Below are 57,671 nucleotides of genomic sequence, written 5' to 3'. Positions count from 1 at the left end.
TCGCAGCCTCGTGCCTCGGCAGCGGCTACACCGTTATTGCACGCACGCGGCTCTGTCGTCAGACCCGCCGCGCAAACGTATCGCTGTGAGTCCCCGAGACCTTGCGGCAATGCACCAGTGCATCACGAATCATGAAGTTCACCAGGGTCGGTGAGACCCCCAACTCCTTGGCGATGTCCTTTTGCGGCACGCCATGCAGGCGATACATCTCGAACGCGTAGCGGGTGCGCTTGGGCAGCTCGGTCAGGGCGTCCGCGATGTTTTCCAGGGTCGAGAAATTGATGTGCGAGGTTTCCGGTGACGCGCCGTGAATCACCACATTCAAGCCTTCCTCTTCGGTGCCTGAGTACTTCAACTCCAGCGCCTGCTTGCGGTAATGATCGATCGCCAGGTTGCGCACGATCTGAAACAGGTAACTGAGCTGGGCTTTGAACGATGAAGTAATGGTCGGCGCCGATTGCAGGCGGAAGTAGGCGTCTTGCACCACGTCTTCGGCACGGGAGCGGCAACCGGTAATGCGGGCTGCGATCTTGACCAGGATCAACCGGTTGTCGACAAAAGCCTGGAGTAACGGTGAGTCGCACCTGCTTGTGGATACTTGTTCCGTCATGGAAGTCACCTTGCTGCAAAAGAGGGTGGTGGGGGGCGTCCGTGCTGAGCCTCCCTACACATCGGGCAACAAATTATGCTGAATGATAATGATTGTCAAATGAGAAGACGAACTAATCTTATGTCTTTTCGTCAGGTGTGAACCGCGTCTCGCTCGTGCCCGGCGACTAATTATTTCCAGATGCCATCCGTTCTCATGGATGACAGGCCTGTTAGCAAACGGGCCAAGGATCCGCTCTGGGAGGAGGACAAAATGGGTTTCTATCGTGAGTGCCGGGGTGCTTTGCAATGAGCTCACCGACACGACTGCGCCTGTTTTGCCTGCCGTATTCCGGTGCCAGTGCCATGGTCTACAGCCGTTGGCGCCGGGCGTTGCCTGAGTGGTTGCAGGTGTGTCCACTGGAGCTGCCAGGCCGTGGCAGGCGCATGGATGAGCCGTTGCAGCGCGACATCAAGGCCTTGGCGGCGCAACTGGCGGTTGAGATCAGCGTGCAACTTGATGGCCCCTACGCTTTGTTCGGCCACAGCCTTGGCGGTCTGCTGGCATTCGAGCTGGCCCATGCCCTGCGCGAGCGCGGTATGCCGGAGCCCCTGGCGTTATTTGCGTCCGGTACGGCGGGCCCGGCGCGGCGAGATGTCAGCGAATACGCCATCGAAAAGACCGATGCGCAATTGATCACCCGCCTGCGCGAACTCAAGGGCACCGCCGAAGATGCCTTGGCCAATCACGAGTTGATGCAGTTGATGCTGCCGATCCTGCGGGCCGACTTTCTGCTGTGCGGCAGCTTCCACTATGGCGAGCGCGAGCCGCTGGCGATGCCGATCCATGTGTTTGGTGGCAAGCAAGACAGTGTGCGCGCCGAGCAACTGCTGGATTGGCAGGAAGACACCACCACCGGCTTTTCCCTGGACATGTTCGAGGGGCACCACTTTTTCCTGATGCAACAGGAAACCTCGGTGCTGCGCTGCCTGCGCCGTTATGCCGACGAACACCTGGCTCGCTGGCGCAATGGCGCGGCGCGCCAGAATGCGCTGAGCCACTAGGGCACACGCCCCTCGCCACAGATTTGACTCCCCGATTTCCCCGTAAGCCGATTTCAGGCAGGAACCCCATGATGGACGCCTTCGAACTTCCCCGCACCCTGGTCCAGTCCCTTCAACGCCGTGCCGCGCAGACCCCGGATCAGGTAGCCCTGCGTTTCCTGGCCGAGAACAGCGAGCACAGTGTTGTTCTCAGCTACCGTGATCTGGATCTTCGCGCCCGCACCATCGCCGGCGCCTTGCAGGCTTCGGCCGAGCTGGGCGATCGCGCCGTGTTGCTGTTTCCCAGTGGTCCGGATTATGTCGCGGCGTTCTTCGGTTGCCTGTACGCCGGGGTGATCGCGGTGCCGGCCTATCCGCCGGAGTCCACCCGCCGCCATCACCAGGAGCGGCTGCTGTCGATCATTGCTGATGCCGAGCCACGGCTGTTGCTGACCAGCACCGGCCTGCGTGATTCCCTGGCGCAAATCAACGAGGCGCCGTCGTTGCTGTGTGTCGATGACCTGAGTGTCCAGAGCGCTGAAGGTTGGGTCGCACCTGACTTGCAGGACGATGACATCGCCTTTTTGCAATACACCTCCGGCTCCACCGCGTTGCCCAAAGGCGTGCAAGTCACCCACGGTAACCTGGTGGCCAACGAACTGTTGATACGTCGCGGTTTTGGCATTGATCTGAACCCTGACGACGTGATCGTCAGCTGGCTGCCGCTGTATCACGACATGGGCCTGATCGGCGGCCTGTTGCAACCGATCTTCAGCGGTGTGCCTTGCGTGCTGATGTCCCCGGCGTACTTCCTGGGCCGGCCGTTGCGCTGGCTGGAAGCAATCAGTGAATACGGCGGCACTATCAGTGGCGGACCGGATTTCGCTTATCGGCTGTGCAGCGAGCGGGTCAGTGAGTCGGCCCTGGAGCGCCTGGACCTGAGCAACTGGCGTGTGGCCTATTCCGGTTCCGAGCCGATTCGCCTCGATACCCTGGAACGCTTCGCTGAAAAATTCTCGGCCTGCGGCTTCACCCCGAACAATTTCTTCGCCTCCTACGGCCTCGCCGAAGCAACCTTGTTTGTCGCGGGTGGTACCCGTGGCCAGGGCATCCCGGCCTTGCGCCTGGACGAACAGGCGCTGGCCGCCAACCGGGCTGAGTTGGGGCAGGGCAGTGCGATCATGAGCTGCGGCACCAGCCAACCCGAACACGCCGTGTTGATTGCCGACCCCCATACCCTGGTCGAGTTAAATGACAACGCCGTGGGTGAAATCTGGGCCACCGGCCCGAGCATTGCCCACGGTTACTGGCGCAACCCCGAGGCCACCGCGAAGACCTTTGTCCAGCACGAAGGCCGCACCTGGTTGCGCACGGGCGACCTGGGCTTTGTCCGTGACGGCGAAGTGTTTATCACTGGCCGCTTGAAGGACCTGCTGATCGTCCGTGGCCACAACCTGTATCCGCAGGACATCGAACAAACCGTCGAGCGCGAAGTGGAAGTGGTGCGCAAGGGTCGTGTCGCGGCGTTTGCGGTCAATGACCAAGGCCTAGAAGGCATCGGCATTGCTGCCGAAATCAGTCGCAGCGTGCAGAAAATCCTGCCGCCCGAAGCGCTGATCAAGGCCATCCGCCAAGCCGTGGCCGAGGCCTATCAGGAAGCCCCATGCGTGGTGGTGTTGCTCAACCCGGGCGCGTTGCCGAAGACCTCAAGCGGTAAGGTCCAGCGTTCGGCCTGCCGCAATCGCCTGGCCGATGGCAGCCTCGACAGCTACGCACAATTCCCGGACCTGCAGGCGCAGGCGAGTGATAACGCCGGGCTGGAATCCGAACTGCAAAGCCAGATTGCTGCTATCTGGCGTGAACAGTTGCAGGTGGCTGAGGTGGCCGCCGACGATCACTTCTTCCTGCTGGGCGGCAACTCCATCACCGCCACTTCGGTGGTCGCCCGCCTGCGGGAAACCCTGGGCCTGGAACTGAACCTGCGCCTGCTGTTCGAGGCGCCGATCCTCGTGGCCTTCGCCGCCAGTGTTGCGCAATTGCAGCAGGACGGCGGCGTGGCCCAAGGCGCGATTCACACCTTGTCGCGCCAGGAAGACCTGCCGCAATCCCTGGCGCAAAACCGTTTGTGGATCACCTGGCAGTTGGACCCGCACAGCAGCGCCTACACCATTCCCGGCGCCCTGCGTTTGCGCGGTGAGCTGGATGAAGAGGCGGTGCGCTTGAGCTTCCAGCAGTTGGTTCAACGTCACGAAGCCCTGCGCACACGGTTCTTTGAACGCGACGGCCAGGCCTTCCAGCGAATCGACGCCCATGTCGATTTCGACCTGCAAGTGATCGACCTCAGCGACCTGCCCACCCCAGAGCGTGAAGCCCGCGCCCAACAGATCCGCGAAGACGAGGCCCGCACCCAATTCGACCTGGAAAAAGGCCCGTTGCTGTGGGTAACCCTGGTACGTCTGGAGGATGAAGACCACCAACTGCTGGTGACAATGCACCACATCATCGCCGATGGCTGGTCGCTGAATATCCTGATCGATGAGTTTTCGCGCCTGTATGCCGCCACCTCCCAGGGACAAACCCTGGCGTTGCCCGCATTGGCTTTGCAATATGCCGACTACGGCAGTTGGCAGCGCCAGTGGCTGGCCGAAGGTGAGAGTCAGCGACAACTGGCCTACTGGACATCGCAGCTGGGCGATGAGCATCCGACCCTGAGCCTGGCCACCGATCACCCGCGTTCGGCGCAACACGTTCGCAGCGCTTCCCGCCACAGCGTACGGTTGAGCGCCAGCCTCGGCGAAGCCATTCGCCAGACCGCCCAGGCCCACGAGTCCACACCGTTCATGCTGTTGCTGGCGGCCTTTCAGAGCCTGTTGTATCGCTACAGCGGTCAGCGCGATATCCGTATCGGCGTACCTAACGCCAACCGACCACGCCAGGAAACCCAAGGCCTGATCGGTTTCTTTATCAACACCCTGGTACTGCGTGCCGAACTGGATGCGCGCCTGTCGTTCACGGATTTGCTGGCGGCCACGCGAACCTCTGCCTTGGGCGCCCAAGCCCATCAGGACCTGCCTTTCGAACAGCTGCTGGAAGCCTTCCCTCAAGCCCGCGAGCAAGGCCTGTTCCAGGTGATGTTCAACCACCAGCAACGTGACCTCAGCGCCTTGCGCCGCTTGCCCGGCCTGCTGGCTGACGAGTTGCCGTGGCACAGCCGCGAAGCCAAGTTCGACCTGCAACTGCACAGCGAAGAAGACCGCAATGGCCGGCTGAGCCTGTCCTTCGACTACGCTGATGAGCTGTTTGACGCCGCGACCATCCAGCGCCTGGCCGAGCACTTCATCAACCTGCTGCAAGCGGTGTGCGAACAACCGCAACAAGCCCTGGGGGATCTGAAGCTGCTTCAGGCCGATGAGCATGCGCAGCAACGCCAATGGAGCGAAGCACCTTGCGCTGCGGCGCAGCAATGGTTGCCCGAGCTGCTCAATCATCATCACGCCTCGGAGCGCACCGCTCTGGTGTGGCAGGACGGCCACCTGAGCTTTGCCCAACTGCACGCCCAGGCCAATCGCCTGGCTCACTACCTGCGAGACAAAGGCGTTGGCCCGGACGTGTGCGTGGCCATCGCCGCCGAGCGTTCGCCGCAATTGCTGATTGGCCTGCTGGCAATCATCAAGGCCGGCGGCGCCTACGTGCCTCTGGACCCGGATTACCCGGCCGAGCGCCTGGCTTACATGCTCAAGGACAGCGGCGTGCAATTGCTGCTGACCCAAACCTCACTGCTGGCGCAATTACCGGCCGCCGAGGACGTCTGTGTGATCGCCATGGACAGCCTCAACCTCGACAGTTGGTCGAGCCATGCCCCGGGTCTGCACCTTAACGGTGACAACCTGGCCTATGTGATTTACACCTCCGGCTCCACCGGCCAACCCAAGGGTGTGGGCAACACTCACGCGGCCCTGGCCGAGCGTTTGCAGTGGATGCAGGCGACTTATCAACTGAATGAAACCGATGTACTGATGCAAAAGGCGCCCATCAGTTTCGACGTGTCGGTGTGGGAATGCTTCTGGCCGCTGATCACCGGTTGCCGTTTGGTGCTGGCAGGCCCTGGTGAGCATCGCGATCCTCATCGCATCGCGCAGTTGGTGCAGGCGCATGGCGTGACCACGCTGCACTTCGTGCCGCCGCTGTTGCAGCTGTTTGTCGATGAGCCTTTGGCGGCCGAATGCACCCGCTTGCGCCGCCTGTTCTCGGGTGGCGAAGCCTTGGCGGCCGAACTGCGTAACCGTGTATTGGCGCAGTGGCCGGCGGTGCAGTTGCACAACCGTTATGGCCCGACCGAAACCGCGATCAACGTCACCCACTGGCACTGTCACAGCGATGATGGCGAGCGTTCGCCGATTGGCCGGCCACTGGGCAATGTCATCTGCCGTGTATTGGATGATCAGCTCAACCTGCTGCCGGCGGGTGTGCCGGGCGAGTTGTGCATCGGCGGAGTTGGCCTGGCCCGGGGTTACCTGGGCCGTGCCGGTTTGACGGCCGAGCGTTTTGTGGCGGATCCATTGGGCGAGGCGGGCGCACGCCTGTACCGCACCGGCGACCGCGTGCGCTGGAACGCCGACGGCGTATTGGAATATCTGGGCCGTCTGGATCAGCAGGTCAAACTGCGGGGCTTTCGCGTCGAGCCGGAAGAAATCGAAGCGTGTCTGCTGGCCCAGGACGGCATCGCCCAGGCCGTGGTGCTGGTGCGCGAAACAGCGGCCGGTGCGCAGTTGATCGGTTACTACACCGCAAGTACCGAGTTGGACGATCAGGCGGTGAAAAACGCTCTGGCCGCCGAGTTGCCGGAATACATGGTGCCGGCTCAACTGATGCGCCTGGACGCCATGCCATTAAGCCCCAGCGGCAAGCTCGACCGCCGCGCGTTGCCGGAACCGGTGTGGCGAGTGCGTGAACACGTCGAACCTGAAACAGCGTTGCAACAGCAAATCGCGGCCATCTGGCGTGAAGTGCTTGGCCTGCCACGCATCGGCCTGCGGGACGACTTTTTCGCCCTCGGCGGCCATTCGTTGCTGGCCACGCAAATCATCTCCCGTACCCGCCAGGCCTGCGACGTCGAACTGGCGTTGCGCACCTTGTTTGAGGCCAGCGAGCTGGGCGATTTCGCCGAGCAAGTACACCTGATTCAGGCCTCGGGGCAACGCAACCAGCAACTGGCAATTGCCAACGTCGACCGCAGCCAACCGGTGCCGCTGTCGTATTCCCAGCAGCGCATGTGGTTCCTCTGGCAAATGGAACCGGACAGCCCGGCCTACAACGTCGGCGGCATGGCGCGTTTGCGTGGGGTGCTGGATATCGGGCGTTTCGAGGCGGCACTGCAAGCCTTGATCCTGCGCCACGAAACCCTGCGCACGACCTTCCCGAGTATCAACGGCGTAGCGCAGCAGAAGGTCTCGGCGCAAACCGGCGTGCGCATGGATTGGCAGGATTTCTCGGCCCTGACGGAAGACGCGCGTCAGCAGCGCTTGCAGCAATTGGCTGACCGCGAAGCCCATACGCCGTTTGACCTGGAAACCGGCCCGTTGCTGCGGGCTTGCCTGGTCAAGGCCGCTGATCAGGAACACTACCTGGTGCTGACCTTGCACCATATCGTCACCGAAGGCTGGGCCATGGACATCTTTGCCCGTGAACTCAGCGCCTTGTACGAAGCCTTTATCGACGAGCGCGAATCGCCTCTGGAACCGTTGCCGGTACAGTATTTGGACTACAGCGTGTGGCAGCGCCAGTGGCTGGAATCCGGTGAACGTCAACGTCAACTGGATTACTGGACCGCACAACTGGGCTCCGAGCATCCGCTGCTGGAACTGCCCGCCGACCGTCCACGGCCGCCGGTGCAAAGTCACCAGGGTGAGTTGTACCGCTTTGATTTGAGCGACGACCTTGCCGCTCGCGTGCGGGCCTTCAACGCCGAACGTGGCCTGACGCTGTTCATGACCATGACCGCCACCCTTGCCGTGTTGCTCTACCGCTACAGCGGCCAGACTGACCTGCGTATCGGTGCGCCAGTGGCCAACCGGATTCGTCCGGAAAGCGAAGGGCTGATTGGTGCGTTCCTCAACACCCAGGTACTGCGTTGCCAGCTCAACGGGCAGATGCGTGTGGGCGAGTTGTTTGACCAGGTCCGCCACACCGTGATCGAAGGTCAGTCCCATCAGGACCTGCCATTCGACCATCTGGTGGAAGCCCTGCAACCACCCCGCAGTGCGGCGTACAACCCGCTGTTCCAGGTGATGTGCAACGTGCAGCGCTGGGAGTTCCAGCAACGCCGCCAACTGGCCGGGATGACCGTCGAGTACCTGGCCAACGACGCCCGCGCCACCAAGTTCGACCTCAACCTGGAGGTCACCGACCTCGATCATCGCCTGGGTTGCTGCTTGACCTACAGCACCGATTTGTTCGACGAACCGCGCATCGCGCGCATGGCCGAACATTGGCGCAATCTGCTGGAGGCGTTGATTGCCGATCCGCAGCAGCGTCTGAGCGAACTGCCGCTGCTGCAGGCCGATGAACAACGCGCCTTGCAAGACAGCCTCGGCATTGAAGCCGGCGAGCATCGCCTGGACCAGTGCATCCACCACCTGTTCAGCGAGCAAGCCCTGGCCCGTCCCGACGCGCCGGCTTTGACCTTTGCCGGACACACCTTGAGCTACAGCGAGTTGGACAGCCGCGCCAATCGCCTGGCCTGGATGCTCCGCGAGCGCGGTGTCGGCCCACAAGTGCGGGTCGGCCTGGCGCTGCCACGTTCCCTGGAAATGGTCATTGGCCTGCTGGCGATCCTCAAGGCCGGGGGTGCCTACGTGCCGCTGGACCCGGAATACCCGCTGGACCGCCTGCACTACATGATTGAAGACAGTGGCATCGGCCTGTTGCTCAGTGACGCGGCGATGTTCGATGCGCTGGGTGAGCTGCCTGCCAGCGTCAGCCGCTGGTGCCTGGAACAGGACTCACCGGCACTTGCCGACTATCCGGCCAGCGAACTGCCGTTTCTCAGCCTGGCGCAACATCAGGCGTACCTGATCTACACCTCGGGCTCCACCGGCAAGCCCAAGGGCGTGGTGGTGTCCCACGGTGAAATCGCCATGCATTGCCAGGCGGTGATCGAGCGCTTCGGCATGCGTGCGGATGACTGCGAGTTGCATTTCTACTCCATCAACTTTGACGCGGCCACCGAGCGTTTGCTGGTGCCGCTGCTCAGCGGTGCGCAAGTGGTACTGCGTGCGCAGGGCCAATGGGATGCCGAAGAGATTTGCGGGCTGATTCGTCAGCATCGAATCAATATCCTGGGGTTCACCCCGAGCTACGGCAGCCAGTTGGCACAATGGTTGGCGACGCAACACCAGACCTTGCCGGTGCGCATGTGCATCACCGGTGGCGAGGCGCTGACCGGTGAGCACTTGCAACGTATCCGTGCGGCGTTCCAGCCGGCGCTGTTTTTCAACGCTTATGGCCCGACTGAAACCGTGGTCATGCCGCTCGCCAGCCTCGCTCCGGAGTCTCTGGAGGAGGGGGCCGGCAGCGTACCGATCGGCAGCATCATCGGGGCGCGCGTGGCCTATATTTTCGACGCGGACCTGGCGTTGGTCCCGCAGGGTGCGACCGGCGAGTTATACGTCGGCGGTGCCGGCCTGGCCCAGGGTTATCACCAGCGTCCAGGCATGACGGCGGAGCGTTTTGTGGCTGATCCGTTCGCTGATAACGGTGGTCGCCTGTATCGCACCGGCGATCTGGTACGCCAGCGTGCCGATGGCCTGGTGGAATACCTGGGGCGTATCGACCATCAAGTGAAGATTCGCGGTTTCCGTATTGAACTGGGGGAAATCGAGAGCCGTCTGCTGGAGCACCCGTCGGTGGCCGAAGCGGTAGTGCTGGCCCTCGACAGCCCGAGCGGCAAGCAGCTTGTGGCGTATCTGGTCAGTGACGATGCGGACCACAGCGCCCTGCGCGACGTCCTCAAGGCCCATCTGAAAGCGCAACTGCCGGACTACATGGTGCCCGCGCACCTGATGGTACTGGACAGCATGCCGCTGACCGCCAACGGTAAACTCGACCGCCGCGCCTTGCCGCAGCCGGACCCTGAGGCCAATCGTCAACACTACGTGGCGCCACGCAATGAGCTGGAGCAAACACTGGCGGCGATCTGGTGTGCGGTGCTCAACGTGCAACAGGTCGGCCTGGACGACAACTTCTTCGAACTGGGCGGCGATTCGATCCTGTCGATCCAGGTGGTGAGCCGGGCGCGGCAGGCGGGGATTCATTTCAGCCCGCGCGATTTGTTCCAGCACCAGACCGTGCAGACCCTGGCAGCGGTGGCGACCCGCAGTGAGCAAGTCACCGCTGAGCAAGGCCTGCTGACGGGCGTGTCGGGGCTGACTCCGATCCAGCATTGGTTCTTTGATACCGATATTCCGGCGCGTCAGCACTGGAACCAGGCGTTGCTGCTGGAGCCGGTGCAGGTCCTCGAGCCCCATCGCCTGGAGCAAGCGCTGTTGGCGGTGCTGGAGCATCACGATGCGCTGCGCCTGAGCTTTACCCGGCGCGATGCCCAATGGCACGCCGAGCATCTGGCCGTGCCCGAAGGCGGCGTGTTGCTGCAGGCCCAGGTCTCGGATTTGACGCAGTGTGCCGCGCTGTTCACCGATACCCAGCGCAGTCTCGACCTGGAACACGGCCCCTTGCTGCGCGCCTTGCTGGTGGACGGTCCAGAAGGCCGTCAACGGTTGATGATCGCGATCCACCACCTGGTGGTGGACGGCGTGTCCTGGCGCGTGCTGCTGGAAGACCTGCAAAACGTCTATCGCCAGTTGAGCGACGGCCAGTCCGTCAACTTGCCGGCCAAGACCAGCGCGTTGCGCGACTGGGCGGCACGTTTGCAGGCCTATGCCTGCAGCGAATCCCTGCGCGAAGAGTTGAGCCTCTGGCAGAACCAGCTGGCCGGGCCGGTTGTTGAGTTGCCGGTGGACCGTCCGCAGGGCTTGCTGCGCAACGGTGATGCTGAAACCATCAGCGTGCGCCTGGATACCGAATACACCCGCCAACTGTTGCAACAAGCCCCGAGTGCCTACCGCACTCAGGTCAATGATTTGCTGCTGACCGCCCTGGCCCGTGTGCTGTGTCGCTGGAGCGGTCATGAGTCGGCCTTGATCCAACTGGAAGGCCACGGCCGCGAGACCTTGTTCGACGACATCGACTTGACCCGCAGCGTCGGCTGGTTCACCAGCGCCTACCCGCTGCGCCTGACCCCGCTGCACATTGAAGAAGCCGCCGGGCAGGGCGCCTCGATCAAGGCGATCAAGGAACAACTGCGCGCGGTGCCTCACAAGGGCCTGGGTTATGGCGTACTGCGCTACCTGGCAGACGACCAGTGCCGCCAGGCCATGGCCGTATTGCCGACTGCCGGGATCACCTTCAACTACCTCGGTCAGTTCGACCAGAGCTTCGGCGATGACGCACTGTTCCACCCGCTGGATGAATCAGCAGGCTTGGCCCACGACCCCGACGCACCACTGCCCAACGCGCTGAGCGTCGACAGTCAGGTGTACGGTGGCGAGCTGGTACTGCGCTGGACCTTCAGCCGCGAGCGACACGACAGCCAGACCATCAGCGACCTGGCCCACGCCTATCTGGCGGAGCTGCAAAGCCTGATCGAACATTGCCTCAAGGACGAGGCGGGTGGCCTCACACCGTCAGACTTCCCGCTGGCACGCCTGACCCAACCACAGCTCGATGCGCTACCGGTACCGGCCAGCGCGATCGAGGATGTCTACCCGCTGACGCCGATGCAGGAAGGCCTGCTGCTGCACACCCTGCTGGAACCGGGTACCGGTCTCTACTACATGCAGGATCGCTACCGCATCAACAGCGAACTCGACCCGCAGCGGTTCGCCCAGGCCTGGCAGGCGGTGATCGCTCGTCACGAGGCCCTGCGCGCCTCGTTCTGCTGGAACGTTGGCGAAGATATGTTGCAAGTGATCCACAAGCCGGGCAGCACGCCGATCGAGTACCTCGACTGGAGTGCCGACCCGCAAGCCGAACAGGAGCCGCGCCTGCAAGCCCTGCTCAAGCAGGAGCGTGAAGCCGGTTTCGATCTGCTCAACCAGGCGCCATTCCACCTGCGCCTGATCCGCGTCGGCGAGGCTCGCTACTGGTTCATGATGAGCAACCACCACATCCTCATCGATGCCTGGTGCCGCTCGCTATTGATGAATGACTTCTTCGACATCTACATGGCCCTGGGCGAAGGCCGTGAGGCGCAACTGGCAATGCCGCCGCGCTATCGCGACTACATTGCCTGGCTGCAACGCCAGAACCTGGCTGAGGCGCGGCAGTGGTGGCAGCAGAACCTGCAAGGCTTTGAACGCACCACGCCGATCCCGAGCGACCGGCCGTTCCTGCGTGAGCACGCAGGCCACAGCGGCGGGATGGTGGTGGGCGATTGCTACACCCGGCTCGATGCGCGGGACGGTGCGCAATTGCGTGAGTTGGCCCAGGCCCATCAACTGACCGTCAACACCTTCGCCCAGGCGGCGTGGGCGTTGGCACTGCGACGTTTGAGCGGTGATCGAGACGTGCTGTTCGGCGTTACGGTTGCCGGGCGCCCGGTAGACATGCCGCAGATGCAGCGCACTGTCGGCTTGTTCATCAACAGCATTGCGCTGCGGGTCAAGCTGCCCGAGGACGACCAGACGTGCAGCGTGCGCCAATGGCTCAGCGGCTTGCTCGACAGCAATATGCAACTGCGCGAATACGAATACCTGCCGTTGGTGACGATCCAGGAACACAGCGAGTTGCCCAAGGGCCAGCCGCTGTTCGACAGCCTGTTCGTGTTTGAAAACGCCCCGGTGGAAGTCTCGGTGCTGGACCGTGCGCAAAGCCTGAATGCCACCTCGGATTCCGGCCGTACCCACACCAATTTCCCGCTGACTGCCGTGTGCTATCCGGGTGATGACCTGGGTTTGCACCTGTCCTACGACCAGCGCTACTTCGATGAAACCACCGTGCAAGGCATGCTCGGTGAGTTCAAGCGTCTGCTGCTGGCGCTGGTGCAGGGCTTCCATGGCGATATGGCCGACTTGCCGCTGATCGGTGAGCGGGAGCGTGAGTTCCTCGTGGAGGGCTGCAACCAGAGTGAGCATGATTATCCGCTGGAGCAGAGCTACGTTGAGTTGTTCGAGGCCCAGGTGGCGCAGCATCCACAACGGATTGCCGCCAGTTGCCTGGATCAACGCTGGACCTACACCGAACTGAACCGACGCAGTAACCGCCTCGGCCATGCGCTGATCGCGGCGGGTGTCGGACTGGATCAGCCGGTGGCATTGCTGGCCGAACGTAATCTCGACCTGCTGGGCATGATCATCGGCAGCTTCAAGGCCGGTGCCGGTTACCTGCCGCTGGATCCGGGGTTGCCGACACATCGCTTGAGTCGAATCATCGACTTGAGTCGCACACCGCTGCTGGTGTGCACCGAGGCTTGCCGGGAACAGGCGTTGGCGCTGCTGGAAGAATTTGCCTGCGTCGGTCGTCCGAAGTTGTTGGTGTGGGACGAGGTTGCTGGATCAGAGGAGAACCCCGGGATCTACAGCGCCCCGGATAACCTCGCGTATGTGATCTACACCTCGGGTTCCACCGGCCTGCCTAAAGGTGTGATGGTGGAGCAGCGCGGCATGCTCAATAACCAGTTGAGCAAGGTGCCGTATCTGCAACTGAGCGAAGCCGACGTGATCGCCCAGACCGCCTCGCAAAGTTTCGATATTTCCGTCTGGCAGTTCCTCGCCGCGCCGCTGTTTGGCGCACGCGTGGATATCGTGCCGAACACCCTTGCCCATGATCCCCAGGGCTTGCTGGAGCATGTCCAGGCCCAGGGCATCACCGTGCTGGAAAGCGTGCCGTCGCTGATCCAGGGCATGCTGGCCCAGGAGCGTATGAGCCTTGACGGCTTGCGCTGGATGTTGCCGACCGGTGAGGCGATGCCGCCGGAATTGGCGCATCAGTGGCTGCTGCGTTATCCGCAGATTGGCCTGGTCAACGCCTACGGCCCGGCGGAATGTTCGGACGATGTGGCGTTCTTCCGCGTCGACCTGGCGTCGACCCGGGGCACTTATCTGCCGATTGGCACACCGACGGACAACAACCGTTTGTACCTGCTGGACGGTGCGCTGGAGTTGGTGCCGCAAGGGGCGGTTGGCGAGCTGTGTGTGGCGGGCATCGGTGTGGGGCGCGGTTATGTCAGTGATCCTTTGCGTACTGCCCAAGTGTTTGTGCCGAACCCGTTCGGCGGGGCGGGTGAACGTCTGTACCGCACCGGTGATCTGGCCCGTCGTCGTAGCGATGGCGTGTTGGAGTACGTCGGCCGTATCGACCATCAAGTGAAGATCCGTGGCTACCGTATCGAGCTGGGGGAAATTGAAGCGCGTTTGCACGAACAACCGGAAGTCCGTGATGCGGCTGTTGGTGTGCAGGAAGGCGTAAACGGCAAGCATCTGGTTGGCTACCTGGTAGCCGCCGATGAGACCCTTAACCCCGGCGAGCGCCTGGACCGTATCAAGCAACGCCTGCGGGCCGAGCTGCCGGAATACATGGTGCCGCTGCATTGGTTGTGGCTGGATCGCTTGCCGCTGAATGCCAACGGCAAGCTTGACCGGAAGGCTTTGCCAGCCCTGGAGATCGGCCAGTTGCACAGCCAGGACTACCTGGCGCCGGGCAACGCGCTGGAGCAAACCCTGGCCGATATCTGGGCCGAGGTGCTGAAGGTTGAGCGGGTGGGGGTGCAGGACAACTTCTTTGAACTGGGCGGGCATTCGTTGCTGGCGACGCAAATTGCCTCGCGGGTGCAGAAGACCTTGCAGCGGGATGTGCCGTTGCGGGCGATGTTCGAGTGCAGCACGGTGGCGGAGTTGGCCGAGTACATCGATGGGCTGGCGGCCAATGACATCAGTGCCGAGAAGGTGGATCGGTTGAGTGATTTGATGGCGGAGTTGGAGGGGTTGTAGGCCGGAAATTATGGCTACCTGTTCGGGCCTCATCGCGGGCAAGCCCGGCTCCCACATTGACCGAGTTGTACCTGAAGAAATGCGGTCAAGTGTGGGAGCCGGGCTTGCCCGCGATGAGGCTCGAACAGGCGACGGTTATTTAGGCCCGAGAGTTTTCACCCACTTATCCGGCGTGGGCGCTTTGTTCGGCTGACCAATGTCTTGAGCAGGGCAAAGAGATCATCCTGGGGGATTGCAGGGGTGGGCCGCTGGTCGGGAAAACGCTGTTTTTCGGTTCAAACTGTCAATTCTGACAGTAGGCAAGACCTTCATCTCAAGCGCTAGATAACCCAGGTTTCTAGGCCTCATTGGCCAGTACCGATGGTTATTTATCCTAGGACAGGAGGTCATGTCGTGGCTAAACAAACGTTGCCAAAAACACCCGCCACTCCTAAAACCCCGGACGCGGCCAACCCCGAATTGCCCTACCCGCAGATTCAATACGCAGCTAATAACAACTTGCTTTACCCCCTTGATGCAAAGGGTGGCACGGTTGCAACGATCACCGTTGCGAATATGCAGGCCGCACCGGTCACCTTGTATTGGGCGATCAAGGATCAGGACCAGCCTGCATTCGAGCCGATTGTGGTGCCTGGCAGTACCAGTGGCAGTGTTGAAATTCCGATCCCCTGGCAACGGGTGAGTACCTGTATCGGGCACACGGTGCTGATCTGGTATTCGGCCACGGTGAACGGGCGGCTTCAAGAATCGCTGGTCCTGGAGTTGGAGATCCAGGATGTCCGGGAAGCGGATCTTCGAGGGTCATTGCCCGTATTCCTGCACTCCACGTTGGAGTGGAGTACATGGTGGCTGGACATGTACGAGTTCCAGGGCGACGAAACCATCCAGATCAAGGCGTGGCCGATGATTCAGGCAGGCCAGCGTCTGTTTGTCACTGTCGCGGGTAACCAGCATCAGGTGCCGTACAGATTCATCTGGGTGGCCTTTGATCATGTGGTGACCGCCGCTGAAGCTCATGCCGATCACGTATTTGAGTTCTGGTTATCCCGTGGCTGGATGTCGCGACTGGATGACTACTCGGCCCTGACAACCCATATGGGTGTGATCTGGGACGGTACTGCACCGGTGCTGCCAACGCCGGATGATCCTGTCCATGAGAATCCGCTGCCCCTCAACGCCCAGGATTTCCACTTGCGCACTACCACGCTGTTGCGGGTGGACCCGGCGCTGGATTTGCCGCCGCCCCACCTCAAGGAGTCGGTGGATTGCGGTGCCGATGGCTGGGTGGTGAATCCGCTCAATACGGTGCGCGGCGGGCATATCGTGATCACCTATGAGGGGATACATGCCGGGGATATTGTGTGCCCCAAGTTTGTCGGTACACCCGGAGCGGGCTCACCGTCTCTTGAGTGTCGTACGGTGCAGCCAGGTGAAACCAGCCTGGAATTCCTGGTACCGCCCTCGGCCTTCAGTGCCAATTTTGGTCTACCTGTCACGCTCACTTACACCGTAAGCCACAGTGGCACCGGGCCTTGGCAATCACCGCCACGGCAAGTGAATATCCTGGATATCACCGGTTTGCCAACCCCGGCGGTCGAGCAGGCCACAGGAGGTACACTTGATCTCAACACCTTCTCCGGGGATGCCACCGCCACTGTCGAACCTTGGCTCTACATTGCCCTGGGTCAACTTTGCTGGCTGTGGGTCACCGGCGAACGGGAAGATGGCAGTGCCTACAGCTTCTCGGTACTGGAAGGGGAACCTGTCACTGAGGAATGGCTGGCCAGCGGCGTCAATACGCCTTTGCCCCGTAGCGAGTTGAAAAAGCTGGCGGATTGCAGTGCTTTCGACGTGCATTTTGCGGTGAATTTCAATGGCCTGTCCGATAAGGCCAGTGCCAAGCAATTCCCGGTACTGAGCTTGGGGATCGTTCAGGAAGACCTGGTGCTCAGGGCGTCAACAGTGCGCGAAGCAGTGGGCTCGCAGTTGACGGTATGGAACGGTCGCGAGGGTGTGACGGTACGGGTGGAGTACGACCTGATCAATCCCAATCACGCCATCAGTGTGTGCTGGAAAAGGGCGGATGGCACGTGCCTGCCGTTGATGTCGAAGCCCGGCAGCAGTGATCCGAAGTACGTTGATTTTCAGATTCCTCGCGAGGCTGTGATTCATGGGAGCGGCAAAACGGTCACGATCAATTACACCGTGACCAGTCTCTGCAAGCTGGCCACCTCGCCGGATCTTGATTTGCAGATCAGTGTGCCGGTGCGCTTGCCTACTCCGGTGGTGCTGCAGGCGACCAATAATATCCTCGACTTGCGTACCTTTACCGGAAACGCCGATATCACGGTTGAAAAGTGGTGGTTTATCTTGCCGGATCAGAAGGTCTGGTTGCGGGGGGCAGGGACTAAGAAAGATGGCAGTCCTTACACCCTGAATGTCTATCTGGGTAAAGCGGTCACGGCGACTGAAGTCACAGCAGGGTTGAAAGAGGTGTTGGCGCGAGCCGAGCTTGAGTTGCTTAAGGACGGCAGTAGCTTGACGTTTACTTGCAAGGTAACGGCTGATGGCAGTGCCCATGAAAATGAGGCTGTAGTGTTTCCATCTTTGCTCCTGACAGTGCGAGCAGAGCCGGAAATCCTCTATGAAAACTTCACGGGGCAGCCTCAGCGGATGATTTCCGCCGGCCAGAGTATTGATATATCAACAATGACCATTACGCTATTACCTGGATCTGGCGGTACGGCAGGCATCACGTACTACGCGTATCCCAAGCCCGGTATGTTGGACAGTGAGGCGTTAAGCATCTGCTATAGCAATCCGAATCAGGTTCCAGAACAACGCATGCGTATAGACTTCAAGTTGGCGAGCCAAAGAGTCAGATTTGCCTATACATGGCAGCGGCACCCGGTAGAAATTCTGTTTTACAATCTGGCAGGTACGGTTATTGGCAAGCGGGACCTCCCTTCGACGTCTTCGGAGAATGACCAACGGGATCACTGGATTGATTTCACTGCGCCGACCGGTGATAGCGTCACAGCTATGATCGTCAGAGCGTCAGATTACGCGTTTATGGACTTCTTTACTTTTTGGGGGGCTTGAGGAGGCTGGCGTACCTTCCGTTGAAGCATTTGGGTGTACGCCTTCTCTTTGATTGGAAACATGGCCCTGTTATCAGGGCCTGTTTTTATCCGGTAACCTATTTCGGCCCGAGAATCTTCGCCAACTTATCCGGCGACGGCGCCCCTTGCTGTTGCTGCAACTGCCCCTTGTCGTCCATATAAAAGATCGCCGGAGTTGCTGACAACTCCAGCTCCTCCATCAATTTCATATTGGCATCGAGCTTGGCCTGGATATCCGCAGGGATCTTCTCCAGCGGCTGCAGCTTGCTGGCTTTACCCGCGCCTTCGTGGGCTTCCAGGGCTTTTTGCGGGTCTTTGCTGGCCAGCAACGCGGCCGATTTGCCCGGGCTGTCCTCACGAATAATCCCGACCATGATGTGCCGCAGTTGCACCTTGCCGGCCTTCACCCACGGCCGTGCCTGTTCCCAGAACATGTTGCAGTACGGGCAGTTGGGGTCGCTGAACAGGTAGACGGTACGCGGCGCGTCCTTGTTGCCGTCCTGAATCCAGTTGCTCTGTTCCATCTTGGCCCAGACTTCCTTGGCCATTGGCGCATACACCAGTTTGTCCAGAGGCGCCGCGCTCAGGTCGTTGCCTTGAGCGTCGTACAGGTTGCCGGCGATCACGCTTTTGCCATCGGCGGTCAGGTACAGCGCCATGCCCCGGTTCTGGTATTGCGCGGCATAGCCCTTGAGGCCACTGGGGGCGTCGAAGCTGCCGATGATCTTGGCGCCCTTGGCTTCGATCTGTTTGATCGGCGCCGGCCAGTCTTCGGCCTGGGCCAGGGTTGCGGCGAGGGTCAGGGGCAGCAGGGTCAGCAGGTGGCGGAGGCGGGGCATAAGGGTTTCCTTGTTGGAGCCGGCTTGGCGGTGTTGGCGTCGGTCTCGAAACGTTCCATGGCACGGGCCAGGCTGGCCTGGGACAGTTCGCCCAGGTGGCTGTTGATCAGGCGTCCGTCCGGTTCGTAGAACAGCGTAGTCGGCAAGGCCATGGAGCCCACGGCCTGGCCGAGGCGGCCGCTGGCGTCGAACAGCACGTTGTCCAGGTTCAGACCCTGGGTCGCCAGGTAAGTGCTGACGCTCTGCATGCTTTCGGCCTGGTTGACGAACAGGAAGGTCACGTCGGGCCGTTGTTTCTGGGCGTTTTCCAGCACCGGCATTTCCCGGCGGCACGGTGGGCACCAGGTGGCCCAGAGGTTGATCACCAGGGGACCGCCCTGGTAATCGGTCAGTTGCACGGTTTCGCCATTGGCGTTGCGCAGGGTGATCTCGGGCAGGCGGGTACCTTTTTCATAGATCGTCAGGGAGAAGCTGGCCAGGGCCCAGAAGGCCAGGCCGGTGATCACGCCGGCACTCAAGGGCTTGCGCAGGAGCGGACGGCGCCAGCCATACAGCAGGGCTCCGAGGATCAGGACTATGACACCGGGCCAGGCGAGGAAACCGCCGTCGCGCAGGTCGATGATTTGCAGCAGGTCGTTACGGTAATAGGCCCAGTACATCACTACGAAACTGATCCGCGCGCTGAGCATGCCCAGCAGGAACAGGGTGAACAGCACCGACTCCGGGTTCTCGCCGCCGCGCTTGGCCACGCGCCAGCCCACCAGGGTGGCGAGAATCAGCGCGCTGATCAGCAGCAAATGATTCAAGGCGATAGCGAAGGTGCCGATGGTGAAGGTCAGCATCAGAGGGCGTCCCGGGTCTGGGTCCAGCGTTGCAGGAATGCGGCGGCGTCGACTTCACCGGTGATGCGCTGGGCGCGGCGTTCTTCACCATTGGGGCCGATCCAGACGAAGCTGGGTGGCCCGGGTACTTTGTAGCGCCCCAGCAGTTCGCGGCTGGCGGCGTTGTCGGCGGTGACGTCCAGGCGCAGCAGGCGCACGTCCTTGAGGGCGTCCATCACTTCGGGTTTGCCGAACACTTGTTTTTCCATGATCTTGCACGACACGCACCAGTCGGCGTAGTAGTCCAGCAGCACCCATTGGCCCTGGGCCCTGGCGCTGTCGAGTTGGCTTTGCAGCACGGCCGGGTCGCTGATTGTCGTGAAAGCGTCGTGGGCGCTTGGAGCACTGGCGACTTGCGAACCGGTGAAGACCTTGAGCGGCTGCCACAGGTCATCGCTGCCACCCGCCGCACCCACTACCAGCAGGCTGCCCCACAGGCCCAGGACCAGCGAGCCGGCGCCCAGTACCTTGGCGGCGAGACCCTGCTGACTGGCCAGCCGCCAGCCGCAGTAGGCCATGACCAACGCCAACACGCCCCACAAAGCAAGCCACAGGGTTTCACCGACCACCGGGCGAATCATCAGCACGGCGGTCGCGAGAAACAGGAAGCCGAAGACGCCCTTGAGCACGTTCATCCAGGTGCCGGGCTTGGGCAGGAAGCGATTGCCCACGGTCACCAGCAGCAACAGGGGCACACCGATGCCGATGCCCATGGCAAACAGGATCAGGCCGCCGTGCAGGGCGTTGCCGCTCTGGGCGATATACAGCAGGGCGCCGGCCAGCGGTGCGGTCATGCACGGCCCCACCAGCAAGCCGGACAGGGCGCCGAGCACACCGGCACCGACCAGGCTGCCGCCGCTTTGCTGGCGGCTGACATTATCCAGGCGATCACGCAGGAACGCAGGCAGCTGCAATTCAAAGAAGCCGAACATCGGCAACGCGAGGACCACAAACAGTGCAGCAAAACTACCGAGGATCCACGGGGTTTGCAGCAGGGCAGCGAGATTGCCACCCAGCAGGGCGGCCAATACGCCCAGGGCCGCATAGACCAGCGCCATGCACACCACGTAGCTGGCGGCGAGGGCAAAGCCGCGTCGCGGGCTGGCGCCGCTGCCCACCACCAACCCGGCGAGGATCGGCAGCATCGGCAAGGAACACGGGGCGAAGGCCAGCAGCAGCCCCAGGCCGAAGAACACCAGCAGGCTCCAGCCCAGGCTGCGTTGTTGCAGGCCGCTGGCCAGGCTCTGGTCCTGGGCCTCGGCGGTGGCTGCGACAGCAGGGTTGCCGCCCAGATCCACAGTGATCGACTGCGGCGGATAACACAGGCCGGCATCCGCACAGCCCTGCCAGCCCAGCTTGACCTGGCCGGTAGCGCCTGCGGGAATCTTCACCTCCAGGCCCTGGCGGTACACTTGCTGCTCGCCAAAGAACTCGTCGCTATGGGCTTCGCCTTGTGGGAGCACTGGTTTTTCGGCCAGGCCATCGAACTTCATGCGCTGCTGGTACAGATAGTAACCGTCGGCAATCTGCCAATACAGCTGGGTTTCGCCAGACGCCAGGCGCTCGGAGGTAAAGGTGAAGGCTTTGCCCACCGGGAGGAAGTCGGGTTTGGTCTCGAAAGGATTATTGCCCGGCGCGGCCTGGGAAAATCCAGCGAATAACACCAGCAAGAAGAGAAACAGATGCCGCATGGTCAAGCCTTAGTTCGATGCAAGTGGGCACACAATGTGTGGTGTTGATTAACCGATGATTAACCGGGCTATTCTAACGTGTAGGGATTGTCTGAATGTGAACGTTTGCACGGCATAATGCGTGCTTAATCCAACCCCCTTTTAATCATCATCATTTTTCCAAAGGGCTCACCATGCACGTACTGGTCTGTGAAGACGATGAGCTGATCGCCAGCGGTATTGTTGCCGGCCTTGGCGCCCAGGGCTTTACGGTCGAACGCGTCGCGACGGCCGCTGCTGCGCGGGCAATGCTCAAGGCGGCTGAGTTCGACATCATGGTGCTGGACCTCGGCTTGCCGGATGAAGACGGCCTGAAGCTGCTGCAACAACAGCGCAGCCAAGGCCTGGAAATCCCGGTGCTGATCCTCACCGCGCGCGATTCGGTGACCAACCGGGTCGATGGCCTACAAGCGGGCGCCGACGATTACCTGCTCAAACCCTTCGATTTGCGGGAACTGGCTGCGCGTTTGCAGACCTTGTTGCGCCGGGTCGCCGGGCGCAGCGTCAACCTGATCGAACACGGGCGCCTGACCTACAACCCCAGCAGCCGCGAAACCTTGCTGGGCGGTCAATCGGTGGACCTGTCCCGTCGCGAGCAGGCGCTGTTGCAGGCCTTGTTGCATAACCGTGGGCGGGTGCTGTCCAGCGAGCAGTTGAAAGACAGCGTCTACGGCTTCAACGACGAACTGGAAAGCAACGCCCTGAACGTCCATATCCACCACCTGCGGCGAAAACTGGGTAACAGCATTGTCGAAACCGTGCGTGGCCTGGGCTATCGCCTGGGCCCGGCTGACGGTGGAGAGGACGCTTCGTGATGAGCCTGCGCCTGCGCCTGACGTTCAAGCTGGGCGCCGCCTTTGTGCTGATCTGGGCGCTGGCGGCGGCCTGGATGCTCAGTGACCTGCGCAACCAGATGATGTTTTCCCTGGATCAGCGGCTGGTGGCATCAGCGCGCATGGTCGCCGGCTTGATGGAGCAGTTGCCGGCCCTGCCTACCAAAGGCGAGGGCACTCATTTCAGCGCCGAACAGTTGAATATCCCTGGCGGCATGGCGTGTCAGGTGAGTTCTTTGCGCGGGGAAATTCTCGCCCGCAGCCACACCACCCCGGACCAGGGCCTGGAGTCGCACCAGAGCGGTTTTCGCGATCAGATGATCGACGGCACGACTTGGCGCAGCTTCACCCTGGCCCGTGGCGACCTGTTCATCACCACTGCCGACCGCCAGGTGGAGCGTGAGGCGTTGAACCTGTCGATCCTGCTGGCGGCATCGGTGCCGGTGGGTGTTGCCCTGCTGGGTTGCCTGTGCCTGCTGTGGCTGGGCATCGGCCAAAGCCTGGTGCCGCTCAATCGCATGCGCGACGCCTTGATGCGCCGCAGCGCCGACTCCCTGGAGCCGTTGCAGATTCATCCGTTGCCCAGCGAGCTCAAGCCGCTGCTCGACACCCAGAACCAACTGCTGCAGCGCATCGCCAAGACCATCGAACGCGAACGCCGCCTGACCGGCGATGCCGCCCACGAACTGCGCAGCCCGCTGACGGCAATCAAGACCCACCTGCAAGTGGCGCGCATGACCGAAGGCGCCGCCCGTGACCAGTCCCTGGCCCATGCCGAGGAGGGCGCCGATCGCCTGCACCGTACCCTTGAGCAGTTGCTGCTGCTGGCCCGTGTCGAAGGCAGCCTGTCGTTTGATGACGGCTTGCAATCGAACGCCGAACAAGTGGCGCGCCTGGCAATCCAGGACGCCAACGCCGGGGACAATTCGCGCATCGACCTGATCCTGCCGGCCAACTTGCCTGAAACACCGGTGGAAATGCCCGTGGGCCTGGCCGTCGCCGCCTTGCGCAACCTGCTGGATAACGCCTTGCGTCATACACCGGCGGATACCCGCGTGGAACTGAGTGTCTTCACGGCCGCCGATAACGTGGTGTTCCGCGTGCGGGACCACGGCGCGCCGATCTCCAGCGAAGACCTGCAACACTTGACCCAACGCTTCTGGCGCAACGGCAACAGCGAGGGGTGTGGCCTTGGCCTGGCCATTGTGCAAGCCATCGTGCAGCGCTGCTCGTGTTCCTTGAAGTTCGACAGCCAGGCCGATGGCCTGCGGGTTGAACTGGGCATGCCGCTACGCCGCTGACCGGTCCTTCAAAAAGCCAAATAGTTACCGCCCTCTTAAAGCCCAGCGCTTCAGGATGACGGTAAACGGCTTACAGGCTGAATGATTCAGCCTGTCTTGAAAAGGACAGCTCCCATGTTGGTCATCGACACCACATACCCCGCAAAAAACTTCAACCAGCGCAATGGCGAAACCGTGCGCCAGGTCATCGTGCATTACACCGCTGCGCCATTTGCCAGTGCCTTGCGCACACTGACTCAGGATGGGGTCAGCGCTCACTATTTACTGGCCGATCCCCATGACTGCAGTTACCGAGCCGCAGGCTATGACGAGTTGCGGGTGTTCAGCCTGGTGGACGAGCAGCACCGCGCCTGGCATGCCGGCGTCAGCCAATGGGCCGGGCGCGACAACCTCAACGGCCGCTCCATCGGCATTGAAATCGTCAACCTGGCCCGTGATGACGCGGGCGTCTTTACCTTTCCCGCCTATGACCCTGAGCAGATTGAGTTGTTGATCGCCTTGATCCGCGACATTCAGGGACGTTACCCGGACATTGGCCCCACCGACATTCTTGGCCACAGCGACGTGGCGTACTGGCGCAAAAGCGATCCTGGCCCGCGCTTGCCCTGGCGCCAACTGTTCGAGGCGGGGGTGGGGGCCTGGTTCGATGGGGTTACCCAAGAGGTCTACCAGCGCAGGTTTTCCATGGGGCTACCACCGGAAGTGGAGATCGAAAGGGCATTCCAGCGCTATGGCTACGCGGCGGCGAAAAATCGTCAGGCCTTCCAGCAACGGGTGCGGGCATTCCAGATGCATTTTCGACCGAATCATTATGACGGACGGTTGGATGCCGAAACCTGCGGGATCCTTTATGCGCTGAATGACAAGTACACCGGTGTCGCCGGCTGAACGGGCGGTTTTTTAATGCCCAAGGTGTAAATCCTCGAGCCCCTGACGCGTTTCCAGAACAGGAAATCCGTGCGCAGCCCTTGGGCCAGACGCCAACGGATTGGCAGTTTGGTCACCATCATCAGCGTATTGAGGGATCGAGAGATGTCAGTCGCTACCAGCCGTATCGAAGATTTGCAGGTTCGGGTCAGCCCGGCCCCGGCGGAAACGCTGTACCAGTTCGATGAAACACCGCTGCTAGCGCGCCAGCGCCAGCAGGAATCCAACGCCCGCAGCTATCCGCGACGCATTCCCCTGGCGCTTAAGCGGGCGCGAGGGATTTATGTCGAAGACGTTGAAGGCCGCAGCTTTATCGACTGCCTGGCGGGCGCTGGCACCTTGGCGTTGGGGCATAACCATCCGGTGGTGATCGACGCGATCCGCCAGGTATTGAGCGATGAACTGCCACTGCACACGCTGGACCTGACGACACCGGTCAAGGACCAATTCGTCCAGGACCTGTTCGGCTTGCTACCGACGGAACTGGCCCGTGAAGCGAAGATTCAATTCTGCGGCCCCACCGGTACCGATGCGGTGGAAGCCGCGTTGAAACTGGTGCGTACGGCCACCGGGCGCAGCACGGTGTTGTCGTTCCAGGGGGGGTATCACGGCATGAGCCAGGGCGCGTTGAGCCTGATGGGCAGCCTGGGGCCGAAAAAGCCGTTGGGTGCGCTGCTGGCCAATGGCGTGCAGTTCCTGCCGTTTCCTTATGACTATCGTTGCCCGTTTGGCCTGGGCGGGGCAGAGGGGATCAAGGTCAACCTGCACTACCTGGAAAACCTGTTGAATGATCCCGAGGCGGGCGTGTTGCTGCCGGCGGCGGTGATCGTTGAAGTGGTTCAGGGGGAGGGCGGGGTGATCCCGGCTGACCTCGACTGGCTGCGGGGTTTGCGCAGGATTACCGAGCAGGCGGGCGTGGCGCTGATCGTCGATGAAATCCAGAGTGGCTTCGGTCGCACCGGCAAGATGTTTGCCTTTGAGCACGCCGGCATCGTCCCGGACGTGGTGGTGTTGTCCAAGGCCATTGGAGGCAGCTTGCCGCTGGCAGTCGTGGTTTATCGCGACTGGCTCGACACCTGGCTGCCGGGCGCCCATGCCGGAACCTTCCGCGGGAACCAGATGGCCATGGCGGCGGGGTCGGCCGTGATGCGTTACCTCAAGGACCACGACATTCCTGCCCATGCGGCGGCCATGGGCGAGCGCCTGGGTGAGCATCTGCGCATCCTGCAGCGGGACTTCCCGCAATTGGGGGACATTCGTGGGCGTGGCCTGATGCTGGGTGTGGAATTGGTGGACCCGAGTGGTACGCCGGACGTGCAGGGGCATCCGCCGGTGCATCGGCAGTTGGCGCCGTTGGTGCAGCGTGAGTGCCTCAAGCGTGGGTTGATTCTTGAGTTGGGTGGGCGGCATGGCGGTGTGGTGCGGTTCTTGCCGCCGCTGGTGATTACGGCGGCGGAGGTTGACCGGGTGGCGCAGATCTTTGGTCGCGCCCTGGCGGCGGCGGTGGGCAGCCTTTAATTTTTGCCGGGCGCGGTACGTTCTTATCTACATCAGCGCTGCGCGTGGCGCGTGGCGAGCCTTATAGCGACGGAGAACAGCAATGACCTCAGTATTTGACCGCGAAGATATTCTCTTTCAGGTGGTGGTCAACCATGAAGAACAGTATTCCATCTGGCCGGATTACAAGGCTGTGCCGCAGGGTTGGAAGACTGTGGGCAAGAGTGGGATGAAGAAGGAGTGTCTGGCTTATATCGAAGAGGTCTGGACGGATATGCGGCCTTTGAGTTTGCGGCAGAAGATGGAAGGGCAGGTGGTTGCGGGGTGAGTTGGCTGTGAGTACATATCCGTTTTTTGGGTAACGGCTACCTATGGTTCCGCTCTTACAGCGGGTCACTTTGGAAAAGCCCCAAAGTAACCAAAGGGCTCTTGCCCCACCACTTGGTGCCTCGCCTAGGCTCGGCATGCCCTCACTCCGGCATTGCTCCGTGGGCCGCCGCAATGGGCCATCCCTGGCCCAGTGCGGCTAAACCGGCGTCCTGCCGGTTTACCCACGGACCAATGCCTGCGTTCGGCCAGCGTGGTTTAACGGGGCGCCTAAGATCAAAGTCAAAAGCAGATCAAGAGCACAGCGGCCTACCGGCCGGCTTGAGTGGTGTGAAGCAAAGGCAAGATCTAGAGCGAAAGCAGGGCTGCTTTTCTGTGGGAGCTGGCTTGCCTGCGATGGCATCACCTCGGTCTTTCAGGAACACCGAGGTGATGTCATCGCAGCATAGGTATCTACACATTTTTGAATCCTGCAAAAAACCTGTAGCCGCTGCCGAGGCACGAGGCTGCGATGGGCTGCGTAGCGGCCCCTAGGGCGGTCCTGCGGCCCGCATCGCAGCCTCGTGCCTCGGCAGCGGCTACAAAAATCAGGCTCCTGCGCAATGGTGTAGATACCTATGGTCATAGCAGGCAAGCCATCTCCCACAGAAAAGCAGCTCTGCTTTCGCTCTAGCCCTTGCCTTTGCTTCTACCACTCAGGTCGGCTTTCAGGCCGCCGTGCTTTTGATCTGCTTTTGATCTATCCGGCCCCATTAACCATGATGGCCGAACGTAGGCATTGCGCAGTGGGCATCCCGGCATGGATGCCGGGATAGCCGCGTTGGGCCATGGATGGCCCGTCGCGGCGGCCCACGGAGCAATGCCGGAGTGAGGGCACACCGAGCCTAGGCGAGGTGCCAAATGGTGGGGCAAGACCTTTTGGTTACTTTTGGGGCGTTTGCCAAAAGTGACCCGCTGTAAGAGCGGAACCAATAGCAGCCGTAACCGCAGGAATGGATATGTACTCGACCGACAGCCCAAGGACCCACTCATGTTCAACAAAATCCTGATCGCCAACCGCGGCGAAATCGCCTGCCGCATCCAACGCACCGCCCAAACCCTGGGCTACCGCACCGTGGCCCTCTACAGCGACGCCGACACCAACGCCCCACACGTCCAAATGGCCGACGAAGCCATCCACATCGGCCCCGCCCCAGTCAACCAGTCCTACCTCAACATCCCGGCCATCCTCGAAGCCGCCCACCGCACAGGCGCCAACGCCATCCACCCCGGCTACGGCTTCCTCTCGGAAAACCCCGAATTCGCCCGTGCCTGCCAAGCCGCCGGCCTGACCTTCATCGGCCCCAGCCCCGAAGCCATCGAGCTGATGGGCAGCAAACGCCTGTCAAAAATCGCCATGCTCAACGCCGGCGTCCCCTGCATCGCCGGCTACCAAGGCCCCGAACAAGACGACCAGACCCTCCAGCGCGAAGCCGTACGCATCGGCTACCCACTGATGATCAAGGCCAGCGCCGGCGGCGGCGGCCGGGGCATGCGCTTGGTCCACCGCCCCGACACCTTGCTCGAACAACTGCGCACCGCCCGCTCCGAAGCCTTGAACGCCTTTGGCAGCGCCGAACTTATTCTGGAACAGGCATTGATCGAACCGCGCCACGTCGAGGTGCAGTTGTTCGGCGATACCCACGGCAACCTGATCTACCTGGGAGAGCGCGACTGCTCGATCCAGCGTCGCCACCAGAAAGTCATCGAGGAAGCGCCCTGCCCAGTCATGACCGCCGAACTGCGCCAAGCCATGGGCGAAGCCGCGCTGAAGGCGGGTCGCGCCGTGAATTACGTCGGCGCCGGCACCGTTGAGTTCCTGCTGGACCATGACGGACAGTTCTACTTCCTGGAAATGAACACTCGCCTGCAAGTCGAACATCCGGTGACTGAATTGATCACCGGCCTCGACCTGGTGGACTGGCAACTGCAAATCGCCGCCGGCCTTCCCCTGCCCTTGCGCCAGGAAGACGTGACCCTCAGCGGCCACGCCATGGAAGTACGGCTGTACGCCGAAGACCCGGCCCAGGGCTTCCTGCCGCAAACCGGCGACGTCATGCGCTGGGAGCCCGCTGGCGGTGTGCGCATCGACCATGGCGTGTGCGAAGGGCAACGAATCAGTCCGTTCTACGACCCAATGCTGGGCAAGATCATCGCCCACGGTGCCACCCGCGAAGAGGCCCGACGCAAGCTGCTGCGCGCCGTGGAAGATTGCGTGCTGCTGGGGGTGTGCAGCAACCAAGGGCTGCTGGCTGAGTTGCTCAAACATCCTGGATTTGTCGCGGGCAACTTCAGCACCGGGTTTATCGGCGAACACTTCAACGACATCGCCCGCCCTGCGCCAACACCCGAAGAACTGGGCCTGGCCGCCGCGCTGTTTTATCAGCACAGCGCCAACACTCACCGCAGCGGCTTGCCGGGCTGGCGCAACAACGCCAACGTACCGTGGACCTATCGCCTGGCGGTACAGGATGAGGCCAAGGCAATCAGTGTCAGCCTGCTGGCGGACGACTGCCTGCAAGTAGAAGTCGATCAACATGCCATCGAGATACACCTTCTGGACACCGACGGGCGCTGGGCCACGGTGGTCGTCAACGGCATCCGTCGCCGCGTTGCCTATCACCTGGAGGGCACGCAGCTGTGGCTGGCCACCACCAGTGGCGGGCTGTGTATCGCCAACCACACCCAAGTCGTTGCGAACCGTCAGATCGAAACCAGCAACGGCACGGTCAAGGCGCCGATGGATGGAGCCATCGTCGAGGTACGGGTCAGCGAAGGCGATACGGTGAGCAAGGGCCAACTGCTGCTGGTGCTGGAAGCGATGAAAATGGAGCACCCACTCAAGGCCGGCATCGACGGTGTGGTCAAACGAATCCAGGTGGTTGCCGGGGATCAAGTGCGCAACCGCCAGGTTTTACTGGAGATCGAGTAAGCGCTAGGCGGAACTACCAGGCTTGGCTACGCTCTATCCCCATCAGGACGGGAAGAGTACGGGAACCTGCGATGCCTCATTGGCTGATTATTGATCTTGAAGCCACAACGGATGAAGGCGGCTGGCCCGTGACGGAGATGGAAATCATCGAAATCGGCGTAAGCCTGGTCAACCGTCAAGGTCGCGAACTGGATCACTTCCAGCGTTTCGTGCGGCCGTTGCGCCGGCCGTTATTGACGCCCTTCTGCCGCCAACTGACCCATATCAACCAGGCCAGTATCGACAGTGCCCTGGCGCTGAACGAGGTCTGGCCGCTGTTTGAGCGTTGGCTGGGCCAACATCAGGCACACCTGGAAGGCTGGGCCAGTTGGGGTGATTACGATCGCCAGCAACTGGAGCTGGAATGGCAGCGCCACGGCTTGACCAGCCTCCTCAGCCGCACGCCCCACATGAACCTCAAGCAACGCTTCGCCAAGGCCCGGCGCCTGGACAAGCCATTGGGGCTCAATGGCGCACTGCAATTGGCCGGGATGCAGTTCAACGGCCAGCAACACCGGGCACTGGAAGATGCACGTAATACAGCACGCCTGCTGCCGTTGATTTTGCCCGTGTAGAAGGCATACTGGCCGACCTTTCTTGACCCTTTTCGAGGATTCGCCCATGTTTAAAGTCAACGAGTACTTCGACGGCACCGTCAAGTCGATCGCTTTCGGCACCGCAGAAGGTCCAGCGACCATCGGCGTCATGGCCCCGGGTGAATACGAATTCGGCACCGCCCAGCGGGAAATCATGCACGTGGTGTCCGGCGCGCTGACCGTCAAGCTGCCGGACAGCAGCAACTGGGAAACCTTCGCCGCCGGCAGCCAGTTCAATGTGCCCGCCAACAGCAAGTTCCAGCTGAAGGTCGCCGTGGACACCGCTTACCTGTGTGAATACCGCGGCTAAGCTTTCCAACGTCGAAAAAAATGCCCGTCTCTCACAAGACGGGCATTTTTCGTTTCGGGGCCGTTACTCCAGTATCGTCAACGGCATGCCGACTTCCAGGCGGCCCACGCCATCGTTGACCAGGTTCTGGCCGAACATCACACCATCCGGCTCCTTGCGATAAGCCTCAAGGGCCGTCAGCGGCTGGCGGTCAGCGCTGCGCTCGCCGGTTTGTGGGTCGATGGTGGTAAGGATGCAGCGCGAACAGGACTTGACCACACGCAACTCCACATCGCCAATCCGCACGCGCTTCCAGCCGTCCTCGGCAAAGGCTTCGCTGCCTTCAATCACCAGGTTAGGCCGAAAGCGCAACATCTCCATCGGTCGGCCAATACGCTGGGACAAATCATCCAGGGATGCCTGGCCGATCAACAACAGTGGGAATCCATCGGCAAAGGCCACCTTGTCGTCATCCTTGCCGTAGCCGGATGCTGTGGTGCGCGCACGTGCTACAGGGACTTGTACCAGGCGCGTGGGCTTGCCGATGAATTCGCTGACCCAGGCGGCGGCCTCGTCGCCAGCGTCCGGAACCCGCAAGGTGTCGCGCCAGATGGTCACACCACGCAACTCGGCATCGCTGCCGGGTAGCGGCACGTCCAGGGTCGGGTGACCCGCCGCGCTCAAGGTCAGGCCACCGGCGTTATTCCAGATCGCCGATAACTGGCTCATGTGCGCAAACGCCCGCTGGGTCAGGAAACGTCCGCTGGGCTCGTCCACCAGCATCCAGCGTCGATCCCCATCCAGCCCGAGTTTATCCAGGCCGACCTGCTGCAAGGCTTGACCCTTGCCGGACTTCAATGGGTACCGATACAACGCGCTGAGACGCAGCATGAGCCTGCTTTCCTGATGGGCAAAAACGTCACCCTATACGAGGGCAGCCCAGGAATCAAAGTCAGGCCGGTACTTCATCCAGCATCAAGCGCTGGCGCACCACGTCCACCAATTTGTCCGGCTGGAATTTGGAGAGGAAGTTGTCGCAACCGACCTTCTTCACCATCGAATCGTTGAAGCTGCCCGACAGCGACGTGTGCAGCACCACATACAAGCCACGCAGGCGCGGGTCGTTGCGAATCTCGGTGGTCAGGCGGTAGCCGTCCATCTCGGGCATTTCGGCGTCGGTGAAGATCATCAGCAATTTGTCGGTCATTACCTGGCCGCTGTCGGCCCAGGCTTTGAGCATGTTCAGCGCCTTGAGGCCGTCACTGGCGATGTGCATCTTCACCCCCAGTTGCGACAACGTATCGCGTAACTGCGACAGCGCCACGTTGGAGTCATCCACCAGCAGCACTTCCCGGCCACGGGCGCGTTCCAACACCGGGTCGTCGAGCTTTTCCCGGGAAACCTTGGCGTTGTAGGGCACGATCTCGGCCAGGACTTTTTCCACGTCGATGATTTCCACCAGTTGTTCATCGACCTTGCTGATGGCCGTAAGGTAATGCTGACGCCCGGCACTGGCCGGCGGCGGCAGGATCGCCTCCCAGTTCATGTTGACGATACGGTCCACGCCGCCCACCAGGAACGCCTGCACCGAGCGGTTGTACTCGGTGACGATAATGGTGCTGTTGGGACCCGGCACCAGTGGGCGCATACCGATGGCCTGAGACAGGTCGATCACCGGCAGGGTCTGGCCACGCAGGTTGACCACCCCGCAGACAAACGGATGGCGCTGGGGCATCAGGGTCAGCTTGGGCAACTGCAGCACTTCCTGCACCTTGAACACGTTGATCGCGAACAACTGCCTCCCGGCCAGGCGAAACATGAGAATCTCCAGGCGATTCTCACCCACCAATTGTGTGCGTTGATCTACCGTGTCGAGAATGCCGGCCATTAAAGACTCCTGGGGGTGCGCTGATGAGTTTTGCGGGTGACTTGAAGCAGGTTATCGGCGGCAGATGCCGGACCTTGACCCTGAGTAAAATGCCACGTAACTTCATTGATGTCACACTGACATCATGCTTTACTGAGTCGACCTACTGACTGTGCATTCCAACCCCGCCGCGCGACCTTGAAACCGCCGCGAGGTTCCCCTGTGTAAGGGATTCCCCTAGCCGCAATCAGGTCCAACCTGATATTCGCGATATCTAATAGCCATTAATGTGACGCCATTCTCATTGCATGAATGGAGTCAGGCTTTTGTTTGCTATTGCAAGCCCACGGCCCACGGGCCTTCCAGGCACTTATGCCTTGGCAACCAACGGGGTGCAAATGCACCCTGAAAGTGGGGACACGGACCGTTGCCGCCCTCTTAAAAATAAACGTCCTACTGAAAAACCAGAAACGAACTACAGATTCCAGTCACATTTCAGCGGTAGTTTTAAGCTATTCACCCAGTGCGATATCTCATCACCTGACCGCATGTTGTGGAGACTTGCATGATGAACGACGGTAAAGAGTGGCAACTTGCACTTCCCGAGTTTCTCCTCGAGGCTGAAATGCTGCTGGCCAAGTCTGAAGAATGCTTGAGCCACCTGCATTTGATCCGTAACGACAACGATGCCATCGACTGCATGAAAAGCAGCCTGGCCAAGCTCAGCCAGAAGGCCGATGCCATGGCCCTGCGGCCCATCTGCGAGTTTTCAAGGCATATCCAGGACCTGATCAGCAATGCTGCCTGCCCTTTGCAACTGCATGACCAGGCACTGTCCGCGCTGCAGGAGTGCCTGACGTTACTGGCCTGGCAACTGGAGTTAATCGACTCGAAAACCGGTCAACTCGGCCTCGATGACAGCGAGCAAGTCGCCTTGATCGCGACGGTAAGCCAACAGATCCCGCAAAATGGCGCGCGTTATAAGGCACAACAACGACTGCCACACACACCCTGATCTTCCTCACCTTTAATCCATGAGGGTGTCGTATTCAATCAATACTCTGTCTGAAAACGACAAAGGTAACTAATCCGCATGCCGGTTTGTTGGCGAGATCAATAGGCCAGCAATGGTAATAACCATACAAAACAATTCTAATAATACAACTTCCCATTCTTGGAACAGTGGGACTCATGCTCAGGATATGCCTTGATTGACACCCCCCACCGAGAACAACGCCAGGCGACCAACGGTCATTGTGGTGATACCATGCCGCGCTCGAAGTGACCCGGCTTCATGATGCCCGACAACGTGAAAAGCACCTCGAACCCGGAGCATGGCCCGGCCACGCTTTCCAGACAGAGTCCAGTCAGCCGCCGTGACCGGTCTACCCGCAGTGAACATTCATTGGCTCCATCCGCTATGTACGCCAGCCTCAAGTCACTCATCGCAAGGTCCGTGTCCCGTCGCAATGGGCGCTGGCTGACCCTCGCCCTGTGCCTTTGCACAGCCTTGGCCAGCCTGTGGATCTATGCGCACTCGGCTCGATTGCCCCTGACGCTGCTGGTATTGAACCTGGCTACCCTCGTTGCGATCGCCCTGCAACACTGGCGCGCCCGCAAGTCCATCAAGTTTCAGCCCCAGGAGTTGGCCGACCGCCTGCTGCAGGTCCAGGAAAACGAGCGCCATCGTTTGAGCCGCGAGTTGCACGACGACATCGGCCAACTGCTGACGGCTGCCAAGCTGCAAAGTGAATGGCTCAAGCGCCGCCTGCCCGAAGAGCTGCAAGACCAGTGTTCGGTGCTGTGCAGCACCTTGAACGAAACCCTGGCCAAGGTGCGCGATGTATCGGCCATTCTCAATCCCCGGCAACTGGCCAGCCTGGGCCTGGAAGCCAGTCTCAGGGCTCACCTGCTCAAAACCCTGGAAAACACCAAGGTGAACTGGAGCCTGGAATGCCAACAGCGGCTGAGCGGCATTCCGGAAGAGATGGCCGTGGCCGCTTTTCGCATCACTCAGGAGGCGGTCACCAACATGCTACGCCATGCCCAGGCACGCAATCTGCTGGTGCGCCTGCAACGCCTGCCGCAGGGTCTGTCGCTGAATATCTGCGATGACGGCCTGGGGTTCTCGCCCGCCATCAACCCAGGCCTGGAAGGGCAACGGGGCATGGCCGGTATGTCCGAGCGAATCGATCAACTGGGAGGCACGTTGTCCATCAATAGCCAGCCAGGCAAAGGGACACGGATCGAGGCTCTTTTCCCCTGGGCGCCCCGCGCCCTCGAACGGGCCAGTTCCCATAAGGTTCTAGAGTGACCTGTAACTTACTCCTGGTGGATGACCACGCATTGATCAGGGCTGGCGTGCGTGCGCTGGTCCTGGATATTCCTGGCTACGCGGTGATCGGCGAAGCCAACGATGGCAACCAGGTGCTGGCACAATTCGATGCCCTGCAACCCGACATCGTGCTGCTGGACCTGTCGATGAAGCACACCGGTGGGCTCGACGCCTTGCAACAGCTCAAGCGCGCCTACCCCAAAAGCAAAGTGCTGATTCTATCGATGCACACTGATCCGGAATTGATCATGCGGGCCCTGGAATCCGGTGCCCATGGCTACCTGCTCAAGGACACCACCGCCAATGAGCTGGAGCACGCACTGCAAGCCTTGCGCAATAACGAGCGCTACCTGAGCCCGGCCATTGCCCACACCGTGATCAACCAGGCGCTGATCCGTAACCACGGTCTCGCCTCCCCCGCACGCCACAGCCATAACCTGACGGCACGTCAGCTGGAAATACTGCGCCTGATCGTGCGCGGCAAGTCCACCCGGGAAATCGCCAGCGGCCTGGGCTTGAGCATCAAGACCGTGGAAGCCCATCGCTCGCAAATCATGAAGCGCCTGCAGATTTTCGACGTGGCCGGCCTGGTGCTGTTTGCCGTGCGCGAGCAGATCATCAGCCTGGATGATTGACCAGCAACGGCGAGCCCGCCGGCAGGTGGACCTTCAGGGCCCGGGGTAGTGCCGAGAACCGCAGGTCGTCGCCCTTGATCGGCTCGCCATCGAGGTTGATGTACAGTCCTTCGGCGACTTTGATTTCCACCCAGGGCAAGCGCGCGCGGACAAACAGGTTGTCCAGGCCCCAGCCATCAGTCATCAAGTCCCGCAGGGTGCCGACCACTTCCTGCGGTGCCGGTAGAATGCTGATATCCAGCAACCCATCGTCCGCCATGGCCCCAGGACACAACACATGCCCACCACCTGCCTGACGACCGTTGCCGATCCCCAGGGCCAGCAACTCGCCACGCCAATGAAAATCCGGCCCCTGCAACTCGCCGTAGGCGGCATGCAACTCGCTGAAACGCGAGAGTCCGGTAAACAGGTAGGCGGCGCCGCCAAGGACCTTCTTCAAGTCTTCGGAGGTATTGGCGGTGACCTGACTGCCAAAACCACCGGTGGCCATGTTGAGGAATATCTGCCCCCCCACCTCGCCCAGGTCAATGGCACGGGCCGGCACCTCGAGTAAGTCCAGGGCGCGCTCAGGCTCCAATGGCACACCGGCCGCCCGGGCAAAGTCATTGGCGGTGCCCAAAGGCATCAGCACCAGGCTGGCATCCGTTTTGGCCTGGGCCATGGCTTCGGCGACATCCCGCAGCGTGCCGTCGCCGCCGCCAGCGATCAACCGGGTGTAGCCGGCCGCCAATGCCTCGTCGACCAGGCGCCGAGCATCGCCGCCCTCCCACGTCACGCGCACGGCCAACGCCCAACCTTGCTCACGTTTGCTTTGCACCGCCGAACGCACCTGCTCGTTGAGGGCTTGCTTGCCGTGCAGAATCAGCAGCGCCTTGGGCTTGCTCATGGGATGAAGCTCCTGTCGTTCAAAGGGTCCTGAGGGATGTGGACCTTGAGCGATGGAAAAAAAGCCATCGGGTTGAAGAATTAGTTCAGCACCTCGCTCAACGGAATGAAGTTGACCCGATCACCCTCGACCAACGTCGTGCCCTCAAGCACCTCCACCAGGCCTTCGGCCCAGGCCGCACTGCGCAAGACCCCGGAGCTCTGGTTGCGGTAGATCACCGCGCGTCCCTGCTCCAGGCGCCCGCGCAAGTACTCGCGACGATTGCCCGCCACAGCCCAGGTGAACCCCACCGGCACCTCGACACTCAACGGTTGCACGTCCTCAACCCCCAGGCGACGTAACAGGTAGGGGCGTGCCAGCAAGGCGAACGTCACCAGCGTAGAGGCCGGATTGCCCGGCAAACCGATCACGGGCACCCCACGGAAATGGCCAAAGGTCAGCGGCTTGCCGGGCTTGATAGCCAGCTTCCACAATGCCAGTTCGCCCTCTTCGCGCAAGGCGATGCCGAGAAAGTCGGCCTCGCCGACCGATACACCACCCGTGGAGAGAATCAGGTCGACCGACACCAACGCTCCCAGGCGTGTGCGGGTTTGTTCGAGGTCATCCGGCAAGATACCGCCATCAACCACTTCGCAGCCCAAGCGCGTCAGCCAACTGCACAACACTCGGCGGTTACTGTTGTAAATTTGCCCGGGGCCCAGCGGCAAGCCGGGCTCGATCAACTCATCACCGGTGGACAGCACGGCCACCCGAGGGCGTCGCACCACCTCCAGGCGATCGCGCCCCAAAGAGGCCGCAAGCCCCAACTCGATTGGCCCCAGGCGTGTTCCGGCCGACAGCACTTGATCGCCGACGGTGGTTTCCTGGCCCTGGGGGCGGATGTTTTGCCCAACCTGCAGGGCTTCGGTAAAGCCCACACGTTGATCAGCCTGCACCTCGGCGTTTTCCTGCATTTCCACGCAGTCGGCACCTTCAGGTACCGGGGCGCCGGTGAAGATTCGCGCGCAGGTTCCGGGCACCAATGGCTGCGGCGCTTGGCCGGCGAAAATACGCTGGCTCACCACCAGGGGCTCGCCGTTCCAATCCGCCACACGCAACGCGTAGCCGTCCATGGCGCTATTAGGCCAGGGCGGCAGATCAAGGGTCGAAATCAGCGCCTGGGCCAGCACGCGACCGTCGCACTCGGCCAGCGGCAGGCGCTCCTGCTCACGGATGGGTGTTCCATCGGCCATCGCCAGCAGACGCTCGAGCGCTTGCTCCACGGGCATCAATACGCCCGTCTTGCCCGGCTTATCCACGGGATTCACAGGGCGCGACCTGCTTCAGGTGCGGGACAAAGTTACACGGACGATGACGGCTATCCAGTTGCTCGGCGAGGATCCCGTCCCAACCAGTGCGCACCGCATTGGTGGAACCTGGCAGGCAGCACACCAGGGTGCCATTGGCCAAGCCGGCCAGGGCACGGGATTGCACGGTGGAGGTGCCGATATCGGCCACGGAGATTTGCCGGAACAGCTCGCCAAAGCCGTCGACCTGTTTGTCCAACAGACAGCTGACGGCTTCCGGCGTACTGTCTCGACCGGTGAAACCGGTGCCGCCGGTGATCAACACCACTTGCACCACATCTTCGGCAATCCAGTGCGCCACTTGTGCGCGGATTTTGTACAGATCATCTTTAAGCAGTACCCGCTCAGCCAGCAGGTGGCCAGCGGCGACCAGGCGGTCGACGAAGACCTGGCCCGAGGTATCGGTTTCCAGGGTGCGGGTGTCGCTGACGGTCAATACAGCGATATTCAGGGGTACGAAAGGCGCATCAGCCTTGGCTTTCATGGCTCGGTCCGGTTGTCGTAGGAACAGCCTGATGTTATATCACAGGCCCCTGTTTCACTGCCGCTGCGGAGCTGTCATGCCACTGAATCCTTCCCTTCTGCCCTGTTCGATCCTGCTGCTGGCGGGCGGTCGTGGCCAGCGCATGGGGGGGCAGGATAAAGGCTTGCTCGACTGGCACGGGCAGCCGCTGATCGCCCACCTGCACCATCTCGTGCGTCCCCTGACCGATGATCTGATCATCTCGTGCAACCGTAATCAGCCACGGTACGCGCCTTACGCTGATCAGTTGATTGGCGACGACAGCCCCGACTTCCCGGGCCCCTTGGCCGGTATCCGGGCCGGATTGGCAGTCGCTCGCCATCCGCACCTGCTGGTCTTGCCATGCGATGTGCCGCACATTGATGAGCAACTGCTGGTCGATCTGCGTGAAGCTGCGCAACGCAACCCACAACAACCCTTGATGGTGCGCCACGGTGACTTCTGGGAACCCTTGCTTTGTGTCATCCCGACCGGCTTGCGCGACGACATCGAGCGTGCCTGGCAGGCTGGCGAACGCAGCCCGCGCCAGATCATGCTGGCGTTGGGGGCAAAGGCATTGGACTGCCCGGCCAACGACCCGCGCCTGGCCAACCTCAATACACCAGAGTTGTTGCACCGCCCGCCCAGCGTGTCAGAATGAACCTTGAACAAGGAACTTTGCGGGCGTTGTATACGTCACAAGGTCAGCACTCAAAAAAGTATTTTCCTGGAGACAAACTCATGACTCAACGGACCATCGCCGCTCTCATGCTTGCACTGGGCCTCGCTACCCTTGCCGGTTGCGCCTCGCCAACAGTGATCACCCTGAATGACGGTCGCGAAATCCAGGCCGTCGACACCCCTAAATTCGACAAGGCTTCGGGCTTCTACGAGTTCGAACAACTTGACGGCAAGCAGACCCGTATCAACAAGGATCAGGTTCGCACCGTTAAAGACCTGTAAGCCTTACGCTTGCAAACAGGGCCCGCCATGTGCGGGCCTTGTTGTTTTCGGGGGTTACCAATCGAGGGAAATCTCACTCTTGAAGGTGCGCTCCAGCCCGCTCACCGGGTCAATAAAGCGCACGCCCTGGGCCAGGAGTTTGAGGGGATTGGCATAGTCATCCTCGGCATCCTTGATCACATCAGGGTAGAACGGATCGTTGCAGATACTGGCCCCCAGCGCCGTCATATGAACCCGCAACTGGTGCTTCTTGCCGGTGACCGGGAACAACCCGTAGCGCCACAAGTCGCCATTTTTCTCCCGCACCTCAACCGCCGTTTCGGTGTTGCTCGCGCCGGGACCTTCCTGCATGCGAAAGAACGGCTCGCCATCAACCAGCCGGCTTTTGTGCACTAACGGAAAAGCCAGTCCCGGCAATGCTGGCGCGATGGCTTCATAGATCTTGTCGATCTGACGGGTCGGAAACAGCTGTTGATACGCCGAGCGACTTTGCGGATTCGCCGAAAACAGGACCAACCCCGCCGTGTGGCGATCAATGCGATGCAGCGGCACCAGCGACGGGTTATCCAGGCGGCGGATCAGCCGTCGCAACAAGGTCTGCTCCACATACTCGCCGGCCGGGGTCACCGGCAGAAAGTGCGGCTTGTCCGCCACCACCAGATGCTCATCGGCATACAGGATCGTTTCCTGGACCGGGATCGATTTTTCGTTCGGCACTTCGCGAAAATAATAAATGCACAGGCCTTCCTTGTAGGCCAGGTCCAGGCGAATGGGCGCACCGTTTACATCAAGCACGCGGCCACGGGCGATACGGTCCAGCCATTGCTCACGGCTGATGGCGCGAAAATGCTCGCACAGACAGTCCAGCACTGTCGCCCAGGTGCCGGGCGGCAAATACAAGGTGCTGGCTTGGTGCTGGGACGCGGAAAAACCGGGTGCGGACATGGGCATGCTCAAAGCCTGAAAATACAAGCAGGCATTATCCCGCATGTCGCTGGATCAGGCCTAGAAGAGATCTCAAGCCTTGGCCAATTCCGCCCGCAACACCGGTGACGCACTGGCCGCCTCGGTAAACTCCTTGAGCCAACGCAGCACATCCACCGCCTCCCAGCGGCCCGGGTCATACAAGGCATAAAGCAGCCCCTGATACCCCACCACATCCAGTTGCTTGTGATACCCGGCGCGCTGGAACAACGCCTCGATCTCGGCAAAGCAGGTATTGAAATGCACTTTATTAAAGGGCGTCTTGCCTTCCGTGACCAGGCCATCGAGGCGCAGCTCGTTCACCGCATCGCGCACGACGTCGGCGGACATACGATTGACGCTGCTTTTCAGTTGTTCGACATTCACCACGGGCGTTCCCTCTCACTCAATCGCTGTACAAACATACAGTAACCGAATAATCGGGAACCCGCCATTGGATTAGTGCTAGAGCAGGAAGGCTACGACCTGCTCGGTATCGAAAGGCCAGCCCAGCTCTTCCCCCGTATCCACCCGGCGCAGTACCGGAATACGCAGGCTGTAGGCTTCGAACAGGGCCTCGGAATCGGCGATGTCCACCAACTCCACCAGCAGCCCATGTTCGACCAACGGCATGACTTCAGCTTCCGCAAGTTCACAAAGATGGCAGCCCAGGGTGCCGAACAACTGGCATTCAGGAGGCATGGCAAACGAACCCTAAAAGGAATAGGCGTCCATTCTAGGCCTGGGGAAAACCATCGTCGAGCCAGCGACACCAATCAATCCTGACTGACCGCCCCAATCTTGTGGATCGACAAGTCCGCGCCGTAATACTCCTCCTCCTGACTCAAGCGCAGGCCATAAACGCGTTTGATCACCCCATACACCAGAAACCCACCCGCCAGGGCAACGACCACGCCCAACGCGGTACCGATCAATTGGCTGATCAAACTGACGCCACCCAATCCACCCAGCGCCGTCTGACCGAAAATCCCGCAAGCAATCCCGCCCCACACACCGCACAGGCCATGAAGCGGCCAGACACCCAGCACGTCATCGATTTTCCAGCGATCCTGGGCCGCAATAAAGCACCAGACGAACAGGCCGCCCGCCACTGCACCCGTTACCAGCGCACCGACCGGATGCATCAAGTCGGAACCCGCGCAGATCGCCACCAGCCCAGCGAGCGGACCATTGTGCAGAAAACCCGGGTCATTGCGCCCGATCACCAACGCCGCCACGGTGCCGCCGACCATCGCCATCAACGAGTTGACCGCTACCAGGCCGCTCATCCCGGACAAGGTTTGTGCACTCATGACGTTAAAGCCAAACCAACCGACAATCAGGATCCACGAGCCCAATGCCAGGAACGGAATGCTCGACGGCGCAAACGCCACCAGGCGCCCTTCCCGATAACGACCCTGGCGCGGCCCCAGCAACAGCACTGCCGCCAGCGCCAGCCAGCCACCCATGGCATGCACCACCACCGAGCCTGCAAAGTCATGAAAGCTGGCGCCGAAGGTGGCGAGCAGCCAGGCTTGCAAACCGTAGTTGCCGTTCCACACCATGCCTTCGAAAAACGGGTAGATGAACGCCACGATCAACGCGGTAGCACAGAGTTGCGGCGCAAAACGTGCACGCTCGGCAATGCCGCCGGAAATGATCGCCGGGATAGCAGCCGCGAATGTCAGCAGGAAAAAGAACTTCACCAGGCCATAACCGTGATCCGCGCTGATGACCGCCGCCGGTTGCATGAAGCTGACCCCATATGAGATCCAATAGCCTATAAAGAAATAGGCCAGGGTCGAGATGGCGAAGTCACTGAGGATTTTCGACAGGGCATTGACCTGATTCTTCTGCCGTACAGTGCCGACTTCAAGAAACGCGAAGCCGGCATGCATGGCCAAAACCATGACTGCGCCGATCAGAATAAACAGGGTGTTGGAGCTGTGGACCAGCGTGTCCACTGCACTTTGCAAATTTTCCATGGAAGTTGGCAGGCCTGCACATTCAGGAAAAAGCACCAAAGCGGTTCATGGCCTACGTTCGCGCACTAAATTAGCACCGATGCTACCGACCTTCTGGGAGGGCGTGAACCGCTTTAGCGCAACGTTCAATGAAGGAGGCAATTCCCGGCAGGGTTTTTCCGCGAGTTTTAGTTATTTAAGGTAAGGTTTTTGGAGGTCCAAGGCCTTACCGCCCAAATTCAGCGCAAACCCAAAGGCTTGCGCACCAAGGCAAAGCAAAAGCTGTACCAGACAATTGCAATGAACCTTCACCGATGCCGGTGACTCGAAAACATCAGACAGCCACTCACGGAGATACCCATGGCCAGCAAAACAGCAAAGACTGCTCAAGAAATACTGATGGAGGACTTTCAAACCCTGGTCAGCGATACCGAAAAACTGTTGGATGACACGGCCGTACTCGCCGGTGACCAGGCTGACGAATTGCGCTCGAAAATCCATGAGAGCCTGCTCAAGGCCCGTGAAACACTGCAACTGACCGAAGACTCGCTGCGTGAACGTGGCAAGGCGGCGGTCACGGCGACCGAAGACTATGTGCAGGCCAACCCTTGGCAGTCCGTCGGTATTGCCGCCGGCGTGGGCTTTCTGATCGGCCTGCTGGCCACAAGGCGCTAATCATGTCTATCGGCGAATCCGGCTCGTCCACGGGCCCAAGTTCTACTTCGCGGCGCCTGGGTGCCGCTGTCCTGGGTTTGCTCCACAGCCATGTCGAGCTGTTTGGCATCGAGTTGCAGGAACAGAAAGCCCGCACGGTCAGCCTCTTGTTGTTCGCAGGCCTGGCCCTGGTGTTTGCCTTGCTGTTGTTGGTGGGCTTGTCGGCGCTGGTGATGATTCTGGTCTGGGACACCTATCGCCTGGCCGGGATCATCAGCCTGTGCGTCTTCTATGTGCTGGCAGCCGCATTTTGTGGATTGCGCTTGAAGGCCGCCATCTTCGATGAGTCCACGCCTTTCCACGCCACCCTCGAAGAGCTGGCCAACGACCGGGAGCGCCTGTTGCCATGAGCCTGACTGAAATTCCGCAAACCGCCTCCCGGCGGGAAATGCGCAAGGCACTGATCCGCTTGCGCATGGAGATGCACCGCCAGGAAATTCGCCATGAGTCCCAGCAACTGTTGGCACCCCTGCAAAAGGTCCGCAACCTGGGCCAGAGCTGGCAGGACGGCTTCGGTATCAAGCATGCGCCCCTGTGGGGCGTGGGTGTGGTGACACTGCTGGGCTTTCTCACCGGCAAAGGCGCCAAGGGCGGCAGCATTGGCACCCTGACTCGCCTCGTGCGGCTCGGTGCGGGCCTGATACCGCTGATCAAACTGGCCATGCAAGGCGCTGCGCGCAAAGGTTGAGGCCACACTGGCCGTATTCTTGCTAACGGATCAGGCCCGGCCCCTCTCAAGGGGTCGGGCCTTTTTTGTGCCCAGCCCTTTTCCGGTTTTCAAGGAGGTTCTGTGATCGATGGGCAACCGCTTGCCTGCTTCCAGCCATTCATTGACACCGCCACCGGCCGCATCGCCGGCGTTGAAGCCTTGGGGCGTCTGTGCCAGGCCGACGGCCAACTGCGTTCGGTGGGCCCGTTGTTTGCTGATCCGCGCAGCCCGGCGGTGGCGCTGCGTCGTCTGGACCGACAGATCCGCGACAACGCCTTAAGTCGCCTGCATGAGGCTCCCCAAGACTGGTTCCTGAGCCTGAATATCTCGCCGCGCTGGATCACCCGTCTGCGCCCGGGCCAAGCACTGCCCAGCCTGAAGCAATTACAGGCGCATGGCGTTGACCCGCGACGCATCGTCTTTGAAATCACCGAACTGGGCGGCGACAGCCGACGCCTGGCCGACGTGGTGGAGCGTTATCGCGACGCCGGGGTGCGAATCGCTATTGACGACTTTGGTGCCGGCTATTCACAGCTTGACCGGGTGCTGGCCTTGCAACCGGATATCCTCAAGCTGGACATGCGCCTGTTCCAGGCCGCCGCCCGTGGTGGCCCCAGCAGCGACGTGGTGCGGGCGCTGGCGCAAATGGCGGAAAAAACCGGGTGCTGGATCATTGCCGAAGGGGTGGAAACCGAGACGCAGCTTAGCTTCGCCCTCGAATGTGGCTCACGTTATGTTCAGGGCTATCTGTTTGCCCAAGCCCAATTGGACTGGTTCGCCGCCGATGCTTTCGTTGCACGCTTCGCCCAGCTGCGTACCGCGTACGTGCGGCAGAAGCTGGCTGAACGCGGGCGCATCATGGTGCTGCGCCAGCAATTGGCCGAGTTGATGCTCATCCTGCAAACCTGGGCCCTGACCCAGGCCCCTCTCAGTCACCTGCCCCAATTGCCCACCTTTCCCTGGCTGCTGCGCTTTTATCAATGTGATCGACACGGCACCCAACTGACCCCCAACTTCGAATGGCGCCAGGGCGCCTGGCAGGCCGACAGCCGCTATCTGGGACATAACTGGTCGTGGCGTCCGTATTTTTATTACTTGCTGGCAGAAGGTTGGGAAGAGCGTCGCCTGACGCTGTCCTCTACCTACCGCGACGCCACCACCAATCAGTACTGCCTGACTGCCGGGCAATTCTTCGATAACGGTCAGCGTTTGCTGCTTATCGATATCGATGCTGCCGGCCTGTAGTTTTTCTTGCACCCACGAGGCCGAACCGGGAAGCTGGGACACGTCATTCACCGCACGGAGAGTACCCGCCTTGGATTGGCCCACCCTGCTTACCCGCGAACGCCTTGGAAAACCCCTGCACAGCCCCGAAGAACTGGGCCGCAGCCCTTTTCACAAAGACCATGACCGCATCATCTTCTCCGGAGCGTTTCGCCGCCTGGGCCGCAAGACCCAGGTACACCCGGTCTCCAGCAACGACCATATCCACACCCGGCTGACCCACTCCCTGGAAGTCAGCTGTGTCGGCCGCTCCCTGGGCATGCGCGTGGGCGAAACCATTCGCAGCGCGCTGCCCGACTGGTGTGATCCGAGCGACCTCGGTATGGTCGTGCAATCGGCCTGCCTGGCCCATGACATCGGCAACCCACCATTCGGTCATTCCGGTGAAGACGCCATTCGCCACTGGTTCCAACAGGCTTCAGGCCGTGGCTGGCTGGATGACATGAGCAGCGCTGAACGCAATGATTTCCTCAACTTCGAAGGGAATGCCCAGGGATTCAGGGTCCTGACGCAGTTGGAATATCATCAGTTCGACGGCGGCACCCGCCTCACCTTCGCCACCCTGGGTACGTACCTGAAGTACCCCTGGACCGCGCGCCACGCCGACTCCCTGGGTTACAAGAAACACAAGTTCGGCTGTTACCAGAGCGAGCTGCCGATCCTTGAGCAAATCGCCCATAAACTCGGCCTGCCGCAACTGGAAGAACAACGCTGGGCTCGGCATCCTCTGGTTTACCTGATGGAGGCAGCCGACGATATCTGCTACGCGTTGATTGACCTCGAAGACGGCCTGGAAATGGACCTGCTGGAGTACGCAGAAGTCGAATCGCTGCTACTGGATCTGGTCGGCGACGACTTACCGGAAACCTATCGGCAACTGGGCCCATTGGATTCCCGACGCCGCAAGCTGGCCATTCTGCGAGGCAAGGCCATCGAGCACCTGACCAACGCAGCAGCACGAGCGTTCGTCGAACAACAAGAGGCACTCTTGGCTGGCACCTTGCCAGGTGACCTGGTCGAGCATATGCATGGCCCCGCCAAGCGTTGCGTACTGAACGCCAAGGACATGGCCCGCAAGAAGATCTTTCAGGACAAACGCAAGACGCTGCATGAGATCGGCGCCTACACCACCCTCGAAATTCTCTTGAATGCTTTCTGTGGCGCCGCCCTGGAACAGCATGGCGGTCGCACCCCGTCCTTCAAGAACCGTCGCATCCTGGACCTGCTGGGTAACAACGCACCTGATCCTGCCTGGCCGCTGCACTCGTCGTTTCTAAGGATGATCGACTTCATCGCCGGCATGACCGATAGCTACGCCACGCAGATGGCGCGAGAAATGACCGGACGTTCCAGTCCTCAGTAAAACACTGCGCTAGATGAAAACCCTGGCTCGCCGCCTTCCAGCCAGGGTTTTCAACCGCTCAAAGAATCGCCCTACGAAGAGAACAGAGCAGCCTGATCGAACATCTACAAACGCCCGATGAATAATCACGCGCGCTCTTATCCACCCTATCGACCAACTCCTACGTCCAGCATCTTATGGGCCAACCAACTTCTGATTCATAAGCTGTTAATACACCCCTTGGTGGAGCAACTTCAGGGCCTATGCCCATAGCCATGGACGAACCCATGCTCAAACAACTACGCATCCTGCTGGTGGAGGACCACCCCTTTCAATTACTGGCCACCCAATGTTTGCTGAGAAACGCTGGCTATCACCAGTTGACGCCCGCCGAAAACGCCGAACAGGCCCTCAGGTTGATGGTTCACACCGAAGTACCGTTCGACATTCTGCTCTGTGACCAATGTTTGCCGGATCTGCCAGGGCTTGAGCTGATAGAAATAGCGCACCGCAGAGGCTTCATAAACGCTGCCATATTATTGAGTGGCCTGCCCTCCAAAGAACTGGAAAACCTGAAAGCCCAGGCATTGCAACGTCACTTCCCACTACTGGGCTACTTGGCAAAACCATTCAACCATGATGAGTTGCAAGTGCTGATACACCAATCAAAACTTGGCAATGGGAAATTGTCCCTCTACGAGTCTGAGCCCATGACAACTGAAAGCGGACACACTACCTGACAACGTAGGATACTAAACACCCAAACGCTACGAAAAATCAGCACAGCAAAACCACCCAACATCTGCCGCTTACATTTCAAATCCGTGAGCATAACTTTCTTACACACCAACCAACAAAGCCCCAACAACAGGTAATCCTATGCTTTTTTTCATGTAGGAAAATTCCTGTTTCATACTTGTTCCACATTCAGTTCATCCTCCTCCATCGCCATGTGAGCTAATGTGCCCGCTTTATTTACGCTTGCTTGGGATTTGATCATGAACTCAGTTTTTATTATCGACGACCACCCTGTTATCCGACTTGCACTGCGAATGCTGTTAGAGCACGAAGGTTATAAAGTAGTTGGAGAAACCGATAACGGTTGCGATGCCATTCAAATGGTCAGGGAGTGCCTGCCGGACCTGATAATTCTCGATATCAGCATTCCGAAACTGGATGGCCTTGAGGTGCTATGCCGGTTCAACTCGATGAGTACCCCGATAAAGACGTTAGTCCTGACGGCTCAATGCCCGGCACTCTTCGCCACACGCTGCATGCGGTCAGGTGCAGACGGTTATGTATGTAAAGAAGGCGATTTAAGTGAACTGCTCAGTGCCATCAGGGCCGTTCTATCCGGTTACAACTACTTCCCAAGTCAGGCACTGAATGGCAACGGCGTAGAAAACGGCATTAACGAAGAGCTGGAACTTTTCAAGGCCGTGAATGATCGCGAACTCATGGTTTTGCAACTTTTTGCACAAGGCCGGACAAACAAGGAAATTGCCAAAGGCATGTTCCTCAGCAACAAGACTGTCAGCACTTATAAGAAACGACTTATGCAAAAACTGAAAGCCAAGTCCTTGGTAGAGCTTATCGAGCTGGCAAAACGCAACGCGCTAGTGTGAGAGACCGGATGCCCAGGCGTTTAAAGGACTATCTAATTATATTGAGTGCCGGTTTGTGCTTAAGCACTCCCGTACCTGCCGCTCAAATCACTCCGAAATATTACACGCTACTGAGCCGCTCGGGTTCCATCCAACTGGAGAGCCAACTGGACAAGGCTCAGCGTCAATGGCTGCAGGGCAAACGCGAATTGGTGCTCGGCACCTCGGCACCCGACTACCCACCCTTCGATGTCACCTCCAGCGGTCATGACTATGAAGGGTTGACCGCCGACTACGCAGGCCTGCTGGCCAAAGCCCTGGCATTGCCGGTCAAAATACTGCGCTACCCTACCCGAGAGGCTGCTATCCAGGCTCTTGAAGCCGGACAAATCGATCTTCTTGGCTCCTCCAATGGCTTTGAGGCCATAAACCCCAACCTGGTTCTGTCGACCCCTTACGCTGTGGACCAGCCGGTATTGGTCACTCGCGAAGGAGAAAGCCGTAGCCTTCGAGAGGGCCTTGCGGGTCTGCGACTCAGTCTTGTCTACCATTACCTCCCGCAGGAGGAAGTGGAAGCCTTGTACCCAAAAGCAATCATCCGCGCCTATCCGTCCTATCAAAACGCCTTGAGTGCCGTTGCATTCGACCAGGCCGATGTCTTTCTCGGCGATACCATTTCAACCCACTACATGATCAACAAGGGCTACCTGAAAAATATTCGCATGGCCAATTTTGGCAAACATGAAGCTTACGGATTCAGCTTCGCCTTGCGCAGGGATCAGCCTGTGCTCCGAAGCATTGTCGACCTGGTGCTTGTCAGCGTGTCCACCCATGAACGGGACAGCATCGCCAAACGCTGGAGCGCCGGCAGCGATATATTGCTGACCGATCACAAGCTGCAACTGACCCAGCGCGAAGAGCGCTGGCTGAAAGAAAACCCTGTGGTAAAAGTCGTGGTGAACGAAACCTTCGCACCACTGACCTTCTTCGACGCAGACGGCAAATTCCGCGGCATCACTGCCGACCTTCTGGAACTGATTCGGCTGCGCACCGGCCTGCGCTTCGACGTTCAGCGTACTCGAGACGTCAGCGCCATGATCGACCAGGTCAACACCCACAAGGCTGACATCATCGGGGCGATTACCCCCAGCGCCGAACGAGAGTCCCATCTGAACTTCAGCCGCCCATACCTGGAAAACTCCTATGTGCTGCTGACGCGCAAGGAGTCGGGCGCGCCCTTAAACCTTGAGCAGATGGCAGGCAAGCGCCTGGCAATCACCCAAGGCAATCCACTGGCAAAGAGCCTTCGCGAGGAGTTTCCGAAGATCCAACTGGTGGAAACCAGCGATACGTTCAAGGCATCGGAATTGCTGGCGCAAGGTCAAGTGGAAGGTGCAGTGAATTCGCTGGTGATCGCCAACTACTTTCTTTCCTCATTGATGTTTCAGGACAAACTGCAGATCACCTCCAGCATCGGCACGCTGCCCGCCTCTTTTGCACTGGCCACGTCACGTAGCGCCACCGAACTGAGCTCAATTCTCGACAAGGCACTGCTCAGCATCGCTCCGGATGAATTGGGAGTTATCAACAGTCGCTGGCGCGGCTACACCGCCGCCTCCGACAGCTACTGGCGCAACTATCACAATTTGATTGGCCAGATCATCGTGGGTGCCGGGCTGTTGCTATTGATCTCCTTGACGTGGAACGCGTACATGCGCCGGCAGATCAAGCACAGACAAATGGCCGAGCGCGCCCTCAACGACCAGTTCGAATTCATGCGGGCCCTGGTCAATGAAACACCACACCCGATTTACGTGCGCGATCGCGACGGTTTGCTACAGACCTGCAACGACAGTTACCTGCAGGTTTTCAACGCCAAACGCGAAGACGTGATTGGCAAAAGCGTCATCCAGATGAGCCAGACTCTTGAAATAGAGGCCGCGCAATACCATGCCGACTATCGGCGAGTGGTGGCTGAAGGCAATCCGTTAATCCTTGATCGTGCCCTGCATATCCAAGGAAAAAAACTGACGATCTACCACTGGATTCTTCCGTACCGCGACTCCACCGGCGAGGTCCAGGGCATCATTGGTGGCTGGATCGATATCAGCGAACGGCGCCAGCTCTTCGATGAACTTCGCGCCGCCAAGGAACGTGCCGATGAAGCCAATCGAGCGAAAAGTACCTTCCTCGCTACCATGAGCCATGAAATCCGCACACCGATGAATGCGGTGATCGGAATGCTTGAGTTGACCCTCAAGCGTGCCGATCATGGCCACCTGGATCGGCCAGCCATTGAGGTGGCCTACAACTCAGCGAAGGACCTCCTGGAGTTGATCGGCGATATCCTCGACATCGCACGCATCGAGTCCGGCCGATTGAGCCTGGCCCCGGAGCGCGTCAATTTGCGTGAAGTGATCGAATCGGTGGTACGCGTCTTCGACGGGCTCGCACGACAGAAAACCCTCAGCTTGGTGTTGGAGTTCAGTCCCGATATCGAAGACACCGATGTGCTGATCGATCCGTTGCGTTTCAAGCAGATACTTTCCAATCTGGTAAGCAACGCCATCAAGTTCACCGAGCGCGGCCAGGTGAAGGTCAAGGTCGATGTGGAGGCCACGGCGCTACCGCAGCAGGTCCAGATGAAACTGGTGGTGGAGGACACGGGCATCGGGATCAGTCGAGACGATCAGCAACGGCTATTCGAACCCTTTGCCCAGGCAGACAACTCAGGTCACCTGGCCAGAAGCGGCGCGGGCCTGGGACTGGTGATTTGCCGCAGCCTGTGCGCAATGATGGGCGGCCAACTGAGCCTGAACAGTGTTCCCATGGTCGGAACCCAGGTCCATATCGCCCTGAAAATGACCTGTCTTGCACCTTTAAAAGCCGTTGACGAACACAAGCCTGTGCCAGTGGCCCCCGCCCCGGTGCTCAATGTGCTGGTGGTGGACGATCATCCGGCCAATCGCTTGCTCATGTGCCAGCAACTGGGCTTCCTCGGTCACCAGTTCACCGCTGCCGCCCATGGCGCAGCGGGTTTCCAGGCATGGCGTCAGGAACACTTCGACCTGGTGATTGCCGACTGCAATATGCCCATCATGAATGGCTACGAGTTGAGTCGTTCAATTCGAGAGTACGAACAACGAGAACAGATGACTCCCTGTATCGTCCTTGGCTTCACCGCCAATGCCCAACCCGAAGAGAAACAGCGCTGCGCGCAAGCCGGCATGAATGACTGCCTGTTCAAGCCCATCAGCCTCACCGCACTGGAGCGAGAGCTGGCGAAGATCGGGCAGACCTCCACTGGCCAACTCTTCGACCCCGGCAACCTGGATGCCCTGACAGGAGGCGATCCGCAGTTGAGTCGACGCTTATTGGAAGAGTTGTTGAGCAGCAGTCGCCACGATCGTCAGGAGCTCATGGCCTTGCTGGCAAGACAAGGCTCCCCCCAGGAACTCATTGAGCTGGCCCACAAGATCAAGGGCGCTGCCCGCATAGTCCAGGCCGATGCGCTGGCCACACAATGTGAAGCACTGGAACAAGTCTGTGCCCTGGGCGCTAACCCGACAACCCTTGAAGCGGGTGTCAAGACCACAGAAAAGTCCATGCTTGAACTGGAGAGGATGTTGCAGACGCAACTGGCCAGCCTGGCAGATCATTAACAGTCAATTGCAGGAGCGAGGTTGCTCGCTCCTACCGGGTTTCACTCCATCAACACGCGGTCAAGCGCAGGAAAATCGCCGCCAGCTGTTCAATTCCGGCCTGATCCTGTGAGGTAAACCGCGCCAACGAAGGGCTGTCCAAGTCCAGCACCCCGATCAGCCGTCCCTCTTTGACCAAGGGAACCACCAGCTCACTATTCGATGCACTGTCACAGGCAATATGCCCTGGGAACGCATGCACATCTTCCACCCGCTGGGTTTGCCGTGTGGCTGCCGCGGCACCACACACCCCACGTCCAAACGGAATGCGTACGCAGGCGATCTGGCCCTGGAAAGGCCCGAGCACCAGCTCCTCATCGCGATTGAGGTAAAACCCCGCCCAGTTCAAATCGTCCAGTTGATTGAACAGAAAAGCGGAAAACTGCGCAGCATTGGCAATGAAGTCACGCTCATCGGCGAGCAAGGACTCAAGTTGAGCGCAGAGCATGGCGTAGCCATCAAGACCGGTTCCGGCCTGTTGCAAATCGATCATGACTGACGCTCCAACAGCTTCAGGCCCACCCAGTAACGGGCAAACTGATAAGCACAACGGCCATTGCGGTTACCGCGCCCGGTTGCCCAGCGCACCGCGAGGATGTCCAGCTCTTCGTCACGCTGCCACTGCAAACCGGCCTTGCTCGCCAGTTCACCGATCCAGTGTTCGACCACGTCGAGAAAGTGCTCCTGGTTGAACGGATAGAACGACAGCCACAAACCGAAACGGTCAGACAAGGCGATCTTGTCTTCCACTGCCTCATTGGGATGCAACTCACCGTCCACCCTTTTCCAGTTCTCATTGTCGCTCTGATTTTCCGGAACCAGATGGCGGCGGTTAGACGTGGCATACAGCAAGACGTTTTCCGGTGCCTGTTCCAGCGAGCCATCGAGAACGCTCTTGAGGACCCGATAATCGCTTTCACCGGCCTCGAAGGACAGGTCATCGCAAAACAGCACAAAACGCTGTGGCAACTTGGCCAGTTGTTCGACCACCCGCGGCAGGTCGGCCAGGTGATCGCGCTCGATCTCGATCAGGCGTAGACCGGCCTTGGCGTGCTGAGCCAGCAAGGCGCGTACCAGGGAGGATTTACCCGTACCTCGCGAGCCCCAGAGCAAGGCATGGTTGGCGGGTAGACCATCGAGAAACTGTTGGGTGTTACGAGCCAGCTGCTCACGTTGTTTGTCCACACCGATCAAATCGGAAAGACGCATGTCCAAGCTGACTTCCAGTGGCAATAAAAAGCCGCTGCGGCCTTCACGCTGCCAACGGGCAGCCAGGCACTGGTTCCAGTCGATGGATTGGCGTGGGGCAGGCAACAAGGGTTCCAAGCGAGCGAGCACGGCATCGGCACGCTCAAGAAAGGCATTCAATCGAGAATCCACGACTATTCCTCTGGCAAGTTCTTGTAAAAGATGGCGTATTGGCAACCCTGAGGCAGACCGTACAGGGCTGCACCCGAATAAATCGATTCATGCCGGGCAAAACCGATAGCTTTGGATATTCAGCTATGCTTGCCGGGCGAAGGGAAACGCAAAGTGGTTCAGCACCCGATGGATATCAAGTTCGCCCACCGCTTGTCTTATAAACAAGCCAGACTGACTGTGCTGGTCGGTTTCGTATTGGGAACCTTGCTCAGCCTGATCCAAATCTGGATCGATTATGCCAGCGAAGACGCGTCCATCAACCGGGAAATACGCTCGCTGCTTGAAATCAGTCATAACCCGGCTTCCCGCATCGCCTACAACATCGACGCCGAACTGGCCCAAGAGTTGACGCTAGGGTTACTGCACTCCCCCGCCATCATCCATGCACAACTGATCGACAACAACGGCACCGTGTTGGCTGACGTTGATCGTCCGCGCAAGGAGAGCAGCTACCGCCCCATCAGCGACTTTCTGTTCGGTGCCAACCGCCAGTTCGAAGACCGGCTGTATCTCACCCATATGCCCACCGAATCCCTCGGAGTCTTGCGCCTTGACGTCGACACCTACGCCTTTGGCAGCCGTTTCCTGCACCGAGCAGAGATAACCCTGCTCAACGGTTTTGCCCGCAGCCTGATCCTGACCGCCATCCTGCTCGGCTTGTTCTACGTGATGCTGACCCAGCCGCTGGTACGAATTATCCGCGAACTGAGCACGCGTCACCCTCGCGGAACACAGCAGACCCACCTGGACTGCCCTGCGGGTCATGAACACGACGAAATCGGTGTGCTGGTCAACGTCGCCAACCAGCAGTTCGAAAACATGGAGACCCAAATCCAGCAGCGCCGACAAGCAGAGGACCGCCTGACCGAGTACCTCGGTCAACTGGAAAACATCGTTTCAGCCCGCACCACCGAGCTCAAGACCATCAATCAACGGTTAAGCCACTCCAATGAAGAACTGGAAGCGGCGAAGATGACGGCGTTGGGCATGGCCCAGGCTCGGGCTGCGTTCCTGGCCAACATGAGCCACGAAATCCGCACACCGCTCAATGGCCTTCTGGGCATGATCGCCTTGTCTCTGGACAGTCCACTGAATGCGGAGCAGCGCCAGCAACTCTCAATTGCCCATGATTCCGGCAAAGTACTGGTGGAGTTGCTGAACGATATTCTCGACCTGTCGAAGTTCGATGCCGGGCAACTGGAGTTGGAGAGCATCCCCTTCGACCTGGGTGCGCTGGTGGAAGACACGGCCAACCTGTTGTCGCAAAACGCCGCACCCAGTGTCGAATTGACCTGCCTGATCGAGCCGCAATTTCCCGCCCAAGTACTGGGTGATCCAACCCGGGTGCGGCAAATCGTCAGCAACCTGCTCTCCAATGCCTTGAAGTTCACCCGCTTTGGCCGGGTGGATGTACGCCTGCGCGTGCAAAACGGTGGCGTCCGGATCGAGGTCTGTGACACCGGGATCGGCATTGCCCAGGACGCGCAAGTCAAGATCTTCCAGCCCTTCACCCAAGCAGGCGCAGGTATCACGCGCCAGTTTGGCGGAACCGGGCTGGGGCTGGCGCTGACCCGTAACCTATGCGAGGCCATGCACGGTCGCCTGAGCATCAGCTCGGAAACCGGCTTCGGCAGCCAGTTCACCGCCGACTTGCCGCTGCCCGCCCATACACCCGCAGCGCGCCAGATACCCCTGGCAGGCGAGGTGGTTGTCATTACCAGCGCCAGCAGCGGCTTGGCAGAGTTGCTCAGTACCGTGCTGCCAAGCTGGGGGCTGACCCTGAGTTGCTACACTATCGACGACGATTTGAGCGGGATAAATCCCGACCTGTTGATCACCGACTGCCCCGAGTGCCTGTTCCGCCTGCGCCCAGGCATTACTGCGCCCATCCTGCTGGTGACCGCCTATGGCAGCTTCATGCCCAACGAAGAAGTGGCGGCCCTGGCACCTCTGCAACAGCAGGCGCGGCCTTTGAGTCGTACTGCGCTGTACCAGATTCTGCAGCGTAACTTACGCCCCGACTCGGAACTGGTGCTTGATCTCGCCCAGTTGGAAACCGCCCCCGTCGCCCACCGCGCACGCATCCTGCTGGTGGAGGACAACCCGGTCAATCAACTGGTCGCCAAGGGCATGCTCGGCAAACTCGGATGCGAGGTCATCGTGGCCGCCCATGGCGGCGAAGCGCTCAAGCGGCTTGAAGAGCAAAACTTCAATATGGTGTTGATGGACTGCAACATGCCCGTCATGGATGGCTATGAGGCGAGTCGACAGATCCGTCGCAGCGGGCGCTGGCCGGAACTGCCGATCGTCGCGTTGACGGCCAACGCCCTGTCCGAAGAACGGGAACGCTGCAGGGCCGCAGGGATGAACGACTACCTGGCCAAACCCTTTCGCCGGGAGGAGCTCAAAGCCCTGCTCGACCTGTGGGTACCGACTACGACCAGTCTTTAATCTGCTTGAGCAGTTGATCCAGGCCCTGACGCAAGGCATCCGCCTGGTGCAGGTCGACGCCGGTATCACACAACAGCCGTTCCTTGAGCGGCTGGACCTGATCCCGCAGACGCCTACCCTTCTCGGATAGGCTCAAGTGCACCTCACGCTCATCCTGCTGGCTACGCTGACGCTTGACCAGGGCGAGTTGCTCAAGGCGCTTGAGCAGCGGCGTCAGCGTGCCGGAGTCGAGCAGCAAACGCTCACCCAGGGCCTTGACCGTCGGCTGTGTCGGCGCAACATCCTGCCATTCCCACAACACCAGCATCGCCAGGTACTGCGGGTAGGTCAGGCCCAACCGATCAAGCATCGGCTTATAGGCACGCGTCACCGCCCGTGACGCGGCATACAGCTTGAAACACAACTGGTTGTCGAGGGCCAGCGACTCAATGGGCAAATCCGTCATTTGAGCAGTGCTTCAATCTCTTGCGTCAGGTCCTGGGGCTTGGTGGTGGGAGCAAAGCGCTTGACCACCTGACCGTCGCGACCAATGAGAAATTTGGTGAAGTTCCACTTGATGCCCTTGGAACCCAGCAACCCAGGCGCTTGTTTTTTCAGTTGCACGAACAACGGGTGCGCGGCGTCGCCGTTGACATCAATCTTCTTGAACAGTGGGAAGCTGACACCGAAATTCAACTCGCAAAATTCGGAGATAGCGCCCTCATTACCTGGCTCCTGCTTGCCGAATTGGTTGCACGGAAAGCCCAGCACCACCAAGCCCTGGTCCTTGTACTGCTGCCAGAGCTGCTCCAGGCCTTTGTACTGTGGGGTGAAGCCGCATTTGCTGGCGGTGTTGACCACCAGGATTGCCTTGCCAGAGAAATCGGCCAAGGTCTTTTGCTCACCCTTGATGGTGGTGCAAGGAATACTCAGCAGGTTGTCGCTCATGGCAGCGCCTCAAAAGAAGTAGAGAAGAAGGCAAAAACATAGCGCTCAATTCAATTGTGTGCAATTTAATTACTCAAACTTATCAACGCCTATAACGTAGTAGCCGCTGCCGAGGTACGAGGCTGCGGCTACAGGAGCAAAGCTAGCGCGCAACCAAGTCCAGACACACCGAGTTGATGCAGTAGCGCAAACCAGTGGGCGGCGGGCCATCAGGAAATACATGCCCCAGATGCGCGTCGCATTTGGCGCAAGTGACTTCGGTGCGAATCATGCCGTGGCTCACGTCACGAATCTCGATCATCGCGCTATTGGCAATCGGCTCGTAGAAGCTGGGCCAGCCGCAACCGGAGTCAAACTTTGCCTTGGAATCGAACAACGGTTCGTTGCAGCAAATACAGTGGTAAACACCATCAGTCCGGGTGCCGTTGTACTTGCCGGAAAAAGGCCGTTCGGTGCCTTTGAGGCGGCACACGTTGTATTGCTCCGGGTCAAGCATGGCCTTCCACTCATCAACGGTTTTCTGCAACTTTTCCATCGGTATACCTCGGCAGCTGAAAAAGCCTGATCTGTGTCTTTTCCATGGATCAGGCGGCACGTATGATTGCGCCTCGTCAAAACGCCAGTCTGGCACCCGCGTTACCGGCATTCAAACGTATTTATGGGTGCACCCAGCGCAGGATTCACAGTACGGTTGTCTTCACACCGTCTGGATCGTTCATTTTCAGGATCACATCGCCATGCAGGTCAGCAAATCGAACAAGCTCGCCAACGTCTGCTACGACATTCGCGGCCCAGTGCTCAAGCACGCCAAACGCCTGGAAGAGGAAGGCCATCGCATCCTCAAGCTGAACATTGGCAACCCGGCACCCTTTGGTTTCGAAGCGCCCGATGAAATCCTCCAGGACGTGATACGCAACCTGCCCACTGCCCAGGGCTACAGCGATTCCAAAGGCTTGTTCAGTGCGCGCAAGGCCGTGATGCAGTACTACCAGCAAAAGCAGGTCGAAGGTGTCGGAATTGAAGACATCTACCTGGGCAACGGCGTTTCCGAACTGATCGTCATGTCCATGCAGGCCCTGCTCAACAACGGCGACGAAGTGCTGGTGCCAGCACCCGACTATCCGCTGTGGACCGCTGCCGTGACGCTGGCGGGTGGCCATCCGGTGCACTACCTGTGCGACGAGGGCGCCGACTGGTTTCCGGACCTGGCCGACATCAAGGCCAAGATCACCCCGAACACCAAGGCCCTGGTGATCATCAACCCGAACAACCCCACCGGTGCCGTGTACTCCAAAGAAGTGCTGCTCGGCATGCTGGAGCTGGCACGCCAGCACAACCTGGTGGTGTTCTCCGACGAGATCTACGACAAGATCCTCTACGATGATGCCGTGCACATCTGCACCGCGTCGCTGGCGCCAGACCTGTTGTGCCTGACCTTCAACGGTCTGTCCAAATCCTATCGGGTGGCGGGTTTCCGCTCCGGCTGGATCGCCATCTCCGGCCCCAAGCACAATGCCCAGAGCTACATCGAAGGCATCGACATGCTGGCCAACATGCGCCTTTGCGCCAACGTACCGAGCCAGCACGCCATCCAGACCGCCCTTGGCGGCTACCAGAGCATCAATGACCTGGTGTTGCCGCAGGGGCGCTTGCTGGAGCAGCGCAACCGCACGTGGGAGCTGCTCAATGACATTCCCGGCGTGAGCTGCGTCAAGCCCATGGGTGCGCTGTATGCCTTCCCACGGATCGACCCGAAGGTCTGCCCGATCCACAACGACGAAAAGTTCGTGCTCGACCTGCTGCTGTCGGAAAAGCTGCTGGTCGTCCAGGGCACTGCGTTCAACTGGCCGTGGCCTGATCACTTCCGCGTGGTGACCTTGCCACGAGTGGATGACCTGGAAATGGCCATAGGTCGCATCGGGAACTTCCTGAAATCCTATCGCCAGTAATGGCCTTTGCGCTGTACGGCCCTCCTATGGTCGTACAGCGATTATCTGGCAACACTTCTCTGTCCGATGCGGACACAAAC

At 60.1% G+C, this 57,671-nt stretch carries 44 protein-coding genes; 26 read left to right on the top strand and 18 right to left on the bottom strand.

The annotated features are described in order from the left end of the window. Positions 1-58: 58 nt before the first annotated feature. The gene (locus GNF76_RS17625) at positions 59-610 is read right to left on the bottom strand and encodes an RNA polymerase factor sigma-70 (protein WP_155584393.1); all 552 of its coding nucleotides are present in this window, start codon (positions 608-610) and stop codon (positions 59-61) included. Positions 611-897: 287 nt separating this feature from the next. Here GNF76_RS17625 and GNF76_RS17620 point away from each other — a divergent pair, with 287 nt between their 5' ends. The 3 genes from GNF76_RS17620 to GNF76_RS29345 all read left to right on the top strand — a co-directional run bounded on the left by GNF76_RS17620 (position 898) and on the right by GNF76_RS29345 (position 17,777). Next, positions 898-1,653, top strand: a complete 756-nt coding sequence (locus GNF76_RS17620; RefSeq protein ID WP_155584392.1) for a thioesterase II family protein — start codon at positions 898-900, stop codon at positions 1,651-1,653. 68 nt (positions 1,654-1,721) lie between these two features. Next, entirely contained in the window at positions 1,722-14,675 is a 12,954-nt protein-coding gene (locus GNF76_RS17615; RefSeq protein WP_155584391.1) for a non-ribosomal peptide synthetase, read from the top strand. A 393-nt stretch (positions 14,676-15,068) separates the two neighbouring features. Next, the gene (locus GNF76_RS29345) at positions 15,069-17,777 is read left to right on the top strand and encodes a hypothetical protein (RefSeq protein WP_178123391.1); all 2,709 of its coding nucleotides are present in this window, start codon (positions 15,069-15,071) and stop codon (positions 17,775-17,777) included. A 97-nt stretch (positions 17,778-17,874) separates the two neighbouring features. On the opposite strand, the gene dsbG is transcribed toward GNF76_RS29345, so the two are convergent. The 3 genes from dsbG to dsbD are packed head-to-tail and all read right to left on the bottom strand — an operon-like array spanning position 17,875 to position 21,208. After that, the gene (gene dsbG / locus GNF76_RS17605; protein ID WP_155584390.1) at positions 17,875-18,636 is read right to left on the bottom strand and encodes a thiol:disulfide interchange protein DsbG; all 762 of its coding nucleotides are present in this window, start codon (positions 18,634-18,636) and stop codon (positions 17,875-17,877) included. Beyond that, entirely contained in the window at positions 18,612-19,478 is an 867-nt protein-coding gene (locus GNF76_RS17600; RefSeq protein WP_155584389.1) for a TlpA disulfide reductase family protein, read from the bottom strand. Before GNF76_RS17600 ends, dsbG begins: the two co-directional genes overlap by 25 nt. Further along, complete coding sequence (gene dsbD, locus GNF76_RS17595) at positions 19,478-21,208, bottom strand: protein-disulfide reductase DsbD (protein ID WP_155584388.1); 1,731 nt, start codon at positions 21,206-21,208, stop codon at positions 19,478-19,480. The genes GNF76_RS17600 and dsbD overlap by 1 nt, the downstream gene beginning before the upstream one ends. Positions 21,209-21,381: 173 nt before the next feature. Here dsbD and GNF76_RS17590 point away from each other — a divergent pair, with 173 nt between their 5' ends. The 8 genes from GNF76_RS17590 (at position 21,382) to ppnP (ending at position 30,048) form a co-directional block, all read left to right on the top strand. Beyond that, positions 21,382-22,062, top strand: coding sequence for a response regulator (locus tag GNF76_RS17590; RefSeq protein WP_155584387.1), 681 nt, complete (start codon positions 21,382-21,384; stop codon positions 22,060-22,062). Beyond that, positions 22,062-23,381, top strand: coding sequence for an ATP-binding protein (locus GNF76_RS17585; RefSeq protein WP_155584386.1), 1,320 nt, complete (start codon positions 22,062-22,064; stop codon positions 23,379-23,381). The genes GNF76_RS17590 and GNF76_RS17585 overlap by 1 nt, the downstream gene beginning before the upstream one ends. Before the next feature lie 114 nt (positions 23,382-23,495). Next, positions 23,496-24,269, top strand: coding sequence for an N-acetylmuramoyl-L-alanine amidase (locus tag GNF76_RS17580; RefSeq protein ID WP_155584385.1), 774 nt, complete (start codon positions 23,496-23,498; stop codon positions 24,267-24,269). A 144-nt stretch (positions 24,270-24,413) separates the two neighbouring features. Beyond that, complete coding sequence (locus tag GNF76_RS17575) at positions 24,414-25,826, top strand: aspartate aminotransferase family protein (protein WP_155584384.1); 1,413 nt, start codon at positions 24,414-24,416, stop codon at positions 25,824-25,826. Positions 25,827-25,908: 82 nt separating this feature from the next. After that, entirely contained in the window at positions 25,909-26,133 is a 225-nt protein-coding gene (locus GNF76_RS17570; RefSeq protein WP_155584383.1) for an MbtH family protein, read from the top strand. A 1,029-nt stretch (positions 26,134-27,162) separates the two neighbouring features. Next, positions 27,163-29,103 carry an acetyl/propionyl/methylcrotonyl-CoA carboxylase subunit alpha gene (locus GNF76_RS17565; RefSeq protein WP_155584382.1) on the top strand — a complete coding sequence of 647 codons (1,941 nt, stop codon included), beginning with the start codon at positions 27,163-27,165 and terminating at the stop codon, positions 29,101-29,103. Between the two features lie 71 nt (positions 29,104-29,174). Next, positions 29,175-29,717, top strand: coding sequence for a 3'-5' exonuclease (locus GNF76_RS17560; protein ID WP_155584381.1), 543 nt, complete (start codon positions 29,175-29,177; stop codon positions 29,715-29,717). 46 nt (positions 29,718-29,763) lie between these two features. Next, entirely contained in the window at positions 29,764-30,048 is a 285-nt protein-coding gene (ppnP, locus tag GNF76_RS17555; protein ID WP_155584380.1) for a pyrimidine/purine nucleoside phosphorylase, read from the top strand. 63 nt (positions 30,049-30,111) lie between these two features. Here the strand turns inward: ppnP and GNF76_RS17550 are convergent, their stop codons facing one another. Next, on the bottom strand, positions 30,112-30,918 hold the full coding sequence (locus GNF76_RS17550; RefSeq protein WP_155584379.1) for an MOSC domain-containing protein: 807 nt from the start codon (positions 30,916-30,918) through the stop codon (positions 30,112-30,114). 61 nt (positions 30,919-30,979) lie between these two features. Further along, positions 30,980-31,915, bottom strand: a complete 936-nt coding sequence (locus GNF76_RS17545; protein WP_155584378.1) for a chemotaxis protein CheV — start codon at positions 31,913-31,915, stop codon at positions 30,980-30,982. A gap of 547 nt (positions 31,916-32,462) precedes the next feature. Between GNF76_RS17545 and GNF76_RS17540 the strand changes: the two genes are divergently transcribed. From GNF76_RS17540 to GNF76_RS17530, 3 genes are all read left to right on the top strand, one after another. Beyond that, positions 32,463-32,909 carry a hypothetical protein gene (locus tag GNF76_RS17540; RefSeq protein ID WP_155584414.1) on the top strand — a complete coding sequence of 149 codons (447 nt, stop codon included), beginning with the start codon at positions 32,463-32,465 and terminating at the stop codon, positions 32,907-32,909. Between the two features lie 405 nt (positions 32,910-33,314). Beyond that, positions 33,315-34,208, top strand: coding sequence for a sensor histidine kinase (locus tag GNF76_RS17535; protein WP_155584413.1), 894 nt, complete (start codon positions 33,315-33,317; stop codon positions 34,206-34,208). Beyond that, positions 34,205-34,864, top strand: coding sequence for a response regulator (locus GNF76_RS17530; protein WP_178123390.1), 660 nt, complete (start codon positions 34,205-34,207; stop codon positions 34,862-34,864). The genes GNF76_RS17535 and GNF76_RS17530 overlap by 4 nt, the downstream gene beginning before the upstream one ends. On the opposite strand, the gene yegS is transcribed toward GNF76_RS17530, so the two are convergent. The 3 genes from yegS to moaB all read right to left on the bottom strand — a co-directional run bounded on the left by yegS (position 34,848) and on the right by moaB (position 37,580). Then, complete coding sequence (yegS, locus tag GNF76_RS17525) at positions 34,848-35,750, bottom strand: lipid kinase YegS (RefSeq protein ID WP_155584377.1); 903 nt, start codon at positions 35,748-35,750, stop codon at positions 34,848-34,850. The two genes, GNF76_RS17530 and yegS, sit on opposite strands and share 17 nt — an antisense overlap. Positions 35,751-35,830: 80 nt before the next feature. Further along, positions 35,831-37,018, bottom strand: a complete 1,188-nt coding sequence (locus GNF76_RS17520) for a molybdopterin molybdotransferase MoeA (protein WP_155584411.1) — start codon at positions 37,016-37,018, stop codon at positions 35,831-35,833. A 22-nt stretch (positions 37,019-37,040) separates the two neighbouring features. Next, entirely contained in the window at positions 37,041-37,580 is a 540-nt protein-coding gene (gene moaB / locus GNF76_RS17515) for a molybdenum cofactor biosynthesis protein B (protein ID WP_155584376.1), read from the bottom strand. Positions 37,581-37,656: 76 nt separating this feature from the next. Between moaB and mobA the strand changes: the two genes are divergently transcribed. Both mobA and GNF76_RS17505 read left to right on the top strand, forming a co-directional pair. Further along, positions 37,657-38,259, top strand: coding sequence for a molybdenum cofactor guanylyltransferase MobA (mobA, locus tag GNF76_RS17510; RefSeq protein WP_155584375.1), 603 nt, complete (start codon positions 37,657-37,659; stop codon positions 38,257-38,259). 80 nt (positions 38,260-38,339) lie between these two features. Then, positions 38,340-38,561, top strand: a complete 222-nt coding sequence (locus GNF76_RS17505) for a YgdI/YgdR family lipoprotein (protein ID WP_065901933.1) — start codon at positions 38,340-38,342, stop codon at positions 38,559-38,561. A 54-nt stretch (positions 38,562-38,615) separates the two neighbouring features. Here GNF76_RS17505 and GNF76_RS17500 read toward each other — a convergent pair whose 3' ends face one another. The 4 genes from GNF76_RS17500 to GNF76_RS17485 all read right to left on the bottom strand — a co-directional run bounded on the left by GNF76_RS17500 (position 38,616) and on the right by GNF76_RS17485 (position 41,509). Continuing rightward, entirely contained in the window at positions 38,616-39,506 is an 891-nt protein-coding gene (locus GNF76_RS17500; RefSeq protein WP_155584410.1) for a pseudouridine synthase, read from the bottom strand. A 72-nt stretch (positions 39,507-39,578) separates the two neighbouring features. Continuing rightward, on the bottom strand, positions 39,579-39,914 hold the full coding sequence (locus tag GNF76_RS17495) for a hypothetical protein (RefSeq protein ID WP_003209087.1): 336 nt from the start codon (positions 39,912-39,914) through the stop codon (positions 39,579-39,581). A 75-nt stretch (positions 39,915-39,989) separates the two neighbouring features. Then, entirely contained in the window at positions 39,990-40,226 is a 237-nt protein-coding gene (locus GNF76_RS17490; RefSeq protein WP_155584374.1) for a glutaredoxin family protein, read from the bottom strand. Positions 40,227-40,300: 74 nt separating this feature from the next. Then, positions 40,301-41,509 carry an ammonium transporter gene (locus tag GNF76_RS17485; protein ID WP_155584373.1) on the bottom strand — a complete coding sequence of 403 codons (1,209 nt, stop codon included), beginning with the start codon at positions 41,507-41,509 and terminating at the stop codon, positions 40,301-40,303. Between the two features lie 339 nt (positions 41,510-41,848). Between GNF76_RS17485 and GNF76_RS17480 the strand changes: the two genes are divergently transcribed. The 8 genes from GNF76_RS17480 (at position 41,849) to GNF76_RS17445 (ending at position 50,803) form a co-directional block, all read left to right on the top strand. Beyond that, positions 41,849-42,163 (top strand): ElaB/YgaM/YqjD family protein, encoded by a 315-nt coding sequence (locus GNF76_RS17480; RefSeq protein ID WP_154745646.1) that lies wholly within the window; start codon positions 41,849-41,851, stop codon positions 42,161-42,163. 2 nt (positions 42,164-42,165) lie between these two features. Further along, positions 42,166-42,552 carry a phage holin family protein gene (locus tag GNF76_RS17475; protein ID WP_155584372.1) on the top strand — a complete coding sequence of 129 codons (387 nt, stop codon included), beginning with the start codon at positions 42,166-42,168 and terminating at the stop codon, positions 42,550-42,552. After that, positions 42,549-42,890, top strand: a complete 342-nt coding sequence (locus GNF76_RS17470; RefSeq protein ID WP_155584371.1) for a hypothetical protein — start codon at positions 42,549-42,551, stop codon at positions 42,888-42,890. The genes GNF76_RS17475 and GNF76_RS17470 overlap by 4 nt, the downstream gene beginning before the upstream one ends. A gap of 102 nt (positions 42,891-42,992) precedes the next feature. After that, positions 42,993-44,156: an EAL domain-containing protein gene (locus GNF76_RS17465; protein ID WP_178123389.1), complete on the top strand. Its 1,164-nt coding sequence runs from the start codon at positions 42,993-42,995 to the stop codon at positions 44,154-44,156. A 70-nt stretch (positions 44,157-44,226) separates the two neighbouring features. Then, on the top strand, positions 44,227-45,558 hold the full coding sequence (locus tag GNF76_RS17460; protein ID WP_155584370.1) for a deoxyguanosinetriphosphate triphosphohydrolase: 1,332 nt from the start codon (positions 44,227-44,229) through the stop codon (positions 45,556-45,558). A gap of 266 nt (positions 45,559-45,824) precedes the next feature. Then, positions 45,825-46,277: a response regulator gene (locus GNF76_RS17455; RefSeq protein ID WP_155584369.1), complete on the top strand. Its 453-nt coding sequence runs from the start codon at positions 45,825-45,827 to the stop codon at positions 46,275-46,277. Between the two features lie 258 nt (positions 46,278-46,535). Continuing rightward, the gene (locus GNF76_RS17450) at positions 46,536-47,162 is read left to right on the top strand and encodes a response regulator transcription factor (RefSeq protein ID WP_155584368.1); all 627 of its coding nucleotides are present in this window, start codon (positions 46,536-46,538) and stop codon (positions 47,160-47,162) included. Positions 47,163-47,170: 8 nt separating this feature from the next. Then, complete coding sequence (locus tag GNF76_RS17445) at positions 47,171-50,803, top strand: transporter substrate-binding domain-containing protein (protein WP_155584367.1); 3,633 nt, start codon at positions 47,171-47,173, stop codon at positions 50,801-50,803. A 49-nt stretch (positions 50,804-50,852) separates the two neighbouring features. Here GNF76_RS17445 and GNF76_RS17440 read toward each other — a convergent pair whose 3' ends face one another. Further along, positions 50,853-51,335 (bottom strand): GAF domain-containing protein, encoded by a 483-nt coding sequence (locus GNF76_RS17440; protein WP_155584366.1) that lies wholly within the window; start codon positions 51,333-51,335, stop codon positions 50,853-50,855. Then, a complete protein-coding gene (locus GNF76_RS17435) occupies positions 51,332-52,222 on the bottom strand; it encodes a DUF815 domain-containing protein (protein WP_178123388.1) in 891 nt (296 codons plus the stop codon). The genes GNF76_RS17440 and GNF76_RS17435 overlap by 4 nt, the downstream gene beginning before the upstream one ends. Positions 52,223-52,390: 168 nt before the next feature. On the opposite strand from GNF76_RS17435, the gene GNF76_RS17430 reads away from it, so the two are divergent. Beyond that, a complete protein-coding gene (locus GNF76_RS17430; RefSeq protein ID WP_155584365.1) occupies positions 52,391-54,715 on the top strand; it encodes a hybrid sensor histidine kinase/response regulator in 2,325 nt (774 codons plus the stop codon). Here GNF76_RS17430 and GNF76_RS17425 read toward each other — a convergent pair. The 3 genes from GNF76_RS17425 to msrB form a co-directional block, all read right to left on the bottom strand. Next, positions 54,699-55,160 (bottom strand): MarR family winged helix-turn-helix transcriptional regulator, encoded by a 462-nt coding sequence (locus GNF76_RS17425; RefSeq protein WP_155584364.1) that lies wholly within the window; start codon positions 55,158-55,160, stop codon positions 54,699-54,701. The two genes, GNF76_RS17430 and GNF76_RS17425, sit on opposite strands and share 17 nt — an antisense overlap. After that, positions 55,157-55,642 carry a glutathione peroxidase gene (locus GNF76_RS17420; protein ID WP_155584363.1) on the bottom strand — a complete coding sequence of 162 codons (486 nt, stop codon included), beginning with the start codon at positions 55,640-55,642 and terminating at the stop codon, positions 55,157-55,159. The genes GNF76_RS17425 and GNF76_RS17420 overlap by 4 nt, the downstream gene beginning before the upstream one ends. Before the next feature lie 142 nt (positions 55,643-55,784). Then, the gene (msrB, locus tag GNF76_RS17415; protein ID WP_155584362.1) at positions 55,785-56,177 is read right to left on the bottom strand and encodes a peptide-methionine (R)-S-oxide reductase MsrB; all 393 of its coding nucleotides are present in this window, start codon (positions 56,175-56,177) and stop codon (positions 55,785-55,787) included. A 202-nt stretch (positions 56,178-56,379) separates the two neighbouring features. Here msrB and GNF76_RS17410 point away from each other — a divergent pair, with 202 nt between their 5' ends. After that, the gene (locus GNF76_RS17410; RefSeq protein WP_155584361.1) at positions 56,380-57,591 is read left to right on the top strand and encodes a pyridoxal phosphate-dependent aminotransferase; all 1,212 of its coding nucleotides are present in this window, start codon (positions 56,380-56,382) and stop codon (positions 57,589-57,591) included. Positions 57,592-57,671: the final 80 nt, after the last annotated feature.

The sequence above is a fragment of the Pseudomonas spelaei genome (assembly GCF_009724245.1).
GTDB classification, from domain to species: Bacteria; Pseudomonadota; Gammaproteobacteria; order Pseudomonadales; family Pseudomonadaceae; genus Aquipseudomonas; species Aquipseudomonas spelaei.
Note: the sequence above shows the minus strand (reverse complement) of the source record. Positions and strands in the feature narration are given on the sequence as shown.

What these genes read in the sequence shown, in the direction of transcription:
- GNF76_RS17625 (WP_155584393.1), bottom strand. Translation starts at nt 610, where the DNA reads ATGACGGAACAAGTATCCACAAGCAGGTGCGACTCACCGTTACTCCAG.
- GNF76_RS17620 (WP_155584392.1), top strand. Translation starts at nt 898, where the DNA reads ATGAGCTCACCGACACGACTGCGCCTGTTTTGCCTGCCGTATTCCGGT.
- GNF76_RS17615 (WP_155584391.1), top strand. Translation starts at nt 1,722, where the DNA reads ATGATGGACGCCTTCGAACTTCCCCGCACCCTGGTCCAGTCCCTTCAA.
- dsbG (WP_155584390.1), bottom strand. Translation starts at nt 18,636, where the DNA reads ATGCCCCGCCTCCGCCACCTGCTGACCCTGCTGCCCCTGACCCTCGCC.
- GNF76_RS17600 (WP_155584389.1), bottom strand. Translation starts at nt 19,478, where the DNA reads ATGCTGACCTTCACCATCGGCACCTTCGCTATCGCCTTGAATCATTTG.
- dsbD (WP_155584388.1), bottom strand. Translation starts at nt 21,208, where the DNA reads ATGCGGCATCTGTTTCTCTTCTTGCTGGTGTTATTCGCTGGATTTTCC.
- GNF76_RS17590 (WP_155584387.1), top strand. Translation starts at nt 21,382, where the DNA reads ATGCACGTACTGGTCTGTGAAGACGATGAGCTGATCGCCAGCGGTATT.
- GNF76_RS17585 (WP_155584386.1), top strand. Translation starts at nt 22,062, where the DNA reads ATGAGCCTGCGCCTGCGCCTGACGTTCAAGCTGGGCGCCGCCTTTGTG.
- GNF76_RS17580 (WP_155584385.1), top strand. Translation starts at nt 23,496, where the DNA reads ATGTTGGTCATCGACACCACATACCCCGCAAAAAACTTCAACCAGCGC.
- GNF76_RS17575 (WP_155584384.1), top strand. Translation starts at nt 24,414, where the DNA reads ATGTCAGTCGCTACCAGCCGTATCGAAGATTTGCAGGTTCGGGTCAGC.
- GNF76_RS17570 (WP_155584383.1), top strand. Translation starts at nt 25,909, where the DNA reads ATGACCTCAGTATTTGACCGCGAAGATATTCTCTTTCAGGTGGTGGTC.
- GNF76_RS17565 (WP_155584382.1), top strand. Translation starts at nt 27,163, where the DNA reads ATGTTCAACAAAATCCTGATCGCCAACCGCGGCGAAATCGCCTGCCGC.
- GNF76_RS17560 (WP_155584381.1), top strand. Translation starts at nt 29,175, where the DNA reads ATGCCTCATTGGCTGATTATTGATCTTGAAGCCACAACGGATGAAGGC.
- ppnP (WP_155584380.1), top strand. Translation starts at nt 29,764, where the DNA reads ATGTTTAAAGTCAACGAGTACTTCGACGGCACCGTCAAGTCGATCGCT.
- GNF76_RS17550 (WP_155584379.1), bottom strand. Translation starts at nt 30,918, where the DNA reads ATGCTGCGTCTCAGCGCGTTGTATCGGTACCCATTGAAGTCCGGCAAG.
- GNF76_RS17545 (WP_155584378.1), bottom strand. Translation starts at nt 31,915, where the DNA reads ATGGCCGGCATTCTCGACACGGTAGATCAACGCACACAATTGGTGGGT.
- GNF76_RS17540 (WP_155584414.1), top strand. Translation starts at nt 32,463, where the DNA reads ATGAACGACGGTAAAGAGTGGCAACTTGCACTTCCCGAGTTTCTCCTC.
- GNF76_RS17535 (WP_155584413.1), top strand. Translation starts at nt 33,315, where the DNA reads ATGTACGCCAGCCTCAAGTCACTCATCGCAAGGTCCGTGTCCCGTCGC.
- yegS (WP_155584377.1), bottom strand. Translation starts at nt 35,750, where the DNA reads ATGAGCAAGCCCAAGGCGCTGCTGATTCTGCACGGCAAGCAAGCCCTC.
- GNF76_RS17520 (WP_155584411.1), bottom strand. Translation starts at nt 37,018, where the DNA reads ATGCCCGTGGAGCAAGCGCTCGAGCGTCTGCTGGCGATGGCCGATGGA.
- moaB (WP_155584376.1), bottom strand. Translation starts at nt 37,580, where the DNA reads ATGAAAGCCAAGGCTGATGCGCCTTTCGTACCCCTGAATATCGCTGTA.
- mobA (WP_155584375.1), top strand. Translation starts at nt 37,657, where the DNA reads ATGCCACTGAATCCTTCCCTTCTGCCCTGTTCGATCCTGCTGCTGGCG.
- GNF76_RS17505 (WP_065901933.1), top strand. Translation starts at nt 38,340, where the DNA reads ATGACTCAACGGACCATCGCCGCTCTCATGCTTGCACTGGGCCTCGCT.
- GNF76_RS17500 (WP_155584410.1), bottom strand. Translation starts at nt 39,506, where the DNA reads ATGTCCGCACCCGGTTTTTCCGCGTCCCAGCACCAAGCCAGCACCTTG.
- GNF76_RS17490 (WP_155584374.1), bottom strand. Translation starts at nt 40,226, where the DNA reads ATGCCTCCTGAATGCCAGTTGTTCGGCACCCTGGGCTGCCATCTTTGT.
- GNF76_RS17485 (WP_155584373.1), bottom strand. Translation starts at nt 41,509, where the DNA reads ATGGAAAATTTGCAAAGTGCAGTGGACACGCTGGTCCACAGCTCCAAC.
- GNF76_RS17480 (WP_154745646.1), top strand. Translation starts at nt 41,849, where the DNA reads ATGGCCAGCAAAACAGCAAAGACTGCTCAAGAAATACTGATGGAGGAC.
- GNF76_RS17475 (WP_155584372.1), top strand. Translation starts at nt 42,166, where the DNA reads ATGTCTATCGGCGAATCCGGCTCGTCCACGGGCCCAAGTTCTACTTCG.
- GNF76_RS17470 (WP_155584371.1), top strand. Translation starts at nt 42,549, where the DNA reads ATGAGCCTGACTGAAATTCCGCAAACCGCCTCCCGGCGGGAAATGCGC.
- GNF76_RS17455 (WP_155584369.1), top strand. Translation starts at nt 45,825, where the DNA reads ATGCTCAAACAACTACGCATCCTGCTGGTGGAGGACCACCCCTTTCAA.
- GNF76_RS17450 (WP_155584368.1), top strand. Translation starts at nt 46,536, where the DNA reads ATGAACTCAGTTTTTATTATCGACGACCACCCTGTTATCCGACTTGCA.
- GNF76_RS17445 (WP_155584367.1), top strand. Translation starts at nt 47,171, where the DNA reads ATGCCCAGGCGTTTAAAGGACTATCTAATTATATTGAGTGCCGGTTTG.
- GNF76_RS17440 (WP_155584366.1), bottom strand. Translation starts at nt 51,335, where the DNA reads ATGATCGATTTGCAACAGGCCGGAACCGGTCTTGATGGCTACGCCATG.
- GNF76_RS17430 (WP_155584365.1), top strand. Translation starts at nt 52,391, where the DNA reads ATGGATATCAAGTTCGCCCACCGCTTGTCTTATAAACAAGCCAGACTG.
- GNF76_RS17425 (WP_155584364.1), bottom strand. Translation starts at nt 55,160, where the DNA reads ATGACGGATTTGCCCATTGAGTCGCTGGCCCTCGACAACCAGTTGTGT.
- GNF76_RS17420 (WP_155584363.1), bottom strand. Translation starts at nt 55,642, where the DNA reads ATGAGCGACAACCTGCTGAGTATTCCTTGCACCACCATCAAGGGTGAG.
- msrB (WP_155584362.1), bottom strand. Translation starts at nt 56,177, where the DNA reads ATGGAAAAGTTGCAGAAAACCGTTGATGAGTGGAAGGCCATGCTTGAC.
- GNF76_RS17410 (WP_155584361.1), top strand. Translation starts at nt 56,380, where the DNA reads ATGCAGGTCAGCAAATCGAACAAGCTCGCCAACGTCTGCTACGACATT.